General features: G+C 73.6%; 57 protein-coding genes (1 of these 57 running past the window's edge). 30 read left to right on the top strand and 27 right to left on the bottom strand.

Features of this window, described 5'->3' with window-relative positions; translation table 11 throughout:
- Nucleotides 1–191: 191 nt before the first annotated feature.
- Nucleotides 192–1,325 carry a SigB/SigF/SigG family RNA polymerase sigma factor gene (locus O7542_RS11755; protein ID WP_064446137.1) on the top strand — a complete coding sequence of 378 codons (1,134 nt, stop codon included), beginning with the start codon at nt 192–194 and terminating at the stop codon, nt 1,323–1,325.
- A gap of 103 nt (nt 1,326–1,428) precedes the next feature.
- Here O7542_RS11755 and ctaD read toward each other — a convergent pair whose 3' ends face one another.
- The 5 genes from ctaD to O7542_RS11730 form a co-directional block, all read right to left on the bottom strand.
- Complete coding sequence (gene ctaD, locus O7542_RS11750) at nt 1,429–3,432, bottom strand: cytochrome c oxidase subunit I (protein WP_043324493.1); 2,004 nt, start codon at nt 3,430–3,432, stop codon at nt 1,429–1,431.
- An 87-nt stretch (nt 3,433–3,519) separates the two neighbouring features.
- Nucleotides 3,520–4,251, bottom strand: a complete 732-nt coding sequence (locus tag O7542_RS11745; RefSeq protein ID WP_043324490.1) for an ATP-binding protein — start codon at nt 4,249–4,251, stop codon at nt 3,520–3,522.
- 134 nt (nt 4,252–4,385) lie between these two features.
- Nucleotides 4,386–4,838 carry a DUF4383 domain-containing protein gene (locus tag O7542_RS11740; RefSeq protein ID WP_043330186.1) on the bottom strand — a complete coding sequence of 151 codons (453 nt, stop codon included), beginning with the start codon at nt 4,836–4,838 and terminating at the stop codon, nt 4,386–4,388.
- 87 nt (nt 4,839–4,925) lie between these two features.
- On the bottom strand, nt 4,926–6,080 hold the full coding sequence (locus tag O7542_RS11735) for a glycosyltransferase (protein WP_281606208.1): 1,155 nt from the start codon (nt 6,078–6,080) through the stop codon (nt 4,926–4,928).
- Nucleotides 6,081–6,099: 19 nt separating this feature from the next.
- Nucleotides 6,100–7,119 (bottom strand): glucosyl-3-phosphoglycerate synthase, encoded by a 1,020-nt coding sequence (locus O7542_RS11730; RefSeq protein WP_043330185.1) that lies wholly within the window; start codon nt 7,117–7,119, stop codon nt 6,100–6,102.
- A gap of 214 nt (nt 7,120–7,333) precedes the next feature.
- Between O7542_RS11730 and O7542_RS11725 the strand changes: the two genes are divergently transcribed.
- The 6 genes from O7542_RS11725 to O7542_RS11700 all read left to right on the top strand — a co-directional run bounded on the left by O7542_RS11725 (nt 7,334) and on the right by O7542_RS11700 (nt 14,186).
- A complete protein-coding gene (locus O7542_RS11725) occupies nt 7,334–8,356 on the top strand; it encodes a Gfo/Idh/MocA family oxidoreductase (protein ID WP_281606207.1) in 1,023 nt (340 codons plus the stop codon).
- On the top strand, nt 8,349–9,437 hold the full coding sequence (locus tag O7542_RS11720) for a zinc-binding alcohol dehydrogenase (RefSeq protein WP_281606206.1): 1,089 nt from the start codon (nt 8,349–8,351) through the stop codon (nt 9,435–9,437). The genes O7542_RS11725 and O7542_RS11720 overlap by 8 nt, the downstream gene beginning before the upstream one ends.
- A gap of 160 nt (nt 9,438–9,597) precedes the next feature.
- On the top strand, nt 9,598–11,892 hold the full coding sequence (secA2, locus tag O7542_RS11715) for an accessory Sec system translocase SecA2 (protein ID WP_210885156.1): 2,295 nt from the start codon (nt 9,598–9,600) through the stop codon (nt 11,890–11,892).
- Between the two features lie 192 nt (nt 11,893–12,084).
- Nucleotides 12,085–12,801, top strand: coding sequence for a GAF and ANTAR domain-containing protein (locus O7542_RS11710; RefSeq protein WP_205796412.1), 717 nt, complete (start codon nt 12,085–12,087; stop codon nt 12,799–12,801).
- Between the two features lie 76 nt (nt 12,802–12,877).
- Entirely contained in the window at nt 12,878–13,381 is a 504-nt protein-coding gene (locus O7542_RS11705) for a DUF2231 domain-containing protein (RefSeq protein WP_281606205.1), read from the top strand.
- Between the two features lie 52 nt (nt 13,382–13,433).
- Complete coding sequence (locus O7542_RS11700) at nt 13,434–14,186, top strand: class I SAM-dependent methyltransferase (RefSeq protein WP_064446130.1); 753 nt, start codon at nt 13,434–13,436, stop codon at nt 14,184–14,186.
- On the opposite strand, the gene O7542_RS11695 is transcribed toward O7542_RS11700, so the two are convergent.
- Complete coding sequence (locus tag O7542_RS11695) at nt 14,164–15,144, bottom strand: DUF3500 domain-containing protein (RefSeq protein WP_281606204.1); 981 nt, start codon at nt 15,142–15,144, stop codon at nt 14,164–14,166. The two genes, O7542_RS11700 and O7542_RS11695, sit on opposite strands and share 23 nt — an antisense overlap.
- Nucleotides 15,145–15,167: 23 nt before the next feature.
- Nucleotides 15,168–15,560, bottom strand: coding sequence for an ankyrin repeat domain-containing protein (locus O7542_RS11690; RefSeq protein WP_064446128.1), 393 nt, complete (start codon nt 15,558–15,560; stop codon nt 15,168–15,170).
- A 70-nt stretch (nt 15,561–15,630) separates the two neighbouring features.
- Here O7542_RS11690 and O7542_RS11685 point away from each other — a divergent pair, with 70 nt between their 5' ends.
- From O7542_RS11685 to O7542_RS11645, 9 genes are all read left to right on the top strand, one after another.
- Nucleotides 15,631–16,008 (top strand): hypothetical protein, encoded by a 378-nt coding sequence (locus O7542_RS11685; protein WP_064446127.1) that lies wholly within the window; start codon nt 15,631–15,633, stop codon nt 16,006–16,008.
- Nucleotides 16,009–16,114: 106 nt separating this feature from the next.
- Nucleotides 16,115–16,567: a cysteine dioxygenase family protein gene (locus O7542_RS11680; RefSeq protein WP_166456070.1), complete on the top strand. Its 453-nt coding sequence runs from the start codon at nt 16,115–16,117 to the stop codon at nt 16,565–16,567.
- Between the two features lie 38 nt (nt 16,568–16,605).
- On the top strand, nt 16,606–17,100 hold the full coding sequence (locus tag O7542_RS11675) for a rhodanese-like domain-containing protein (protein WP_281606203.1): 495 nt from the start codon (nt 16,606–16,608) through the stop codon (nt 17,098–17,100).
- A gap of 51 nt (nt 17,101–17,151) precedes the next feature.
- Nucleotides 17,152–17,721, top strand: a complete 570-nt coding sequence (locus tag O7542_RS11670; protein ID WP_043324471.1) for a winged helix-turn-helix domain-containing protein — start codon at nt 17,152–17,154, stop codon at nt 17,719–17,721.
- Between the two features lie 291 nt (nt 17,722–18,012).
- Nucleotides 18,013–18,618: a winged helix-turn-helix domain-containing protein gene (locus tag O7542_RS11665; protein ID WP_030504027.1), complete on the top strand. Its 606-nt coding sequence runs from the start codon at nt 18,013–18,015 to the stop codon at nt 18,616–18,618.
- Nucleotides 18,619–18,713: 95 nt separating this feature from the next.
- On the top strand, nt 18,714–19,343 hold the full coding sequence (locus O7542_RS11660) for a uridine kinase (RefSeq protein WP_210885164.1): 630 nt from the start codon (nt 18,714–18,716) through the stop codon (nt 19,341–19,343).
- Between the two features lie 182 nt (nt 19,344–19,525).
- Nucleotides 19,526–19,924, top strand: a complete 399-nt coding sequence (locus tag O7542_RS11655; RefSeq protein WP_043324464.1) for a TraR/DksA C4-type zinc finger protein — start codon at nt 19,526–19,528, stop codon at nt 19,922–19,924.
- Between the two features lie 47 nt (nt 19,925–19,971).
- On the top strand, nt 19,972–20,841 hold the full coding sequence (locus tag O7542_RS11650) for a DUF72 domain-containing protein (protein WP_210885166.1): 870 nt from the start codon (nt 19,972–19,974) through the stop codon (nt 20,839–20,841).
- Between the two features lie 283 nt (nt 20,842–21,124).
- On the top strand, nt 21,125–21,553 hold the full coding sequence (locus O7542_RS11645; RefSeq protein ID WP_064446508.1) for a DUF2267 domain-containing protein: 429 nt from the start codon (nt 21,125–21,127) through the stop codon (nt 21,551–21,553).
- A 71-nt stretch (nt 21,554–21,624) separates the two neighbouring features.
- Here the strand turns inward: O7542_RS11645 and O7542_RS11640 are convergent, their stop codons facing one another.
- A complete protein-coding gene (locus O7542_RS11640) occupies nt 21,625–22,368 on the bottom strand; it encodes a PIG-L deacetylase family protein (RefSeq protein WP_210885168.1) in 744 nt (247 codons plus the stop codon).
- A 187-nt stretch (nt 22,369–22,555) separates the two neighbouring features.
- Between O7542_RS11640 and O7542_RS11635 the strand changes: the two genes are divergently transcribed.
- Nucleotides 22,556–22,858 carry a hypothetical protein gene (locus O7542_RS11635; protein WP_026268594.1) on the top strand — a complete coding sequence of 101 codons (303 nt, stop codon included), beginning with the start codon at nt 22,556–22,558 and terminating at the stop codon, nt 22,856–22,858.
- A 3-nt stretch (nt 22,859–22,861) separates the two neighbouring features.
- A complete protein-coding gene (locus O7542_RS11630) occupies nt 22,862–24,136 on the top strand; it encodes a cupin domain-containing protein (protein WP_166456067.1) in 1,275 nt (424 codons plus the stop codon).
- An 83-nt stretch (nt 24,137–24,219) separates the two neighbouring features.
- Here the strand turns inward: O7542_RS11630 and O7542_RS11625 are convergent, their stop codons facing one another.
- The 5 genes from O7542_RS11625 to O7542_RS11605 all read right to left on the bottom strand — a co-directional run bounded on the left by O7542_RS11625 (nt 24,220) and on the right by O7542_RS11605 (nt 29,253).
- Complete coding sequence (locus O7542_RS11625; RefSeq protein ID WP_064446119.1) at nt 24,220–24,891, bottom strand: hypothetical protein; 672 nt, start codon at nt 24,889–24,891, stop codon at nt 24,220–24,222.
- On the bottom strand, nt 24,888–27,560 hold the full coding sequence (locus O7542_RS11620; RefSeq protein WP_069089808.1) for an FtsK/SpoIIIE domain-containing protein: 2,673 nt from the start codon (nt 27,558–27,560) through the stop codon (nt 24,888–24,890). The genes O7542_RS11625 and O7542_RS11620 overlap by 4 nt, the downstream gene beginning before the upstream one ends.
- Nucleotides 27,553–28,431: a hypothetical protein gene (locus O7542_RS11615; protein WP_069089807.1), complete on the bottom strand. Its 879-nt coding sequence runs from the start codon at nt 28,429–28,431 to the stop codon at nt 27,553–27,555. Before O7542_RS11615 ends, O7542_RS11620 begins: the two co-directional genes overlap by 8 nt.
- A gap of 9 nt (nt 28,432–28,440) precedes the next feature.
- Nucleotides 28,441–28,701 (bottom strand): hypothetical protein, encoded by a 261-nt coding sequence (locus tag O7542_RS11610; RefSeq protein WP_030504016.1) that lies wholly within the window; start codon nt 28,699–28,701, stop codon nt 28,441–28,443.
- A gap of 174 nt (nt 28,702–28,875) precedes the next feature.
- The gene (locus tag O7542_RS11605) at nt 28,876–29,253 is read right to left on the bottom strand and encodes a hypothetical protein (RefSeq protein ID WP_043324447.1); all 378 of its coding nucleotides are present in this window, start codon (nt 29,251–29,253) and stop codon (nt 28,876–28,878) included.
- 112 nt (nt 29,254–29,365) lie between these two features.
- Between O7542_RS11605 and O7542_RS11600 the strand changes: the two genes are divergently transcribed.
- From O7542_RS11600 to O7542_RS11590, 3 genes are all read left to right on the top strand, one after another.
- Nucleotides 29,366–31,915, top strand: a complete 2,550-nt coding sequence (locus O7542_RS11600) for an ATP-dependent Clp protease ATP-binding subunit (RefSeq protein WP_064446117.1) — start codon at nt 29,366–29,368, stop codon at nt 31,913–31,915.
- Nucleotides 31,916–31,977: 62 nt separating this feature from the next.
- Entirely contained in the window at nt 31,978–32,148 is a 171-nt protein-coding gene (locus tag O7542_RS11595) for a hypothetical protein (RefSeq protein WP_166456064.1), read from the top strand.
- The gene (locus O7542_RS11590) at nt 32,148–32,498 is read left to right on the top strand and encodes a DUF3140 domain-containing protein (RefSeq protein WP_043324444.1); all 351 of its coding nucleotides are present in this window, start codon (nt 32,148–32,150) and stop codon (nt 32,496–32,498) included. The genes O7542_RS11595 and O7542_RS11590 overlap by 1 nt, the downstream gene beginning before the upstream one ends.
- 47 nt (nt 32,499–32,545) lie before the next feature.
- Here O7542_RS11590 and O7542_RS11585 read toward each other — a convergent pair whose 3' ends face one another.
- The 3 genes from O7542_RS11585 to O7542_RS11575 are packed head-to-tail and all read right to left on the bottom strand — an operon-like array spanning nt 32,546 to nt 34,454.
- Nucleotides 32,546–32,782 (bottom strand): hypothetical protein, encoded by a 237-nt coding sequence (locus O7542_RS11585; RefSeq protein WP_043324442.1) that lies wholly within the window; start codon nt 32,780–32,782, stop codon nt 32,546–32,548.
- Between the two features lie 20 nt (nt 32,783–32,802).
- Nucleotides 32,803–33,789, bottom strand: coding sequence for a LysR family transcriptional regulator (locus O7542_RS11580; protein ID WP_043324440.1), 987 nt, complete (start codon nt 33,787–33,789; stop codon nt 32,803–32,805).
- A gap of 47 nt (nt 33,790–33,836) precedes the next feature.
- Entirely contained in the window at nt 33,837–34,454 is a 618-nt protein-coding gene (locus O7542_RS11575) for a hemerythrin domain-containing protein (protein WP_043324439.1), read from the bottom strand.
- 127 nt (nt 34,455–34,581) lie between these two features.
- On the opposite strand from O7542_RS11575, the gene O7542_RS11570 reads away from it, so the two are divergent.
- Nucleotides 34,582–35,910, top strand: a complete 1,329-nt coding sequence (locus O7542_RS11570; protein WP_043324436.1) for a M20/M25/M40 family metallo-hydrolase — start codon at nt 34,582–34,584, stop codon at nt 35,908–35,910.
- A gap of 62 nt (nt 35,911–35,972) precedes the next feature.
- Nucleotides 35,973–36,626: a hypothetical protein gene (locus O7542_RS11565; protein ID WP_030504008.1), complete on the top strand. Its 654-nt coding sequence runs from the start codon at nt 35,973–35,975 to the stop codon at nt 36,624–36,626.
- Between the two features lie 54 nt (nt 36,627–36,680).
- On the opposite strand, the gene O7542_RS11560 is transcribed toward O7542_RS11565, so the two are convergent.
- Both O7542_RS11560 and O7542_RS11555 read right to left on the bottom strand, forming a co-directional pair.
- Nucleotides 36,681–36,872: a DUF5703 family protein gene (locus O7542_RS11560; RefSeq protein WP_043324435.1), complete on the bottom strand. Its 192-nt coding sequence runs from the start codon at nt 36,870–36,872 to the stop codon at nt 36,681–36,683.
- 70 nt (nt 36,873–36,942) lie between these two features.
- Nucleotides 36,943–37,911 carry an aldo/keto reductase gene (locus tag O7542_RS11555; protein WP_030504007.1) on the bottom strand — a complete coding sequence of 323 codons (969 nt, stop codon included), beginning with the start codon at nt 37,909–37,911 and terminating at the stop codon, nt 36,943–36,945.
- Nucleotides 37,912–38,074: 163 nt separating this feature from the next.
- On the opposite strand from O7542_RS11555, the gene O7542_RS11550 reads away from it, so the two are divergent.
- Nucleotides 38,075–39,127 (top strand): LLM class F420-dependent oxidoreductase, encoded by a 1,053-nt coding sequence (locus tag O7542_RS11550; protein WP_043324433.1) that lies wholly within the window; start codon nt 38,075–38,077, stop codon nt 39,125–39,127.
- Nucleotides 39,124–39,960, top strand: coding sequence for an undecaprenyl-diphosphate phosphatase (locus O7542_RS11545; RefSeq protein WP_043324430.1), 837 nt, complete (start codon nt 39,124–39,126; stop codon nt 39,958–39,960). Before O7542_RS11550 ends, O7542_RS11545 begins: the two co-directional genes overlap by 4 nt.
- 56 nt (nt 39,961–40,016) lie before the next feature.
- Here O7542_RS11545 and O7542_RS11540 read toward each other — a convergent pair whose 3' ends face one another.
- On the bottom strand, nt 40,017–40,604 hold the full coding sequence (locus tag O7542_RS11540; RefSeq protein WP_281606202.1) for a hypothetical protein: 588 nt from the start codon (nt 40,602–40,604) through the stop codon (nt 40,017–40,019).
- Between the two features lie 473 nt (nt 40,605–41,077).
- On the bottom strand, nt 41,078–42,262 hold the full coding sequence (locus O7542_RS11535; protein ID WP_083297081.1) for a DDE-type integrase/transposase/recombinase: 1,185 nt from the start codon (nt 42,260–42,262) through the stop codon (nt 41,078–41,080).
- Nucleotides 42,263–42,590: 328 nt separating this feature from the next.
- On the opposite strand from O7542_RS11535, the gene O7542_RS11530 reads away from it, so the two are divergent.
- The 4 genes from O7542_RS11530 to mshC all read left to right on the top strand — a co-directional run bounded on the left by O7542_RS11530 (nt 42,591) and on the right by mshC (nt 46,093).
- Complete coding sequence (locus O7542_RS11530) at nt 42,591–43,304, top strand: histidine phosphatase family protein (RefSeq protein WP_069089805.1); 714 nt, start codon at nt 42,591–42,593, stop codon at nt 43,302–43,304.
- A gap of 86 nt (nt 43,305–43,390) precedes the next feature.
- Nucleotides 43,391–43,972, top strand: coding sequence for a DUF3090 domain-containing protein (locus O7542_RS11525; RefSeq protein ID WP_043324423.1), 582 nt, complete (start codon nt 43,391–43,393; stop codon nt 43,970–43,972).
- Nucleotides 43,969–44,787, top strand: a complete 819-nt coding sequence (locus tag O7542_RS11520; protein ID WP_043324421.1) for an SCO1664 family protein — start codon at nt 43,969–43,971, stop codon at nt 44,785–44,787. The genes O7542_RS11525 and O7542_RS11520 overlap by 4 nt, the downstream gene beginning before the upstream one ends.
- Before the next feature lie 67 nt (nt 44,788–44,854).
- Nucleotides 44,855–46,093 carry a cysteine--1-D-myo-inosityl 2-amino-2-deoxy-alpha-D-glucopyranoside ligase gene (mshC, locus tag O7542_RS11515; RefSeq protein WP_113973719.1) on the top strand — a complete coding sequence of 413 codons (1,239 nt, stop codon included), beginning with the start codon at nt 44,855–44,857 and terminating at the stop codon, nt 46,091–46,093.
- 422 nt (nt 46,094–46,515) lie between these two features.
- On the opposite strand, the gene O7542_RS11510 is transcribed toward mshC, so the two are convergent.
- On the bottom strand, nt 46,516–47,307 hold the full coding sequence (locus O7542_RS11510; RefSeq protein WP_064446114.1) for a GntR family transcriptional regulator: 792 nt from the start codon (nt 47,305–47,307) through the stop codon (nt 46,516–46,518).
- Between the two features lie 115 nt (nt 47,308–47,422).
- The gene (locus O7542_RS11505) at nt 47,423–48,292 is read right to left on the bottom strand and encodes a PAC2 family protein (RefSeq protein WP_030504102.1); all 870 of its coding nucleotides are present in this window, start codon (nt 48,290–48,292) and stop codon (nt 47,423–47,425) included.
- Between the two features lie 241 nt (nt 48,293–48,533).
- On the opposite strand from O7542_RS11505, the gene metH reads away from it, so the two are divergent.
- A complete protein-coding gene (gene metH, locus O7542_RS11500) occupies nt 48,534–52,049 on the top strand; it encodes a methionine synthase (protein WP_174535564.1) in 3,516 nt (1,171 codons plus the stop codon).
- Nucleotides 52,050–52,190: 141 nt separating this feature from the next.
- Here metH and O7542_RS11495 read toward each other — a convergent pair whose 3' ends face one another.
- The 5 genes from O7542_RS11495 to O7542_RS11475 form a co-directional block, all read right to left on the bottom strand.
- Nucleotides 52,191–52,592 (bottom strand): hypothetical protein, encoded by a 402-nt coding sequence (locus O7542_RS11495; protein WP_064446112.1) that lies wholly within the window; start codon nt 52,590–52,592, stop codon nt 52,191–52,193.
- 71 nt (nt 52,593–52,663) lie between these two features.
- The gene (locus tag O7542_RS11490) at nt 52,664–53,065 is read right to left on the bottom strand and encodes a hypothetical protein (RefSeq protein WP_166456056.1); all 402 of its coding nucleotides are present in this window, start codon (nt 53,063–53,065) and stop codon (nt 52,664–52,666) included.
- Nucleotides 53,066–53,211: 146 nt separating this feature from the next.
- Complete coding sequence (locus tag O7542_RS11485) at nt 53,212–53,892, bottom strand: DUF6069 family protein (protein WP_281606201.1); 681 nt, start codon at nt 53,890–53,892, stop codon at nt 53,212–53,214.
- Between the two features lie 5 nt (nt 53,893–53,897).
- Nucleotides 53,898–54,896 (bottom strand): RNA polymerase subunit sigma-70, encoded by a 999-nt coding sequence (locus O7542_RS11480; protein ID WP_281606200.1) that lies wholly within the window; start codon nt 54,894–54,896, stop codon nt 53,898–53,900.
- A 75-nt stretch (nt 54,897–54,971) separates the two neighbouring features.
- On the bottom strand, nt 54,972–55,088 hold the end of the coding sequence (locus O7542_RS11475) for a YnfA family protein (RefSeq protein WP_043324404.1). The gene runs 219 nt beyond the window's last position; the window shows 117 of its 336 coding nt (coding positions 220–336); its start codon lies off the right edge, out of view; its stop codon occupies nt 54,972–54,974.

Genomic DNA, 55,088 nt, shown 5'->3' with positions numbered 1-55,088 from the left:
GCGGTCCGTGATTGAGTACCTACGGAGCGGGAAGACCGCTCGCCGCGGAACGGCCCACGACGCCGTGCGGCGGACGGCCACCGCCTTCGACGTACTCCGTCACGTAACCCAACTTCCTCACCCGGTGCGTGGTCCGACCACGCGCACGACCGGTTACGACCGGGCGGGGACCTTCGGCGAGGGGGGCGCGGATGTTCGGACAGACCACCACACCCACACCACCGACCACCGACCGGGGTCTGGAGGACCTGGACGCCGCGGCGCTCGCGTACGCGGCCCGGATCGAGGGACTGCCACCGGAACGGCGGCAGGAGGCGCGGGACGACCTGGTCCGGTTCGCGCTGCCGTTCGCCGGCCGGCTGGCCCGGCGCTACCGGGGACGCGGCGAGCCGCTGGAGGACCTGGAACAGGTGGCCCGTCTCGGGCTGGTCAACGCCGTCGACAGGTACGACCCGGAACGGGGCTCGTTCACCGCGTACGCGGCGATCACCATCGTCGGCGAGATCAAACGGCACTTCCGTGACCGCACCTGGGGCGTGCACGTGCCGCGCCGGTTGCGCGACCTGATCCTCGAGGTCGGGCAGGCCACGGCGACGCTCACCAGCGAGCTGTCCCGCGCCCCCACGGTGGCGGAGCTGTCCGCCCGGCTGGAGACGCCGGAGGAGGAGATCCTCGCCGCGCTGGAGTCGGCCGCCGGCTACAGCCCGGCGTCGCTGAACGCGCCGGTCGGCGGGGAGAGCTCGGCCGAGTTCGGTGACCTGGTCGGCGAGTCCGACCACGCGCTGGAGTCGGTGGACGACCGGGTCACGGTCAGCGGCCTGCTGCACCGGCTGCCCTGGCGGGAGCGCCGCATCCTGGCGATGCGCTTCTACGGCAACCAGACCCAGGCGGAGATCGCCGCCCGGTTCGGCATCTCGCAGATGCACGTGTCCCGGCTGCTGTCGCGGGCGCTGACCTGGCTGCGTCAGGCGATGCTGGCCGAGGCGCCGCCGCCCTGGCAGAACGGCGCCGCCGAGGCCGAGCCGGCGAAGGCCCGCATCTCGGTGAAGCAGAACGGCGACCGGGTGGTGGTCGAGGTCGGCGGCGAGGTCGACCGGGCCGGCGCGGACCAGCTGCGCCGGGCCGTGCTCAAGGCGGTCACCGGGCAGCCCCGCGAGGTGGTGGTGGACCTGGTCGGCGCGGGTGGCTTCGACGCCGGCGGGATCGCCGCGCTGATGGCCGGGCGGGACGCCGCCGCGCGTACCGGGGTGCCGCTGCGGCTGACCCGGGTGCAGCCGGCGGTGCGCCGCTCGCTGACCGCTGCCGGACTGCCGGCCGCCGACTGACCCGCCGCACGCACGTACCGCGCCGGCTCCCACCACGGGAGCCGGCGCGCGGCGTACGCGACGGGGGCCGGCACCCGCACGGCGCCGGCCCCCGTCGGGTGTCTCAGTTCTCCGGGGTGTCCCCGTGCCCGCGCGGGTGCCGCCACCTGTCGTTGGGCTGGTCGTCGCGCTCGGCGTTGAGCGCGCTGTCCTCCGGCTCGTCGGTCTCCTCGAAGCTGGGCCGGCGTACCTCCTCCGGCACCGGCACCTCCACCGGCCGGGCGCCGGACTGCGGAGCGGGCTGGTAGTCCACCGCCTCGGGCGCCCCGTACGCGCCGCCGGCCGACGGGGACTCCGGCAGGTGCCGCTCGTGGCGCAGCTCCTCGCGGAAGCTCTGCGGCGGCTTGGTGGTGCGCTGCGGCAGGTCGCGGCCCAGGTCGGAGACGAGCGGGCCGTACTTGAGGTCGAACGCCGGCCGCTCGGAGCGGATGCGCGGCATCCGGTCGAAGTTGCGCAGCGGCGGCGGGCACGTGGTGGCCCACTCCAGTGAGTTGCCGAAACCCCACGGGTCGTCCACGGTGACCATCGCGCCGTACCGCCACGACTTCCAGATGTTCCAGATCACGAACAGGGTGGACGCGCCGAGGACGAACGAGCCGATGCTGGAGATCGTGTTCAGCGTGGTGAAGCCGTCACCGGGCAGGTAGTCGGCGTACCGGCGGGGCATGCCTTCGTTGCCGAGCCAGTGCTGCACCAGGAACGTGGCGTGGAAGCCGACGAACATGGTCCAGAAGTGCATCTTGCCCAGCCGCTCGTCGAGCAGCCGCCCGGTCATCTTCGGGAACCAGAAGTAGAGCCCGCCGAACGCGGCGAACACGATGGTCCCGAACATCACGTAGTGGAAGTGCGCCACCACGAAGTAGCTGTCGGTGACCTGCCAGTCCAGCGGCGGGCTGGCCAGCAGCACCCCGGTCAGGCCGCCGAGCAGGAACGTCACCAGGAAGCCGACGGCGAACAGCATCGGCGTCTCGAACGTGATCTGTCCCTTCCACATGGTGCCGATCCAGTTGAAGAACTTCACGCCGGTCGGCACCGCGATCAGGAAGCTCAGGATGCTGAAGAACGGCAGCAGCACCTGCCCGGTGGCGAACATGTGGTGCGCCCAGACCGTCATCGACAGCACCGTGATGGCGATGGTGGCCAGCACCAGGCCGGTGTAGCCGAAGATCGGCTTGCGGGAGAACACCGGAATGATCTCGGTGATGATGCCGAAGAACGGCAGCGCGATGATGTAGACCTCGGGATGGCCGAAGAACCAGAACAGGTGCTGCCACAGCATCGGCCCGCCGGTCGTCGAGTCGTACACGTGCGAGTGCAGGAGCCGGTCCGAGGCCAGCGCCATCAGCGCGGCCGCCAGCAGCGGGAACACGAAGATCACCAGCACGCTGGTGAGCAGCGCGTTCCAGGTGAAGATCGGCATCCGGAACATGGTCATGCCCGGGGCCCGCAGCGTCACGATCGTGGTGATCAGGTTGACCGCGCCCAGGATCGTGCCCAGGCCGGACACGGCCAGGCCGACCACCCACAGGTTCCCGCCGACGCCGGGGGAGTGCTGCGCGGTGCTCAACGGCGTGTACGCGGTCCAGCCGAAGTCCGCCGCGCCGGCCGGGGTGGCGAACCCGCCCACGACCATCAGCGCGCCCAGGAAGTAGAGCCAGTACGCGAACGCGTTCAGCCGGGGGAACGCCACGTCGGCGGCGCCGATCTGCAGCGGCACCAGGTAGTTGGCGAACCCGAAGAACAGCGGCGTCGCGAACAGCAGCAGCATGACCGTGCCGTGCATGGTGAACATCTGGTTGTACTGCTCGGGCGAGACGATCTGCATCCCCGGCCGGGCCAGCTCCGCCCGGATGACCAGCGCCAGGATCCCGCCGACGATGAAGTACGCGAACGACGTGATCAGATAGAGCAGGCCGATCTGCTTGGCGTCGGTGGTGCGCAGCAACCGCCACAGCGCGTTGCCCTTCACCGCTTCCCGTACGGGCCCGGGGAAGCCCCCGAACCGGGCCGGCGCGAGGATCGCGGGCCCCCGGTCTCGTGCCGGTTCCGTGACTACCCGCTTGGGCATGGCATCTCACCCCGTGTGACGACAGACAGGACGGGCGGGCGTACCCGGCCCACTGCCCATGTAACCAGGCGAGAGCGGAGAATTCGGTCAATTAGCGGGGAGCATGGCCCAGACGACCTTGCCGGCGCCGACCGGGGTGCTGCCCCAGCGCTGGGTCAGCTCCCGCACCAGCATCAGCCCACGGCCCCCCTCGGCGCGCGGGTCGCGGCTGGTCGCGGCGCGCGCGTCGGCCGGGCTGCCGTCCATCACCGCCACCCGCAGGTACGGCCGGCGCAGCGTCAGCGTCACCTGCATCGGGGTGCCGGCGTGCCGCACCACGTTGCCGACCAGCTCGCTGAGCACCAGCGAGGCCGGGCCGGCCAGCTCCGGCACGTTCCACCTGCCGCACGCCTCGGTGACCAGCTCCCGCGCCCGCCGGCAGGCCCCGGCCACCGGCTCCAGCCGCGCCCGCAGCCGGGGCGCCGAATCCGCGCCGGCCAGCGCCGCCGCCTCGGCGCAGTCCCGGCGCACCGGCACCACCCGGCAGGCGGTGGTCTCGTTCAGCCAGGCCGCCGTCTCGGCGCAGGGCGCGGCGAGCACCATCGGCACCGCCGGCCAGTCGGCTGCGCGCCGCGCGGCGGCGGCGAAGACGGACAGCGCCAGCGGCTCGCCGACCTCGATCTCCTCCAGGTCGACCACCAGGGCGTCCGGCTGCGCGGCGAGGCACCGGTCCAGCACCTCGTGCACCGCGCGCATCGTGCCCAGGTCGAGCGCGCCGGCCAGCCGTACGACAGTGACCGGCGACTCGTCGCGGACCTCGCACCTGATCCGGGTCACCATCGCCGTCCTCGTTTCCGTTTCGTCGGGGAGGGTTGCCCGGCCGCGGCGGTCGCCGCCTCCCGCAGCCGGAGGACTACGGACGTACCCGGGCCCCCGGCCCCCGAAACCGGGCATCCGGGCCGCCGGGGCGCAGGTCAGCGGCGGTCGCCGCGTCGCGACGCGAGCAGCCCCAGGACCAGCATGGCGGCGCCCAGCAGCAGGTGCAGCCAGGCGTCGGCGCGGTTGACCGCCAGCACGTTCGCCGCGTCGCGCCGGTCGACCGCCAGGCCGGTGAGCCACAGCGCCAGGTAGACCGCCCCGGCACCGACCAGGAACGCGCGGGCCCCGGCGACGGTACGGGCCAGCGCCAGCCCGGCCACCCCGAGGACCAGGTGCACCAGGTTGTGCACGACCGAGACCTGGAACAGCCCCAGCAGCCGGGCGCCCGACCCCGGGCCGGCGAAGCGCAGATCCGCGTAGTCGCTGGTGATGCCGGGCACGAAGCCCAGCGCGCCGAGCAGCAGCAGGAGCACGGCGAACCCGGAGGCGATCCGGCGCACCGGCGCCCGGCCGTCGGCCGGGTTGCGGCGCGCCCGGGAGTGCGCCATCGAGTTCGTCACGCCGGCCTCCTCGCCACGCGGGGAGCGACGGTTTCCCGGGCCCGGCGCGGGCAAACGCCGGGCCGGCGGCGTACGTCAGGCGGGCTGCAACGGCTGCGCCGCGCCCTGGCGGACCCGCTCGTACAGCTCCAGGTAGCGCTGCGCCATCCGGGCCGGGGTGAACCGGCGCGCCGCCTCGCGCCGGCACTCGTCCGGCTCCAGGCCGCCGGCGGCGAGAACCAGGTCGCCCAGTTCCTCCTCGACGCCGGTGAGCAGGCCGGTGCGGCCGTGCTCGACCAGCTCCGGCAGGCAGCCCCGGGCGGTGGCCACCACCGGCGTGCCCAGCGCCAGCGACTCGACCACAGCGGTGCCGCCCGGCTCCTCCCAGCGCAGCGGGAACAGCGACGCCCGCGCCGAGGCGACCAGGTCGTCGCGGTCCCGCCCGGCCACCGTGCCGACCCAGCGCACCCGGTCGCCGTCGACGTACGGCGCGACGTGGTCGTGGAAGAAGCGCACGTCCGGGTTCTGCCGCGCCTCGTCGCCGGCCGCGGCGAGATCCTCCGGCCGGTGGTACGGCCCGACCGGCCCGGCCAGCACCAGCGGGAAACCGGCCTCGTGGGCGAGCCGCGCGCCCAGGTCCTGCCCCTTGCCCGGGTTGATCCGGCCGAGGATCACCACGTGGTCGCCCTTCGCCACCGAGGCGTGCCGGTCCGCGTCCACCGCGAGCGGGGTGGACAGGTGCACGTGCCCCACCGAGTGCGCGCGCAGCGCCTCCGGCGCGCGGGCCAGCTGCGACGCGGACACGCCGTTGACCCGTACCCGGTCGCCGCCGTCGAGGTTGCCGTACAGCTCGGGGTGCTTGGCCAGGTCCCAGTGCAACGTGTGCAGCGCGGGCGGGGCGTCCGGGCCCATCGCCGCGAGCGTGGCCAGCCCGACCGCCTCCACGTGGTCGTGCACCAGGTCGATGTCGTCGCGGGCGTGCAGCGCCCGCACCACCCCGGACAGGTGCGCCTGGGACACGCCGCAGACCTGGTTGTACGGCCGTTGCAGCGCGTGGAACTGGCCGTCCGGGAAGACCGCGATCTTCTCGTCCACCGGCAGCGTGCTGCTCTCCACCGAGGCCAGCACCACCCGTACGCCCAGTCGGCGCAGCTCCGGCACGAGCGTGGCCACCACGTTCTCGATCCCGCCGTAGCCGGGCGGCGGCACGGACAGCCACGGACCGGCGTTCATCAGCACGGTGAGCGTCATGCGTTGTTCCTCCTCGCGCTCACGCGGCCGCGACCCGGCGGCGGCGCGGGATGCGGTGCCGCAGTTGCGCCAGCGGCGGGCGCTCCTGCACCGACACGTCGTTGACCACGACCTCGCGGTCCAGGTTGGGCAGCGCCTCCGAGCCGCCGCGGCGGAACTGGGTCAGCAGCGCGCCCGGCATCACCCCGGGCGCCGCCCAGCCGCGCCGTTGCAGCCGCGACCAGGCGGTCAGCATGATCTGCGCGGACATCCGGCCCAGCGCCGCGGTGTCCTGGTGCCGGTGCTTGCGCTCGCCCAGGTCGACCTGGGCCAGCGCGTCCAGCCCGACCAGCTCCAGCAGGTCGATGAGCATGGCTGTCTCCACCCCGTACCCGGTGACGAACGGCACCCGCTCCAGCACCCGGCGGCGACCGGCGTACTCGCCCGCGAGCGGCTGCACGAAGCCGGCCAGCTCCGGCCAGAACAGGTTGAGCAGCGGCCGGGCCATCAGCTCCGTCACCCGGCCGCCGCCGTCGGGCTCCACGCTCGTCGCGCCGACCAGCGGCCGGTGGTAGAAGCCCTTGACGAAGTCCACGCTCGGATCGGTGAGCAACGGCCCGAGCAGCCCGGTCACGAAGTGCGGCCGGAACTCGCGCAGGTCGGCGTCGACGAACGCGACCACGTCCCCCTCGGCCGCCGCCAGCCCGGCCCAGAGCGCGTCACCCTTGCCGGTCAGCCGGGGCAGCCCGCGCGTCATCGCGTCCTGGCTGACCACCTCGGCGCCGGCCGCGCGCGCCACCTGCGCGGTCCGGTCGGTGGACCGGGAGTCGACCACGATCAGCTCGTCGACCAGCTGCACCCGGTCCATCAGGTGCTCCCGGACCGTCGCCACGATCGCGCCGACTGTGGCCTCCTCGTTGCGTGCCGGCAGCACCACGCTGACCCGGCTGTTTCCCTTTGCCCGGACCAGTCGCTGCGCCGGCCAGTCGGCGGCGGTGCTGGTGCGGTACGTGGCCCACGCCTCCACCACAGGTGAGACGGTCGAATCTGATTCCCGCACGGGCACCCCCATTAGTGGTGGAATCGCGAACCATGGTTTTCCCAATCCCGCATCCGCGCTAACCGGATCTTGCCTGACAACCTGATCACCAGGTGCGTACCGGGCGGTTCCGGGCAGATGAACGTTGCGTTGCGCCCCTCGGCGGCGTTTCGGGCGCGGCCGCCGCGGGGAGTGGTGACCGCAGTCTTCCAGTCGTGGCGAGAGGGTTGGTCGGATGCGTACCTGCCGGGTGGGACTGGTCGGAGCCGGCGGGGTGGCGCAACGCCACGCCCGGGTGCTCACCGGCTTCGAGGACGTGGAGCTGCTCGGCGTGACCGACGTCGCGCCGGACGCTGCGAAGGCGCTCGCCGGCACGTACGGCGGCCGGGTGTTCCGCGACGTGGAGGAGCTGCTCGCGGCCGGACCGGACGCGGTGTACGTCTGCGTGCCGCCGTTCGCCCACGGCCCGGTCGAGGAGGCGGTGGTCGCCGCCGGGGTGCCGATGTTCGTGGAAAAGCCGGTGGCGCTGGACCTGGAGACCGCCGAGCGGGTCGCGGCGCTGGTGGAGCAGCGCGGGCTGCTCACCGGCGTCGGGCACCACTGGCGCTACCTGCACGTGGTGGCGGAGGCGCGGCGGCTGCTCGCCGGCCGCCCGGTGCGGATGGTCAACGGCGCCTGGCTGGACAAGGTGCCGCCGGTGGCCTGGTGGGCGCGGCGGGACCGCTCCGGCGGCCCGGTGGTCGAGCAGGCCGCGCACGTGCTGGACCTGGTCCGGCTGCTGGCCGGCGAGGCGGTCGAGGTGAGCGCGTACGGCGACGGCAGCCCGCCGCCGGTCGACGGCGCCGACATCGACTCGGTGACCGCGGCCACGCTGCGCTTCGGCTCCGGCGCGGTCGGCACGCTCGCCGCGTCGTGCGTGCTGGGCTGGAAGCACCGGGCCGGCGTGGAGATCCTCGCCGACGGGCTGGCGCTGTGGCTGGCCGAGGACGGCCTGACCGTCCGCGACGGCGACGGCGAGCGGCACCTGCCCGCCGACCCGGACGGCGCGCGGATCGCCGTCGACCGGGCCTTCATCGACGCCGTTCGTGGTCTCGGCGACGACGTCCGGGTGCCGTACGCCGAGGCGCTGCGCACCCACCGGCTCGCGCTCGCGGTGGCCGAGTCGGCGCGTACCGGCCGGCCGGTGGCGCTGCCCACCGGGCCGGCGTCGCGGCTGACCGCGCCGGTCGTGGACGCGGGGGTGGGCGTCGATGCGTGACCGCGTGGTGGTGGTCGGCGGCCCGGGCCGGGTCGAGCTGGCCGAACTGGACGCGCCGGAGCTGCGCGAGGGCACGTTCCGGGTGGAGACGCTCTACAGCGGCGTGTCCGCCGGCACCGAGCTGAGCTTCGTCAAGGGCACCAACCCGTACCTGCACGTCACCTGGGACGCCGCGCTCGGACTGTTCCGGCCCGGCGGGGCGAGCACGCCGTACCCGGTGACCCGGCTCGGCTACATGCAGGTCGGGCGGGTGGTGGAGAGCCGTACCCCGGCCGTCGCGGTGGGCGAGGTCGGGGCCATGACGTACGGGCACCGCAGCGGCTGGGTCGCCGACCCGCTCACCGAGCGGTTCGTGCCGCTGCCCGACGACCTGGACCCGCTGCTCGGCGTGTACGTCGCGCACATGGGCCCGATCTGCGCCAACGGGCTGCTGCACGCCGCCGCCGACCTGTGCGGCGCCGACGTGCGCACGCTCGGCGACGGGGTACGCGGTCGCCGGGTGGCGGTGGTCGGCGGCGGCGTGGTGGCGCTGCTGACCGCGCTGTTCGCCCGCCGCCACGGCGCCGCCTCGGTGGTCGTGGTCGACCCGACGCCGGCCCGGCGGCAGGTCGCCGAGGCGCTCGGCCTGGACACGCTCGACCCGGACGCGGACGACCCGGCGGTGGTGCTCAAGACCCGGTGGAACCACGCGGCCGGGGACCGGGGCGCGGACGTGGTCTTCCAGTGCCGCGGCCAGGACTGGGCGCTGCAACTCGCGCTGCGCCTGCTGCGACCGCAGGGCACGGTGATCGACCTGGCGTTCTACCAGGCCGGTGCGGACGCGGTCCGGCTCGGCGAGGAGTTCCACCACAACGGGCTGTCGCTGCGGTGCGCGCAGATCGGCCGGGTGCCGCGCGGCCTGGCCCCCACCTGGGACCGCGAGCGGTTGTCCGCGGAGACGGTGGAGCTGCTGCGCCAGTACGGCGACATGATCCGCAAGCACCTGATCTCCGCCGTGGTCCCCCTGGACGAGGCCCCCGCCCTGCTGACCGACCTGGCCCAACGCCGCCGCACCGAACTCCAGGCAATCCTGACCCCCTGACCCCCCCTTTTCCAGGGCGTCGATCATGAGGTTGGCGGCGACAAAACGGACGCCGGACGCCGCCAACCTCATGATCGACGGAAGCGGACGGGGCGGGCGGAACCCGGCGCGCGGCGGGCGGGGGTCACAATCGGCTCCGGTTCGCGTACCGTTGCCGCTCATGGGTGTGTCGCAACGGTTGAAGACCAGGTTCCGCCGGTTCCTCCAGCGCCCGGGGACGACTGTCGACCTGGCTCCGCTGGAGAAGCTGCTGCCGGCGATCGAGGCGCGCGAGGCTGACCTGGAGAAGCTCTCCGACGCCGAGCTGACCGAGGCCGCCGGCCAGGCGTCGGGGTACGAGGAGATCTGCGCCATCGGGCGCGAGGCGGCCCGGCGCGGGCTCGACCAGCGCCCCTACGACGTGCAGCTGCTCGGCGCGATGGCGCTGCTGTCCGGCAAGGTCGCCGAGATGGCCACCGGTGAGGGCAAGACGCTCACCGCGACCGTCGCCGCGTACGGCCACGTGCGGCTGGGCAACGGCCCGGTGCACGTGCTCACCGTCAACGACTACCTGGCCCGCCGCGACGCCGAGTGGATGACGCCGGTCTACGACCTGCTCGGGCTCAGCGTCGGCTGGGTCAACGAGGCGTCCACGCCCGACGAGCGGCGCGCCGCGTACGCCTGCGACGTCACCTACGTCTCGGTCAGCGAGGCCGGCTTCGACTTCCTGCGCGACCAGCTCGTCACCGACCTGGCCGACCGGGTGCAGCCGCCGCTGAAGACCGCGATCGTGGACGAGGCCGACTCGATCCTGATCGACGAGGCCCGGGTGCCGATGGTGCTGGCCGGCGCGGTCGGCGGCGAGCAGGACCCGGTGCACGCCGCCGCCGCGCTCGTACGCGGGCTGCGCAAGGGCAAGCACTACACGGTCGCCGAGGACGGCCGCAGCGTCGCCTTCACCTCGGTCGGCCTGGCCACCGTCGAGGCCAAGCTCGGCGGCATCGACCTGTACGACGAGGAGCACGTCGGGCAGCTCTCCGCGGTGAACGTGGCGCTGCACGCGCACGCCCTGCTGCACCGCGACGTGGACTACATCGTCCGGGACGACTCGGTCGAGCTGATCGACGAGATGCGCGGCCGGGTCGCCCAGCGCCGCCGCTGGCCCGACGGGCTGCAGGCCGCGGTCGAGGCGAAGGAGGGCCTGGACGCCACCGCCGAGGGCGAGGTGCTGGGCACGATCACCGTGCAGGCGTACATCGCGCTCTACCCGACGGTCTGCGGGATGACCGCGACCGCGGTGCTCGTCGGCGACCAGCTCCGCGAGTTCTTCGGCCTCGAGGTCGCGGTGATCCCGCCGAACACCCCCTGCGTCCGCGAGGACGAGCCGGACCGCATCTACGCCACCCGCGCCGAGAAGGAGGAGGCGCTGGTCGACGAGATCACGCGCTGCCACGAGGCGGGGCGGCCGGTGCTGGTCGGCACGCTCGACGTCAAGGAGTCCGAGGGGCTGGCCGCCGCGCTGAACGCCGCCGGCGTGTCGTGCGTGGTGCTCAACGCCAAGAACGACGACGAGGAGGCCGGGATCATCGCGGAGGCCGGCGCGTACGGCGCGGTGACGGTCTCCACGCAGATGGCCGGCCGGGGCGTCGACATCCGGCTGGGCGGCAGCGACCAGGCCGACCGGGACCGGGTGGCCGAGCTGGGCGGTCTCTACGTGATCGGCAGCGGCCGGCACGACAGCCGCCGGGTCGACGACCAGCTCCGCGGCCGGGCCGGGCGGCAGGGCGACCCGGGCGGGTCGGTGTTCTTCGTCAGCCTGGAGGACGACCTGGTGGTCCGGCACGCCGGCGACACCGTGCCGGCCTCGCCCCGGATGAACGCCGACGGCCTGGTCACCGACCCGCAGGTCGACTACGCGGTGGAGCACGCCCAGCGCGTCGCCGAGGGCGTCAACCACGAGATCCACCGCAACACGTGGCGCTACAGCCAGGTGATCGAGCAGCAGCGCAAGGCGCTCGCCGAGCGCCGGGAGCGGCTGCTGACCAGCGACATCGCCGCGCTGATGCTGCTGGAGCGGGTGCCGGAGAAGGCCAGCGAGATGGACGAGGACCTGCTCGCCGACGTGGCCCGCAAGATCGCCCTCTACCACCTGGACCGGCTCTGGGCCGACCACCTGGCCGAGCTGTCCGAGGTCCGCGAGGGCGTGCACCTGCGGGCGCTGGGCCGGCTCGACCCGCTCGACGAGTTCCACCGCAGCGCGGTGCCGGCGTTCAACGCGCTGGTGCCCGAGATCGAGACGCGGACCGTGGCCACGTTCGAGGAGACCGAGTTCGACGAGGGCTGGGAGCCGGACTCGTCGAAGCTGGTGCGGCCGAGCGCCACCTGGACGTACCTCGTGCACGACAACCCGTTCGGCTCGGAGCTGGACCGGCTGATCGCCTCGGTGGGCCGGCGGCTCATCTCCGGGTCGCGCTGACCCGCGCGGAAAGGCCCTTCCCGGCGCGACCGGGAGGGGCCTTTTTGCGCGGTTTCGCCCGCGGTCTGGGAGGGTAGTAGGCCGAGGCCCGGCCACAGGAGGGACGGACATGGGACAGGCAACGGCGCCGAGCGGGGACATCGGGTGGACGGTGGAGGCCACGGCCCGGTGAACCTCGACACGCGCCAACCCATGATCGACAACCTTGGTGTGCTGGAGACCGCCGCGCTGCTGCGCGAGCTGACCGCCGGACTGATCGGCGCGGCCGGGTTCGACGAGGCGCTGGACCGCCTGGTCCGCATCGCCCGCGACGCCGTACCGGCCGTGGACAGCTGCGGCTTCACCGCGCTGCGCGCCGGTGAGCCCGCCGGCGTGGCCGCCTCCGATCCGGAGCGGGCCGAGCTGGACGACCTGCGGCACGGCCCGGACACGCCCGCGATGACAGCGATCCGCCGCCGGGAGATGATCACCGCGGGCGGGCTGTCCGGCGACCCGCGCTGGCCGGTCTGGAACGAACGGGCCCGCGCCCTGGGGGTGCACGGGGTGATCTCCGCGCCGGTCGACATCGACGAACAGGTCATCGGCGCGATCAACCTCTACGCCGACTCGCCCGACGCGCTGACGCCCCGGCACCAGCTCACCGCGATGCTCCTGGCCGAGCACGCCGGGCTGCTGCTGGCCGCCGCGCGCGACCGCGAGCGGGCGGCCACCCGCGCCGGTCAGCTCGACGACACGCTGCTGGCCGAGGGGGTGGTCGGGCAGGCCGTCGGCGTGATCATGACACAGCGCGGCTGTCCCGCCCCGGAGGCCCTGCGGGTGCTGCGCAGCGCGGCGTCCTCGCTGGACATCCCGCTGCGCGAGGTCGCCGAGCGGCTCGTGCTGACCGTCTCCCGGCCCCGGGACAACTGAGCGACAGTCGTTTCACCCCGCGGCGCCTCGGGTAGCACTCTGGACTGGTGAGCTGCGCGGACCTGGGGAGGAAGCGATGCAGAGCCGTCTACGGGTGCAGGGGCACCCCATCCAACCGATGCTGGTGACGTTCCCGTTCGGCCTGTTCGTCTGTGCCGCGGTCTTCGACCTGGCCGACGTGGCGGGCGGTCCGGCGTTCCTCGGTGAGGTGGGCTACTGGACCGCGGTGGCCGCGCTCGTCGCGGCCGGGCTCACCACCGTCGCCGGAATGGTCGACCTGTGGGACGTGCGGGCCGGCCGGACCAGCCGGACGGTGCTGATGTTCAACCTCGTCAACGCCGTGATGGCGGCGCTGTTCCTGCTCTCCTGCCTGATCCGGGCGAGCGCGCCGCAGCGGGGCGCGACCGGTGTCCTGCTCGCCGCGGAACTCGTGGCGCTCGCCGTCGGCGCGGTCGGCGTGGCCCTGGGCGCGCGGCTGATGCAGCAGTTCGACCGGGTCACCGAGCCGGCCGGGTTCGAGCCGTTCGCCGACGTGCCCGCCGGTGCCACAGTCGAGATCGCCCGCCCGCGCCCGTACTGACGCCGGCCGAAATCCGTTGCCGCGGTCGGCGCGGAGCGGCAGGCTCGCGGGCATGGTCGGGACGTTCGAGGAACTGGTAGCCGAAGCCGAGGCGGCGCCGGTCGAGGGCTGGGGCTTCGACTGGCTGCGCGGCCGCGCCACCGAGGAGCGCCCGCCCTGGGGGTACGCGCGACTGGTCGGCGAGCGGATGGCCGCCGTGAAGGCGGCGCTGGACATCGACACCGGCGGGGGAGAGGTGCTGGCCGAGGTGCCCGCGCCGCCGCCGCTGCTGGTCGCCACCGAGGCGTGGCCGCCGAACGTGCCGGTGGCCCGGCGCAACCTTCGCCCGCTCGGCGCGACAGTGGTGCGGGTGGGCGACCGCCCGCCGCTGCCGTTCCGGGACGCCGCCTTCGACCTGGTGGTGAGCCGTCACCCGGTGCACACCTGGTGGGACGAGGTGGCCCGGGTGCTGCGGCCCGGCGGCGCCTACCTGTCCCAGCAGATCGGCCCCGGCACGATGCGGGAGCTCAGCGAGGCGATCCTCGGGCCGCTGCCGCCGCCGGAGCACCGCCACCCGGAGGTGGCGGTCGCCGACGCGCGGGCCGCCGGGCTGAACGTCGTCGACCTGCGCGAGGCCACGCTGCGTACCGTCTTCCACGACATCGGCGCGGTGGTCTGGTTCCTGCGCAAGGTGGTCTGGACGGTGCCCGGCTTCACCGTGGGCCGCTACACCGACGAGCTGCGCCGCCTGGACGAGCGGATCCGCGCCGACGGACCGTTCGTCGCGTACGCCCGCCGCTTCCTCATCGAGGCGCGCCGGGGCTGAGCGGGCCGCGCCGGTGGGCGGCGGCGTGGTGCGCGGCCAGCACGTCGGCGCCGAAGTCACCGGCCGGGCGGCGCAGCACTGTGTGCGCGTGGTTGCCGTCGTCGGTGGTGTTGTCGTACTCGATCAGCAGGTCCTCGCCCTGCACCCGGTAGTAGTGCCGCCGGCCCGGCTCGACCGGCCCGGCCCAGGCGAAGTGCAGCTCGCCGCCGTCGAGCCGCTCGGCCTCCCGGGCCGCCAGTTCCGGCGGGAGCCGGTCCAGGTAGAGCGCGACCAGCCGGTCCAGCAGCGCCCGGCCGGTCGGCCGCAGCCGCCCCCGGGGTACGCCGGGCGGGTCGAGCCGGCCGGGGGCGGTGGCCCGGGTGGCGCTGATGATGTCGGCGGGCGCCTCGTCGGCGATGATCGCGGCGGACCGGCCGCCCGGACCGAGCGCGTCGAGCAGCTCGCGGGCCAGGTCCTCCTCCGGGCCGAGCGGCCGGGTCACCGGGCGGCCGGCGTGCCGGACGGTGGCCGGGTTCGCGCCGAGGAAGACCGGCGCGGGGGAGACCCGGTCGTCGGCGACGGTCATGCTCACCGACAGGTGGTGTCCCTCGAACCGCCAGGCCCAGTCGTCGTCGCGGTCCGGGTCGCCGAAGACGGCCACCCAGTAGTCGCCGCTGTGCCGTCCGCGCCGCCAGTTCTCGGCCCGGTCCAGCACCTCCTCCAGCGCCATCACGGTCATGGCCTGCGCGTACGCGGCCGGGCTGAGCGCGGTGGCGAGCAGCCGGTGGGCGGCCTTGCGGGCGTCGACGTCCAGGCCGGCGAGCGCGACGCCGGGCCGGGGCCGTGGCCGGTACTCCAGCCAGCGCCGGGCCGGCTCGTCGTCGAAGGCGTGCCGGGCGGCGTCGCGGGCCGGCTCGTCCAGCGCGGCCAGGAACGCCGCCGCGGCCGCGCGCATCTGCTCGGGTACGGGATCCTCCACCGTCTCTGTATACCGCCTGGGGCTCACTCGCGGCGCAGCAGCGCCAGCATGTCCGGCAGCTCGAAGAACCGGGCGGTCTCGACCGCCGACGGGCCGCCGTGGTCCGGGTCGGCGCCGGCGTCCAGCAGCGCGCGGACCGCCGCCTCCTGACGCCGGAACACCGCCGCGGCGAGCGCGGTCTGCCCCCTGTCGTTCACCCGTGCCGGGTCGGCGCCCCGGGCCAGCAGCGCGGCCACCGTGTCCGGGTGGGCGTGGTACGCGGCGAGGATCAGCAGCGTGTCGCCCTTGGCATTGGTGAGGTTGACCGGTAGCCCGGCGTCCACGTTGGCGGCCAGTTCCTCGGTGGCGCCGGCCCGGGCCAGGTCGAACATCCGGTGGGCGAAGGCGATGGTCTCGTCGTCGAGTTCGTCGGGCATCCGCCCAGGCTATGGCGTCGCGGCCGGACGCGCCTGGTAGCTTGCGCAGCCGGGCACGGGAGGCGCGCGCATGGACGATCGGGTGTACGTGGGCAACGCGGCGGTGGACGGCGCGACCGACGCGGGCTGGCTGCTGGGCCACTTCAAGCCGGCCGGGGACGTGCGGCACAGCACCGACGTCGAGGTGAAGTGGGGCGTGCACCCGGCGGGGGAGAGCCGGTCCCGGTGGGCCACGGGTGAGCGGCGCACCGCACTGCTGGTGCTGATCAGCGGCGCGTTCCGGATCGAGCTGCCGGACCGCACGGTGGTGTTGCGCGCGCCCGGTGACTACGTGGTGTGGGGCCGGGGCGTGGACCACTCCTGGTACGCCGAGCGGGAGTCCACGGTGCTCACCGTCCGCTGGCCGTCGGTGCCCGGTTACAAGGTGGATCCGCCGGTCCTGCGCTGAGCCGCGAGCCGGCGTCCCAGCATCTGGTATTACCTACTTAACCGATAGGCTTTGCCGTCTAAGCTGTGCGGGTACATCCGCTCCGCACCGTGAGGACGTCCCGCCGATGACCAGCACCGCTCCCGCCGATCTGCTCGCCGTCGCCGCCCGCTGGGCCGACCCGGACGGCTGGCCGGTGCCGCTGTGCTTCGACGCGTCCGAGCGGTGGTACGCCCGCCTGGACGCCGGCGACGAGCACGAGGTGTGGGCGCTGAGCTGGCTGCCCGGACAGGGCACCGGCCTGCACGACCACGGCGGCAGCGCCGGCGCGTTCCTGGTCGTGGCCGGCGTGCTCACCGAGGAGACGGTCAGCGGCGCGCGGCTGCGCCCGCACCGGCTCGCCGCCGGCGCCGGGCGGCGCTTCGGCGTACGGCACGTGCACCAGGTCACCAACCACGGCGACCAGCCCGCCGTGAGCGTGCACGTCTACCGGCCGGCGCTGACCCGGATGACCCGCTACCGCCTCGTCGCCGGCCGGCTCCGGATCGCCGAGGTGGCCGAGGCCGGCGTGGCCTGGTGACCCACCCCCGCAACCCCGACGAACGGAAGGACGCCACGATGGCGCAGACCCCCACCACCGCAACCGAGCGCTGTCCGGCTCCGCCACCCGGCTCGCGGGGCATCGACGAGATCCTCGCCGCCGCCCGGGCCCGCCTGCGCCGCCTCGACCCGGAACAGGCGCACCTGGCGTGCCGGGCCGGGGCGCTGCTGGTGGACATCCGCCCGGCCGCCCAGCGCGCCGCGCAGGGCACCGTGCCGGGCGCGCTCGTCGTCGAGCGCAACGTGCTGGAGTGGCGCTTCGACCCGCGCTGCGCGGCCCGGCTGCCGCAGGCCGTCGACTACGACGTGCCGGTGATCGTGCTCTGCCAGGAGGGCTACACCTCGTCGCTGGCCGCCGCCGCGCTCCAGGACATCGGCCTGCACCGGGCCACCGACGTCGTCGGCGGCTTCGCCGCCTGGCACATCGCCGGACTGCCCACGCTCGGTCCAACCCCGCCGACCCGACCCTCGTCCGCCGCGCCCCCGGTCACCGCCGGTGGGGCGCTCCGCTGACCGTCCCGCCACACCGGCGGGGCGGGGCGACCGCCCGCACAGGAGGCTCCCATGTCCGTCGTCGCCCTCACCACCCGTCCGGCCCGATCGGGCCGCCCCGACCGGGCAGTGCCGCCCCGGCCGCGTACCGCGCCGACCGTGACCATCACCCTCGACCTGGGCGCCGGCCCACTGACGCCGGGCCTGGCCCGCCTGGCCGAGCTGCTGGACGAGCTCGCCGCCTCCGGCGAGGCGCTGGTGAGCCCGGACGAGCACCGGGCCGCCCGTACCGTGCTCGACCTGCGCCGCGCCGCCGCCGCGCCACCGCCACCGGCCGGCGGCGGCGTGCGCATCCTCACCGGCACCCGCCGGGTCCGGCTCGGCGACACCGAGATCACGCTCACCCGCATCGAGTACGACCTGCTGCTCTTCCTCGCCGAGCACCCGCGCCGGGTGTTCACCCGGCTGCAACTGCTCGCCAACGTCTGGGGCTACGAGCACGCGGTGGCCCGCACCGTCGACGTCCACGTCCGCCGGCTGCGGGCCAAGTTCGGGCCGGACACGCCGCTGGTCACCACCGTCTACGGCGTCGGCTACCGCCTCGCCGACGACGCCGCGATCACCGTCGACCGCGACGCCTGACCCGCACTTCCCGCACGCGGCGCACCCGGAGAACCGGGTGCGCCGCGTTCACGTTCAGGACGCATCCGCCATTGTGAACCGCCGGGGAGACCCCCCGTACCAGCCCGAAACGACGCTCTGCTGTAATCAACGGGCCTCGCACGCAGAGCGAGCGCACGGCTCCGATGTGTTCGTCAAATGTCACATTCATGCAACGCAGCCGCCTCTTGACCCTCGCAGAGACGCCGGGAAGCATCGATGAGGCGGCGTCCCGGGCCGTGGGGAGATACCCGGACCAGCCCAAGGAGGACCATGTCGGTCAGCCCCGCCTCGTCGCGCGCCGGATGGCATACGTCCCAACCCGCGGTCCCCGGTCGTCCCCCCGGCGGCCAGCGTCGTCCCGCCAACACCGCCGCGCCCATGCTCACCGTCACCCTGAACATCCCACTGGCCTGTGAGGAGTCGCTCACCCCGGCCGCGCGCCGGCTGCTCGACGCCGCCCGCGAGATGCTCGAACGCGGCGACGCGGTGGTCAGCGCCGCGGTTCCGGCCGAGCGCCGGCCCGACGCCGTCCCGGCCGGCCGCGCGCCGTCCCGGCCGCTCGCCCCGACCATCCCGACCCTGCACATCCTGGCCTCGTCCCGGTCGGTGCTGCGCGACGGCGAGCCGCTGCCGCTGACCCGGCTGGAGTTCGACCTGCTGCTGCACCTGGTCGCCCACCCCCGCCGGGTGTTCACCCGCCTGCAACTGCTCAACGCGGTCTGGGGGTACGAGCACGCCGGCGTCCGCACCGTCGACGTGCACGTCCGCCGGCTGCGCGGCAAGGTCGGCGTGGACGTCCCGCTGGTCACCACCGTCTACGGCGTCGGCTACCGGCTCGCCGACGACGCCCGCGTCACCATCGACCGCACCGGCTGACCGGGACACCCACGCGCCGATCGCCGCCGGACGGAGCCCCGACCGCCCGGAGGTATCAGGTGGTGACCCGCCCGCCCGCGCGGCACGATGGTCCGATGCGTGTGCGCCCGATCAGCCCCGACCGGCTCGTCACCGAGCTGGCCGGGCGTCTCGCCCGCACCGGGACGCCCGGCCGGCTGCGGGTCGCCGTGGACGGCCCGCCCGCCGCCGCACCGGACACGCTCGCCGAAGCCCTCGTCGACCCGCTGCGCGCCGCCGGCCGGCCGGTGCTGCACGTACGCGCCGACGACTTCCTCCGCCCCGCCTCGGTCCGCCTGGAGCACGGCCGCACCAACCCCGACGCGTACTACGAGGGCTGGCTCGACGAACCCGGACTGCGCCGCGAGGTGCTCGACCCGGCCGGCCCCGACGGCTCGGGCCGGCTGCTGCCGTCGCTCTGGGACGCCGCCGCCGATCGGGCCAGCCGGGCCGCGTACGTGGATCTGCCGCCCGGCGGGGTGGTAGTGGTCAGCGGCGCGCTGCTGCTCGGCGGCGCGTTGCCGTTCGACGTCACGGTCCACCTCGTGCTGTCCCCGGCGGCGCTGGACCGGCGTACCGACCCGGCGCTGCGCTGGACGCTGCCCGCCTTCGCCCGCTACGCCGACGAGGTCGACCCCGCGTCCTTCGCCGACGTGGTGGTCCGGGCCGACGACCCGCGCCGCCCCGCGCTGGTCGAGGCAGCCTGACCAGCGGCTACGGACTCACCGGAAACACTCAGGAAACAGCCGGTTTGGCCCGCCGTGGGCGGGGGTAATCGCCCGGCTCACAGAGCACGGGTGATCTCGTCGCCCGGGCATCCACAGTCGGACCGGGGTCCGGGGCGCTGGCCGCCCCGGTCCGGTATGAGGACGTAGGAAGGCAGGCAGCGATGCTCGTCCACGACACGACAGCCACCGGCCGCTCCCAGGCGGAGGTCGACCAGATCCGGCAGTCCCTGCGGTCGCGGTACGACGAGCTGACCGCCGAGTACGAGCAGACGCTGGCGCAGAGCCACGTGCTGCGGCTGGTCGAGGTCGGCGACACCGCCGGCGACGACCAGGCCGACAGCGGCACCAAGACCGCCGAGCGGGACACCGCGCAGTCGCTGCTGCGCACCATCCTGGACCGGCGGGCGCAGTTCGAGCACGCGCTGACCCGCCTGGACGAGGGCACCTACGGCTTCTGCGAGGGCTGCACCGCCCCGATCCCGGTGGAGCGGCTGGAGATCTTCCCGTCCGCCACCTCCTGCGTGGCCTGCAAGCAGACCCGGGAGCGGCGGGCGGCCTGACGCCGATGCGGTTGCCGGTCGGTCCGCCGACGCGATGAACTCCTGCCATGGGTGAGATCAAGGTGGGCACCGCCTCGTGGACCGACCGGACCCTGCTCGACTCCGGCTGGTATCCGGACAGCGCCGACACGCCGGAGCGCCGGCTTTCCTACTACGCCCGGCAGTTCCCGCTGGTCGAGGTGGACGCCACCTACTACTCGCCGCCGGCCGAGCGCACCGCCCGGCTGTGGGCCGAACGCACCCCGGCCGGGTTCACGTTCAACGTCAAGGCGTTCAGCCTGCTGACCGGCCACCCCACCCGCGTCTCCGCGCTCTACAAGGACCTGCGCCCGGACACGGACAAGCGCAACGTCTACCCGGACGACCTGCCTGCGCAGGCGTACGAGGAGGTGTGGACGCGGTTCCTGTCCGCCCTGGACCCGCTCGTCGAGGCGGGCAAGCTGGGCGCGCTGCTGTTCCAGTTCCCGCCCTGGTTCACCATCAAGCGGGACAACAAGCAGTACCTGCTGGAGGTGGCCCGCCGGTGCGCGCCGTTGCGCCCGGTCTTCGAGTTCCGGCACGCCTCCTGGTTCGACGGCGACAACGCCGAGGAGACGCTCGGGTTCCTGCGTGAGCACGCGCTGCCGTTCGTCTGCGTGGACATGCCGCAGGGACACAAGTCGTCCGTCCCGCCGGTGCTGGCCGCCACCGCGGACCTCGCGATGGTCCGCTTCCACGGGCACAGCGACAAGTGGACCAGCAAGGACATCCACGAGAAGTTCGGCTACGACTACTCGAAGCGGGAGCTGCGCGACTGGGCGCCGAAACTGCGCGAGCTGGCCGGCGAGGCCGAACAGACACACGTCCTGATGAACAACTGCTACCGCGACTACGCGCAGCGCAACGCCACCACACTCGCCGGCCTGCTGGACGCCTGATCGGCTCACCCGGTACGGGTGAGGCCCGCTCACCCGCCCCCGCCGCAGCATGGACCGTGGGCGCCGGCTCGGGCGCCGCGACGAGGAGGTGGGTCATGACGGTACGGGTGGTGGCGGATCGGCGCCGCGGTGGCGTACTGCACGTGGTCGGCAGCTCCGAGGCGCCTCGGCGGGCCGAACGGGCCGGCCGGTTCCGTCCGACCCGGCTGTGGCGGGGGCCCAGCGGACCGCCGCGCCGCGCCGAAGACCGACGCTGGGAGACCGACGCACGGGGGTGATCCCGATGGCCGAACAGATGTTGTCCGCGTTCGAGTCCTCGCTGGACAAGACGAACGTGATCCTCAAGGAGATCGAGTCCGCGTACGGCTGGCCCAAGGAGCAGCGCAACCAGTCCTACGCCGCGTTGCGTACGGTGCTGCATCTGCTGCGGGACCGGATGCCGGTGCAGGAGAGCGTCGAGTTCGCCCAGCAGTTGCCGGTGCTGGTGCGGGGCGTCTACTTCGACGGCTGGCAGCCGGAGAACGTGCCGATCAAGCTGAACCGGGACGACTTCCTGTACGAGGTGCGCCAGGGTTTCCCGTACGACGTCGAGGGCGGCGCGCAGCGGGTGGTGCAGGTCGTGCTGGACACGTTGCGCCGGCACGTCACCCAGGGCGAGTGGCAGGACGTGAAGTCCACCATGCCGAAGGATCTGCGTCAGCTCATTCCCTGACCCGGCGCCGGCCCGGCCCGTCCCGCCCCCTCGGCGGGGCGGGCCGACGGCGTCCCGACCGTCGCCGCGCCCTACTGAAGGTTGATCTGGAACACCTCGAACGTGGCGCCGAACCGCGCGCCGAGCCGGCGTCCGGCCGGCCGGGCCATGCCCTCCAGGAACTCCTCGGCGTCGAAACCGCCGTCGCCGAGTCCGGTCAGGTACGCCCCGTGCGCCCGCAGCGACGCCACGCCCTTGTCGAACGTGTCGGTCACGTCCACCCCGTGCCGGGCGGCCGGCGACCCGGCCGCCCACACCTCGCGGACCCGCGACCACGGCTGGATGCCGTCGGTGAGCTGCTCCGGGAAGATCCACCGGTTGCCGGCGTCGCGGACCGCGTCCAGCGTGGCCCGGCCGCAGGCGATGTGGTCGGCCTGGTTCAGCGCGTACGCCCCGTCCCAGGTCTCCCGGAAGTTGTTCGTCAGCACCACGTCCGGCCGGTGCCGGCGCACCACGGCGGCGATGGCCCGGCGCAGCGGCACGCCGTACTCCAGCAGCCCGTCGGGCAGGCCGAGGAACTCGACCACTGACACCCCGACCACGGCGGCGGAGGCGCGCTGCTCCTCCTCGCGTACCACCCGGGCGCGCTCCGGCGTCATCCCGTCGATGCCCGCCTCGCCGCTGGTCAGCAGGCAGTAGACGACCTCCTTGCCCTGGGCGGTCCAGCGCGCCACCGCGGCGGCGGCGCCGAACTCCAGGTCGTCGGGGTGCGCCACCACTGCGAGCGCCCGCTGCCAGTCCTCGGCAAGTGGGGTGAGCGGCTCCGGCTGCGTCACGTGGACCTCCTCGCACGTCGTCCTCCCGTCATCCTGGCATCCGCCGGTCCCGGACGCTTGCCCCGCGAACCGTCCGTACGACGGTGTCCGGGCGTCTACGGTGTGGTTAGAGAAGATCGGGCGTGGGGTACCACCCGCTGCACACGGACCCCGGCACCACGCGGGGCGGCACACCGAGGGAGCACCCATGGCATTGAACGACGACGACATCCAGAGCAGCGGCGGCAGCGGCCTGGAGGGCCCCGCTGACGGCGGTGCCACCCCGGGGCAGCACGACGGTGGCGCGGACGGCGGCGCGGAGGGCCCGGCCGACGGCGGCGCGACTCCGGGTCAGCACGACGGTGGCGCGGACGGCGGCGCCGAGGGTCCCGCCGACGGTGGCGCGACTCCGGGTCAGCACGACGGTGGCGCGGACGGCAGCGCGGAGGGCCCGGCCGACGGTGGCGCGACTCCGGGTCAGCACGACGGCGGCGCCGACGGCAGCGCCTGACACATGAGCACGCACGTCGACCCGCCGGGTGGCCACGGCCGCCCGGCGGTTCCGCTTTCCGCCGCCGAGGCGCTTGCCCGGTGCGTCGCGGTGGAGCCGGCCAAGTTCGCCGCCGACCACTGGGGGCGAAGCCCGCTGCTGTCCCGCGCCGCGGAGCTGCCCAGCCCGGACGGCTTCACCGACCTGCTCAGCCCCGCCGACGCCGACGAACTGCTCAGCCGCCGCGGCCTGCGTACTCCGTTCCTGCGGGTCGCCAAGGACGGCCGGCTCGTGCCGGCGGCGCGGTACACCGGCGGCGGTGGCGCGGGCGCCGAGATCGGCGACCAGGTCCTCGACGAGAAGGTGCTGGCGCTCTACGCCGACGGCGCGACGCTGGTGTTGCAGGGCCTGCACCGCACCTGGCCGGCGATCGTCGACTTCGCCCGCGACCTGGGCATCGCGCTGGCCCAGCCGTTACAGGTGAACGCCTACCTGACCCCGGCCGGCAGCCAGGGCTTCGCCACCCACTACGACACCCACGACGTGTTCGTGCTCCAGGTCGACGGACGCAAGCACTGGCGCATCCACCCGCCGGTGCTGGCCGACCCGCTGGAGCGCCAGCCCTGGGGCGGCCGGGCCGACGAGGTCTCCGCGACCGCCGAAGGACGCCCCGAGCTGGACGTGGTGCTCTCTCCGGGCGACGCGCTCTACCTGCCGCGCGGCTGGCTGCACAGCGCCCAGGCGCAGGAGTCCAGCTCGCTGCACCTGACCGTGGGCATCCGGGCGCTGACCCGGTACGCGGTGGTCGAGGAACTGCTCGCGCTGGCCGCAGAGGACGCGCGGCTGCGCGCGAGCCTGCCGTTCGGGCTGGACCTGGCCGACCCGGACGCGATCGAGCCGGAGCTGACCGAGACCGTCGAGGCGCTGCGCGACTGGCTGCTGCGGGCCGACCCGGCGGCGGTCGCCGGCCGGCTGCGTGCCCGGGTCTGGCCGGCCGCCCGCCCGGCGCCGATCCGGCCGCTGGCCCAAGCCGAGGCGCTGGCCCGGCTGAACGCGGACAGCGAGGTCGCGGTGCGCGGCGGCCTACGCTGGCAGCTCACCCCGGCCGCCGACGGACGGGTCACGCTGCGCGTGCCCGACCGCACGCTCACCCTGCCCGGCACCTGCGAGGCGGCGCTGCGCGCGCTGCTCACCGGCGAGGTGACGAGGGTCGGCGACCTGCCCGGCCTCGACGACGACGCCGACCGCCTGGTGCTGGCCCGCCGGCTGCTAAAGGAGGCAGTCCTGGTTCCCGCCTGACCCGATGATCATGAGGTTGACCGGCGGCGCGACGGCGTGTCGCGCCGCCAACCTCATGATCGGCGGCGGGTGAGGGGCGGCGGTCAGCGGGTGTAGGTCACCGTCAGCAGGAGCAGGGTCGTCGCCAGGCCGGAGACGGCCACCAGGATCATCGGGCGTGGGGTCAGCACGGCGTGGCGGCGGTCGGCCAGCAGCCGTGCGGGCGCCAGCCCGATCACCGGGCCGAGCAGCGTCACCACCAGCGCCAGCACCGGCAGACCCACCGCCAGGTCACCGCTGGCGCCGGCCGCCAGCGCTCGCGCCGCCACCCCCAGCGCGTACGCCACCAGCGCCCCGCCGATGCCGCAGGCGATCAGCAGCGGATTCACCGAGCCGGGCAGCTCGCCCGGGGCGCCGGTGCGCTCCAGCAGGTCCCGGACCGCGCGCAGCAGCGGCACCGGGTCACCGGCGGCCCCGCGTACCGGGCCGGGCGGGTCACCCAGCCGCCGGGCGCCCACACCGAGCCGGGCCCGCAACTGCGTCCACAGGTGAGTGACCTCGCCGTCGACCCGCTCCACCATCCGGGACGCCTCGGCCACCTCCGTCTCGGCCTGCCGCATCTGCTCGGTGGCCTCGGCGACCGCCCGGTCCGCGGCGGCCACCTGCTGGTCGTACCAGGTGTGCGCCTCGGCCCGCTGGGCGGCCACCCGGGCGGTCAGCTCGGCGAGCCGGCGGATCTGCGCGCTGTACGTCTCACTGGTAACCGGTTCGTTCATCGGGACGGACCATAAGGGATGATCACCTGTCCGGTGCGGTGCACCGCCCGGTCGAAGTAGAGACCGCGCCACGGCCGGGGATACCAGTCCGGCCCTCCGCTGCCCGGATACAGCGAGGAGCCCAGCTCACCGCCCTGCACGTCGAGCGCCACCCAGGCGCCGATCTGATCCGTGCGCGCGCCCGCGCCGCCCAGGTCGGCCCGCATCCGGGCCACGCCCCGCCACCAGGCCAGCACGTGCGTACGCCGTTCCGGCCCGTCGTGCAGGATCCGGCGCAGCTGCTCCAGCCCGGTGCGCGTACCGGCCTTGCCGGCGAGCGCCGCCGCGGCCGCGTCCACCGCGTACAGCAGCAGGAAGTGCGGGGTACGCGACGCGCCCGGCGCGCCCAGCCCGTCACCTGCCTCGGCCATCAGCTCCGGCACCGTCTCCTCGTCGTACCAGGAGGCGTCCCCGGCCAGGTCCTCGTAGAGCGCGCGGGCGGCCGGGTCGGCGTCCGGGTCCAGGCAGGCGATGGAGAAGCGGGCCGCGCCGGGCGGGTACTGCCGGGCCAGCGAGCGGGCGGCGGCGTCGAGCACCGCGCACGCCTCGTCCACCCGGGTGCCCAGCACCGCCAGGTTGCGGCCCGGGGCGCGGGGCAGCCGCAGCGCCGCCGAGCGGGCCTGCACGTCGATGATCTCGCCGAGCAGCGCCACCGGGTTGCGCGGGACGCCCTGCTCCGGCGCGGTCAGCGCGCGGAAGTCCGGCGCGTCGGCCAGCTTCGGGATCGCGTCGCCGTCGAACAGCCGGGCCGGCGCGGCGTCCTGCGGGCGCATCCGCCACAGCCGGTGCTGAAGCTCGCTCCACGTCTCCCAGTCGCTGGCCGACGGGATGCGGGCCACCTCGTTCCCCTCGGCCAGGCCCGACTCGGCGTTGATGACCGCGTGGTGGCGGGGCAGCGACTGCGCCGCGTCGTTGCGCTCGGCCAGGATGCGCAGCGCCTTCGGCAGCGCGATCCGCAGCGTGAACTGGGCGACCAGCGCAGGCCGCCCCCACAGCGCCTCGATGCCGCGCACGTCCTGGGAGGCGAGCACCAGGTGGATGCCCTGCGACCGGCCCCGCCGGGCCAGGTCCTCCAGCAGGTCGGCGGCCTCCCGGGCGACCACGTCCCGGCCGGCGAGCAGCGCCTGAAACTCGTCCACCACGGCCACGATGCGTGGCCAGTGCCCGTCCGGGTCGACCGCGCGCAGCTCGGCCAGCTTCGTGACCTCGTGCTTCTTCGCCGCGTCGGCGCGGCGGCGCAGCTCCTCGGCGAGGAAGCGCAGCAGCGCCAGGCCGAACTCCCGGTCGGTGTTGACGTTGATGCCGACCAGCCGCATGTGCGGCAGCCAGCTGGGGTCGCGCCGGCCCTGCGCGAACCGGGCGAAGGACACGCCCTCCTTGAAGTCCAGCAGATAGAACTCCAGCTCGGCGGGGGAGTAGCGGGCCGCGAGCGCGCCGATCCAGGCGAAGATCAGATTGGTCTTGCCGGTGCCGGACGGGCCGCCGATCAGCGCGTGCGGCGGGTAGTCGCCGAGCGTGAGCAGCACCTGCCGCCCGTGCGGGCCCTCGCCGACCGGCGCGCTGAGCCCGTGCGACGAGTCCTCCCGCCAGTACTCGTCCGGCGGCGGGAGCAGGTCGGTGAACGGCGTCGGGGGAGGGCCGGCGGCGACCCGGGAGGCAACCGCGCGGCAGGTCTCGGTGACCAGCGCGGGTGGCGGCGGCGCGTCGAGCCGCACCGGCAGCCCGGCCACCCGGGCGTCGTCCGGCTCGACCACGATCCGGGTGACGGTCGGGTCGTCGGGCAGCTCGATGCCGCGGACCACCAGGTGCACGCCGCACGCGGCGCCGGTGCGTACCACCCGGTCGAGCTGGCCGCGCTCGTGCCGGGACAGCTCGTCACCGCCGAGCAGCACCGCTACCCGCCACGGCTCCGGGCGGCGTCCGGTGGCGGCGGCCAGGTCGCGCAGCGAGGCGTACTCACCGGCCAGCACCGTGGCGTTGATCCGGCGGATCTGCTCCACCAGGTCGTCCAGCAGCCGGCCCAGGCCACCCGGTCCGACGAACGTGAGCAGCCCGGCGGTGCCGAGCGGGGCGAACCCGGCCAGCCCGCCGCCCAGGTGCTCCGGGTCGTAGCCGTACAGCCGCACCGCGCCCGGGTCGGCGCGGCCGACCGAGCGCAGCAGCAGCGCCGGCACCACCGCCGCCAGGCCGTCCCGGTCGCCGCCGGCCAGGTGCGCGTGCCCGGCGTCGAGCAGCGGCACGAGCGCGGGCACCGGTTCGGCGCCGTCGAGGCGTACCGTGCCGACCCGCAACGCACCGGGCGGCTCGGACCGGCCGGCGGGGGTGGCCTGCCAGCGGTCCCAGGGCGCGGACGCCGCGCCCGGCGCCTCCCGCTGCGCCGCGGCGGCGGCCCGGCGGGCCAGCTCCGCGAGGCGGGCGGTGTGCCGGGCGTCGATCTCGGCCAGGCGCCGGTCGCGGGCCGCGCCCACCCGGGCGGGCACTGCAGCGGCGGCTTTGCGGGTACGCGCCAGCCGCTCCCGGCTCGCGGTCAGTTCCGCCTCGGCGGCGGCGAGCCGGGTACGGGTGGCGCCCAGCGCCTCGGAGAGCATCCCCCGGACCCGCGTCACCAGTTGCGTGCGGACGTCAGCCACGGGACGTCTCCCGTTCGTCGGTGTCCTTCGGCAGGTCCCGGCCGAGCCGGTCGAGCAGCACCCCGGTTAGCACACCGGCGGTGACCGCCGGGTCGGCCGCGTGCGGCTGCTCCGCGTCGTCGTCGCGGCGCGGCGGGGGCATCCGGCACACCCGGGTCAGCAGCGTGTCCAGCACCGGCCGCGGCAGGCCGGGCAGCAGGTCACGGACCCGGGACTCCAGCGCGCCGCGCAGCCGGGGCAGGTCGTCCGCGCGGGGCGGGTGGCCGAGCAGCTCACCGGCCAGCTCGCGCAGCAGCGGCGGGGCGATCGCGGCCAGCCCCAGCCCCACGTCGGCGTGCGCGCCGCGCAGGTCGCGGTGCAGCCGGTCCCGGTCACCGGAGCGGACCCCGGCGACCACCCGGCGCAGCAGCTCCCGGGAGTCCCCGACGCGCTCGTCCGGCTCGTCGGGCGATCCCTCCCGGCCGCCGGTCAGCTCCGCCACCCGTACCGCCCACCAGCGCCGTACCGCGGGTTGCTCGCCCGGCTCGGGCGCGGCGCCCGGCGCGGGCGGCGCTTCGCCGCGCGGCGTGTCGTGCCTGGGTGGCCGCTCGCCCGGCGGGGCCGGCGGCGCGCCGTCGGGGGCCAGCCCGATCGCGGCCAGGTACGCGGTGAGCTGTTCCTGCGCCACACGCAGCGCGTAGCCGGCGGTTTCGGCGTGCTCGGTGGCCGAGGACAGCTCCGGCACCCCCATCGGGTCGGCCGACTCCTGGCGTACCCAGCGCAGCCGCTCCTGCGCCTGGCCGAGCTTCTCCAGCGCGGCGGCGAGCTGGGCGAGGGGCAGGTCCTCGGCGGCGGCGCGGACCTGGGCGCCGATGTCCTCGACGATGGACACGGCCCGGCCTCAGAGCGTCGCGACGTAGAGTTGCGCCTGCTCGACCGCGACGAGTGTCGCGGCGAGACACTCCTCCAGCTCCTGGCTGGCCTGTGTCAGCGAGGCCTGGGCCGCCTCGACCGTCTCGTGGCCGCTGCCCTCCAGCGCGCCGGCCAGGGTCTGCTGTGCCTCGGCCAGCTTCTCGCCCGCTGCCTGCACCGCTGTCTGGCCGTCACCGATCTGCTGGAGCGCGACATCGATGGCGGCCTTCAGCTCGGCGACGCTCGCCACGGAACCTCCTGGGGGCAAAAGAGATCTCCATTACAACCCATCGGAACGAGTGGGCGAGCATCCACCCTCAGGCGGTTGTCGCCCGCGTGTCCGGTTGTGGCCCTGACGTGCGCGAAGACCTCGCCGCCGGTCCCGTCGGCGAGCCCGCCGGTCCCGTTGACGGAACCGGATGATCTAGCGGCCGAGCCAGCGCGGGCCGCGTACCTCCGCGCCGAGCGCGGTCACCCGCTCGCGCAGCTCCCGGTCGGCGGTGACCACCACCCGCCGCCGCTGCGGCGCGGCGGCCACCAGCTCCACCACCGTGTCGTCGCCGGAGCCGGGCGCGGACACCACCTCGACGCCGGGCGCCGAGGTGACGTGCCGGGCCGCGCCCTCCACCACCAGCACCACCTGCACCGGCGGGGGTAGCTCCGGCGGCAGGCCCGCCTCCCCGACGGACGCCAGCGCGTCGCGCAGGCGGGCGGCCGCGCCGGCCCGGTCCCGCCACCAGCCGTCCGGGCGCGAGCCCACCACGTTCGCGCCGTCCACGACCAGCAGCGGTCTGCTCTCCATGCCCTCAGCCTGCCATCCGGTCGCGTTTGTCGCGCCGACCGCCGGGTAGCCACCGCCGACCGTGCCGCGCGTGCCGGGTACCGGTCGTGCCGACCGACTGCGGAGGACGATGATGATGGGACCGGGTGACTTCGGCAACGACCCCTGGGACGAGTTCCTGGCCCGATACTTCGGCCGGGGCGAGGGGGGACGCCGACCGGCGCACCGGGTCGACATCACCCGACTGATGACCGCCGACGCCCGGGAGATGCTGGCCGACGCGGCCCGCCGGGCCGCTCAGAAGCACAGCAACGACCTGGACACCGACCATCTGCTCTGGGCGGCGTTGCAGCGCGAGCCGCTGCGCGACCTGGTACGCCGGGCCGGCGCCGATCCGGACACGCTCGTCAACGCGCTCGGCGGGCGGGGTGAGGGCGCGCCCCGGGGCGAGGTGCCGCCGAACCTGTCGCTGACCCCGGCCGCGAAGCGGGCGCTGCTGGACGCGCACCAGCTCTCCCGCGCGATGGGCGCCAACTACATCGGTCCCGAGCACATCCTGATGGCGCTGCCGCTGAACCCCGAGTCGCCGGCCGGCCGGATGCTCGCCGCCGGCCGGATCCAGCCGGAGTCGTTGCAGGCGGCCAGCGCCGAGCGGGGCGCGGCCGGCACGCCGCGCCCGGACCGCGGCACCCCCACCCTCGACCAGTACGGGCAGGACCTCACCGAGCTGGCCCGGATGGACCAGATCGACCCGGTGATCGGCCGCGCCGACGAGATCGAGCAGGCGGTGGAGATCCTGTCCCGGCGGACCAAGAACAACCCGGTGCTGATCGGCGAGGCCGGTGTCGGCAAGACCGCGATCGTGGAAGGGCTGGCGGAACGGATCTGCGACGGCGACGTGCCGCAGACGCTGATCGGCAAGCGGGTGATCCAGCTCGACCTGTCCGGCCTGGTCGCCGGCACCCGCTACCGGGGCGACTTCGAGGAACGCCTGAAGAAGGTGATCGACGAGATCCGCGCCCACCGCGACGAGCTGATCATCTTCCTGGACGAGATCCACACGCTGGTCGGCGCGGGCGGCGCCGGCAGCGAGGGCGGGATGGACGCGTCGAACATGCTCAAGCCGGCCCTGGCCCGCGGCGAGCTGCGGGTCATCGGCGCGACCACGCTCGACGAGTACCGGCGCAGCATCGAGAAGGACGCCGCGCTGGCCCGCCGGTTCCAGCCGGTGCTGGTGCCCGAGCCGAGCGTGGAGGACACCGTGGCGATCCTGCGCGGGCTGCGCGACCGGTACGAGGCGCACCACCAGGTCCGGTTCACCGACGAGGCGCTGATCGCCGCCGGTGAGCTGTCCGACCGGTACGTCACCGACCGGTTCCTGCCGGACAAGGCGATCGACCTGATCGACCAGGCCGGCGCGCGGGTGCGGCTACGGACGCGCACTCCCGCCGAGGACGTGCGCGAGCTGGAGCAGCAGCTCGAGGACACGCGCCGGGACAAGGAGCAGGCGGTCTCCGACGAGCAGTACGAGCGGGCCTCCGCGCTGCGCGACCGGGTCGCCGAGCTGGAGGACCAGGTGCGCCGCGCCCGCGGCGACGAGGGACCCAACCACGTGCCCGAGGTGGGGCCGACGGAGATCGCCGAGGTGGTCTCCCGGGCCACCGGCATCCCGGTCACCCAGCTCACCGAGGAGGAACGCGACCGGCTGCTGCGCCTGGAGGGGCACCTGCACGAGAAGATCATCGGCCAGGACGACGCGGTCAGCGCCGTCTCCGAGGCGGTGCGCCGCTCCCGTACCGGGCTGGCCGACCCGAACCGGCCGATGGGCAGCTTCCTGTTCCTCGGCCCGACCGGCGTCGGCAAGACCGAGCTGGCCCGCGCGCTGGCCGAGGCGCTGTTCGGCGAGGCGGACCGGATGGTCCGGGTGGACATGAGCGAGTTCCAGGAGCGGCACACGGTCAGCCGGCTGGTCGGCGCGCCGCCCGGGTACGTCGGCTACGAGGAGGCCGGCCAGCTCACCGAGGCGGTCCGCCGCCGCCCGTACGCGGTGGTGCTGCTGGACGAGATCGAGAAGGCGCACCCGGACGTGTTCAACATCCTGCTCCAGGTGCTCGACGACGGCCGGCTCACCGACAGCCAGGGCCGGACGGTGAACTTCAAGAACACCGTGCTGATCATGACGAGCAACCTCGGCTCGGAGCTGATCACCGGCGCCCAGCGCACCGTCGGCTTCGCCAGCGGCGCGCCCGGCCAGCAGGAGAGCGACGAGCTGCGGGAACGGCTGATGCGCCGGCTCCAGGAGAACTTCCGCCCGGAGTTCCTCAACCGAATCGACGAGGTGATCATCTTCCAGCGGCTGGAGGCCGAGCAGCTGCGCCAGATCACCGGGCTGCTGCTGGAGGAGACCCGCCGCCGCATGCACGCCCAGGACATCCAGGTCGACTTCAGGACCGCCGGCGTGGACTGGCTCGCCGAGCACGGCTACCAGCCGGAGTTCGGCGCCCGCCCGCTGCGCCGGGTGATCCAGCGCGAGGTCGACAACCGGCTGTCCCGGATGCTGCTGGAGAACGAGATATCCCCGGGGCAGAAGGTCATTGTCGACGCCCGCGACGACCAGCTGGTATTCGACGTCACCGCCGGTGAACGCGGGCACGCGGCAGCCACCACGTCTCATCCCCGATGACCGGCGACGGTCCGTTCCCACGGGCCGGACCGCCTCGTCACCGACGGATCGAAAGGGCGGACATGACCGAACCCGAGGAGGTCCCCGACGGCGACATCGGGGCCGGTGAGCCGATCGAGGCGGCCCCGACGGCGAACCCGTCCCGGGTGCGGGTGCCGCCGGAGGGCCTGAAGCAGCACACACCGAACGAGGGCGAGCCGGCATCCGGGCCGCCGCCGGCAGAGGAGGCGTGATGGCACGCGAGGCGCGACTCGACCCCGAGGTCGAGGTGATCTGGGACGACTTCCACGCCGAGGTGAACGTGTCCTCCGAGACGCTGCGGCAGTGGCTGCTGACCCGCGGCTCGGGGGAGGAGGCGTTCGGCCCCGGCCCGGACCTCGACCTGCCCGAACCCGGCCGGCAGATCCTCGCCGTGCTGCGCAAGCGCAAGGTGGACCTCACGCCGGAGGACATCGAGGTGATGCGCGAGGCGATCACCCGGATCCGGGAGCTGACCGCGCAGCGGCCACGCCGGGGCAACGCCGACGACGAGTGGCGGCACGCCCTGCTCGACCTCGGCCACGACGTCCTGATCGAACGCTGAGCCGGTACGCCGGCGCCCGGGCGGGTCACCCACCCGGGCGCCGGCGTCTACTCCGACTCCAGGCTGGGCAGCCGCAGCCCGGCCGCGTCCGCCGCGGCCAGCAGGTCGTCCCGGGCCCGCTCCGCACGGCTGAGCAGGTTGGCGTACTCGGTGACGTCGGCCGGGTCCGGCACCTCCGGCAGCCGCCGCAGGAACGCCTCCACCTCGGCGGCGGCGGTGGTGTGCGCGGTGGCCGCCTGACGCAGCAGCTCCCGCTGGTCGGCGGCCGGATACAGATCAGTCATGTCGCCGGTGTTACCCGGGTTCAGGCGATTCGCACCCCGCCGGTGCCGTTGGGCTGCACGCCGAACTCCGGGTGCGCCAGCAACCAGCCCAGATAGTCGGGATGGTTGGCCAGCGCGTCCGTGTACGCCGCCACCGCCGCCGCCAGCACCGGGTCGGCCACCGCGGCCGCCGGCACGTCCGGGTGCCAGCCGAGCAGCAGCCGCCAGCGCAGCGGCGAACCGGCCAGCCGCCGCGTGACCAGCCCGGCGACCGGCCGGAACGTGGCCTGGCACAACGCCACCGCCTCGCCCGCGTCCACCAGCTCCAGGGCGGCCCGCACGTCCGCCTCGTACACCTTCTTGGGGGTGAAGCCGGCGCGGGCGCACGCGGCGGCGAAGCAGTCGCCGAAGCAGCCGTCGCCCGGCGCGGCCACCCACCGCTCGTGACTCAGGTCGACCAGGTCGATCTCGGCGCGACCGGCCAGCGGGTGGGTCTGCGGCAGCAGCACGCAGATCGGCTCCACCGCCACCTCCCGCCAGCTCAGCCCGAACCCCGCCGACGGCGTCGAGTCGCCGCACACCCCGGTGAGGGCGAAGTCGAGCCGGCCGCCGGCCACCATCTGCGCCAGCTCGTCCACCGACCACGAGGCGTACGTGGTGATCTGCGCGTCCGGCCGCTCGGCGGCGAGCCGGTGCACCAGCCGGCCCATGATCGGGCTGTTCACCCCGCCGAAGCGGTAGCGGCGCAGCGGGTCGCCCGCGCCGGCCATCCGGGCCGCCTCGTCCCGCAGGCCCTTCATCGCCGGCAGCAGCACCCGCGCCCGGTCCAGCACCAGTTCGCCCAGCGCGGTCGGGCGGGCGCCGCGGCGGTCCCGTTCGAACAGCGGCCCGCCCAGCGCCCGTTCGATCCGCTGAAGCTGGGCGGTCAACGCCGGCTGGGCCAGGCCGAGCGCCGAGGCGGCCTTGGTGACGCTCCCCGTCTCCGCGATCGCGCAGACCACACGCAGGTGTCGCAGCTCCAGATCCATACCGTGACGGTAGGACCACGAACCGATACGCGAAAGGGGCGATCGGCTCAGCTCTGGCGGCGGTGTTCCAGGTCACTCAGCCGGGTACGCCGTCCGGAGACCGCGTCGCGCACCTTGTCGAGCACCCCGACCGCCGGCTCGACGATCTTGTTCCAGGGCGGGGTGGCCGGCGTGCCGGGGTGCGGCCGGGTCGGCGCCGCCTCCTCCGCGATCTCCCACCGGTTGCCCAGCCGGATCAGCTCGGCGTCGCTCGCCACCTCCCGCAACGGCGTGACCAGCGCGGCGACGCGGCTGACGTGCCGGCGCACCCGCTCGGCCACGTCGGCGACCGCCGGGTCGTCCGCGCCGGACAGCTCCTTGAGCGCGGTCAGCAGCCCGGCGTCGGCCTCGATCTCCCGCTCCACCAGCTCGACGGCGTCCGGCATGGCGGCCCGGGCCGCCGGGAACAGATACTGCTCCTCGGCCGACAGGTGCCGGGACACCGCGGCGGTCAGCACGTCCAGCACGTCGCGCCGCTCGGCCGCCGTCAGCGCCGCGTCGCTGACCCGGTCGGCCAGCCCCAGCAGCGCCCGGTGCTCGGTGTCCACGAGGTCGGCCACGCTTCGCCCACCCGGCCGGTACGCGTCGTCGGCGGCGGGCGGCAGCGGCGGCAGCGGGACGGTCATGGGGCCCTCCTCGTGACGGCCGGGGTCGATGTCCCGGGCGCCTCCGCCGGTACCCGGCCGGGAGATCCACGAAACCGCGGAGCGCACCGACGGCCGCGACGACCCCGCCTGCTGATATAAGGAAGCGATGACGAGCGACGCCCTCCCCGCCCGGCCCGACGCCACCGACGAGGTCGTGGACCTCTGCCGCGACCTGCTGCGCATCGACACCACGAACACCGGCGACAACGACACCAGCGTGGGGGAGCGGCGCGCCGCCGAGTACGTGGCGGAGAAGCTCGCCGAGGCCGGCGTCGACGCCGAGATCCACGAATCCGCCCCCGGCCGGGCGAACGTGGTCGCCCGCATCCCCGGCACCGAGCCGGGCCGCGACGCGCTGCTCGTGCACGGCCACCTCGACGTCGTGCCCGCCGACCCGGACGAGTGGTCGGTGCACCCGTTCTCCGGCGAGATCCGCGACGGCTACCTGTGGGGCCGCGGCGCGATCGACATGAAGGACTTCGACGCCATGGTCCTCGCCGTGGTCCGCGGCTGGCAGCGCGCCGGCGTCCGCCCCCGGCGCGACATCGTGCTCGCGTTCACCGCCGACGAGGAAGCCGGCAGCGACTACGGCGCGCACTTCCTCACCCAGCGGCACCGCGACCTGTTCGACGGCTGCACCGAGGCGATCGGCGAGGTCGGCGGCTTCTCCTACTCGGTGGACGAGCAGCGCCGGCTCTACCTGATCGAGACCGCGGAGAAGGGCATCGACTGGCTGCGCCTGCACGCCAAGGGCCGGCCCGGTCACGGCTCGATGATGCACGACGACAACGCGGTCACCGCGCTGGCCGAGGCGGTCGCCCGGATCGGCCGGCACCGCTTCCCGGTGGTGATGACCGACACCGTACGCGCCTTCCTGGCCGAGGTGTCCGACGTGCTCGGCATCGAGATCGACCCGGACGACCCGGAGACCGCGATCGCCAAGCTCGGCCCGATCGCCAACATCATCGGCGCGACCATCCGCAACACCGCCAACCCGACCCGGCTGGCCGCCGGCTACAAGGACAACGTCATCCCCGGCCGGGCCACCGCCACCATCGACTGCCGCAGCCTGCCCGGGCAGAGCGAGGAGCTGGAACGGCAGCTGCGCGAGCTGGTCGGGCCGGACATCGCCATCGAGTACGTCCAGCGCCAGCCGGCCCTGGAGACCACGTTCGACGGTGACCTGGTGGCGGGCATGTCGGCCGCGCTGCGCGCCGAGGACCCCGGCGCCCACCCGGTGCCGTACATGCTCTCCGGCGGCACCGACGCCAAGGCGTTCTCCCGGCTCGGCATCCGCTGCTTCGGTTTCGCGCCGCTGCGGCTGCCCGCCGACCTCAATTTCTCCGGCCTGTTCCACGGCATCGACGAGCGGGTTCCGCTGGACGGACTACAGTTCGGCGTGCGGGTTCTGGACCGCTTCCTGCGTACCTGCTGACCGCGCCCACAGCGGCGCCGTCGGCACGGAACCCTCCCCCCATCGCGAAGGGACTGCCACACATGACCGACCAGCACGGTGAGCTGGATGCCGCCCTCGAGCGGGTGATCGACGCCGCTCGCGCCCACCTGGCCGCCGTCCGGGCCGCTCAGGGCCGGATCGACGACGACGCCGTCTGGCAGGCGTACGTCGCGTTGAACAACGCCTCGTTCGCCTACGACGAGCAGCTGCTCGACGCGTTCGGCGAGGTGACGCCCTGGGACGTGGAGTCGATCGACCCGGACGAGGCCGACGAGCGCTTCGGCGCCGTGGAGGGCGGCGAGCCCACCGACCCGCACCCGCGGGTCATCTCGGTGCGGCAGCGGCGCGACTACCGGGTGCCGAGCGTCGCCGCGCTGCTGCGTGCCGCCGAGGCGGCCCGCCGCGACGGCACCCCGGAGGACGACGAGCCGGCCCCGGTGGAGGGCGTCGGCGAGGCGGTGCTGGAGCTGCTGCAGAGCGGCGACGGCTCGCTGTCCGCGCTGGACGTGCCGGAGCTGGAGCCGCTCGACGGCGTGGTCATGGTCAGCGAGGTCGGCACCCCGGTCGACCTGGAGTCGTTCGACGACGACGACCCGGTCGGGCCGTTCCAGCCCGCCGCCGACGACCGGCTGGTCGGCCGGCTCGACGAGCACCCGTTCATGGAGCTCGACGAGGAGCACGACCACGCGCACTAGGCCGTGCGCGTCCCCGGGGCGGCGCCGCGTCGCGCGGCCCCGGGGACGGGCCCGTCAGTACGACAGGCCCGGCTGCGGCTTGTTCACCAGGCGGCGCCGCAGCACCACCTGCCGCGTGCCGTCCCGGTAGAGCCGCACCCGGGCCAGCTCCCAGCCGGAGAACTCGGCCTGGATCGCCAGCTGCGCCGCGGCGGTCAGCCGATCGACGTTCGAAGGCAACCGCAGCGGCGCGTATTCGTAGTCCATGCCCCTATGCTGCCCAGGTCGCGGGCCCTCCGCCACCCCCTGACGGTGACCCGGACCGCCCCGCCGCGGCTCATCCGTCGCGCTCCGGGTAGCCCACCGGCACCGCCGACACGTCGTCCAGCGCCGTGACGATCTCCTCCGGCAGCGTCATCCGCTCCACCTGCAACGCGCCGAGCAGCTGCCCGACGGTCCGGGCGCCCAGGATCGGCGCGGTCACGCCGGGCCGGTCCCGCACCCAGGCCAGCGCCACCTCCAGCGGCGACACGCCGAGCCCGCCGGCCGCGATGGCGACCGCCTCCACGATGCTGGAGCAGCGCGGCTCCAGGTAGGTGGCGACGAACCGTTCGAAGTGCGGCGACACCGCCCGCGAGTCGGCCGGGCGGCCGTTGCGGTACTTGCCGGTCAGCACGCCCCGGCCCAGCGGCGACCAGGGCAGCACGCCCAGCCCCATCCCGGCGCAGGCGGGCAGCACCTCCCGCTCCACGCCGCGCTCCAGCAGCGAGTACTCCACCTGCGCGGCGACCACCGGGGCGCGCCCCGGCCAGGCGGCCTGCCAGGCGGCGGCGCGGGCGGTCTGCCAGCCGGAGAAGTTCGACACGCCGACGTAGCGGGCCTTCCCGCTCGACACGGCATGGTCCAGGGCCGAGAGCGTCTCCTCCAGCGGCGTGTCCGGGTCGTACCCGTGCACCTGCCAGAGGTCGACGTGGTCGGTGCCGAGCCGGCGCAGCGAGGCGTCGAGCGTGCGCAGCAGGTGCCCGCGCGAGCCGTCCCGGCGGCGGCTGCCCGGCCGCAGCCCCGCCTTGGTGGCGATCAGCAGCTCGTCGCGGTCCACCAGGCTGCCCAGCAGCGAGCCGATCACCGATTCGGCGTCGCCGTCGGCGTACACGTCCGCGGTGTCCACGAGGTTGCCGCCCGCGTCGAGGAAACTCTTCAGCTGGGCGGCCGCGTCGTCGGCGTCGGTGTCGCGTCCCCAGGTCATGGTGCCGAGCGCGAGCCGCGATACCGCCAGCCCGCTTCGGCCGAGCGGTCGCTGTTGCATGCGTGAACCTTATTTCGAACCCGGCGTCACGGATATCCTCGCCGCAGTCAAGTTCCCGCGCGACATCAGACCGGTGTGACATGTTCGGGTGAGCCGGACGTCGAGGGCGCCACGCTCATTGCGTAACCTGATGCGACCTGTGGTGCGGATGGCGGGAGGATCAGTGCGACTCGGGCTCAACCTCGGATACCAAACGGCGTGGAGCACGCCGTTCGACCACCTGGCATTGGCCCAGGAGGCGGACCGGCTCGGCTACTCGGTCGTGTGGGCCGCGGAGGCGTACGGCTCGGACTCGCCGAGCATCCTGTCCTGGATCGCCGGACAGACGGAGCGGATCGACGTCGGGTCGGCGGTCATGCAGATCCCGGCCCGCTCGCCCGCCATGACCGCGATGACCGCGGCGACCATCGACACGATCTCCGGCGGCCGGTTCCGGCTCGGCCTGGGCGTGTCCGGCCCGCAGGTCTCGGAGGGCTGGCACGGCGTGCGGTTCGCCAAGCCGCTGGCCCGCACCCGGGAGTACGTGGACATCGTCAAGCTGGCGGTGGCCCGCAAGGAGGTCGCGTACGACGGCGAGCACTACACGCTGCCGCTGCCAGACGGCCCGGGCAAGGCGCTGCGGCTGGGCTTCCACCCGCCGCGCGAGCACATCCCGATCTACCTGGCCGCCGTCGGCCCGAAGAACCTGGAGCTGGCCGGCGAGATCGCCGACGGCTGGCTGGCCGTCTTCTACTCCCCGGAGTTCGCCGAGGAGCACCTCGCCTCGGTCCGGGCCGGCCGCGCCGCCGCCGGCAAGGAACTGGCCGGCTTCGACGTGGTGCCGTCCGTGCCGGTGGTGGTCGGCGACGACGTCGCCACCTGCGCCGAGCTGGTCCGCTGGTACGCCGCGCTGTACGTCGGCGGCATGGGCAGCCGCAAGCAGAACTTCTACAACCAGCTCGCCACCCGGATGGGCTACGGCGACGCGGCCCGCGAGGTCCAGGACCTCTACCTGGCCAAGCGGCAGCGCGACGCGGCCGCCGCCGTACCGATGGAGTTCATCGACCGCACCTCGCTGCTCGGCCCGAAGGAGCGCATCGCCGAGCGCATGCGGGAGTACGCCGCCGCGGGCGTGACCACGCTGTCGGTGTCGCTGTTCGTGGCCGACCGGGAGAGCGGAGTGCAGACCCTGCGGACCGTCGCCGAGGCGCTGGAGCTGTCCGGAGTCGGGGAGTGACCTGGATCGAGGCCATCGTCCTGGGCCTGGTCCAGGGGCTGACCGAGTTCCTTCCGGTGTCCTCGTCCGGGCACCTGCGGATCACCTCGGAGCTGTTCTTCGGCCGGGACGCGGGCGCGTCGTTCACCGCGGTGACCCAGCTCGGCACCGAGGCCGCCGTCCTGATCTACTTCGCCAAGGACATCTGGCGGATCGTCCGCACCTGGTGCCTGGGCCTGTTCGACCGCTCGGTGCGCTCCAGCCTCGACTACCGCATGGGCTGGTACGTCATCGTCGGCACCATCCCGATCGGCATCTTCGGACTGATCTTCAAGGACCAGATCCGCACCGCCGGCCGCAACCTCTGGCTGATCTCCTGCACGCTGATCATCGGCGCGGTACTGCTCGCCTTCGCCGAGTACTGGGGCCGGCAGACCCGTACGCTGGAGAACTTCCGGATGCGCGACGGCGTGGTGATGGGCTTCGCCCAGGCCGCGGCGCTCGTACCAGGCGTGTCCCGCTCCGGCGGCACGCTGACCGCGGGCCTGCTGCTCAACCTGACCCGGGAGACCGCGGCCCGCTACTCGTTCCTGCTGGCCATCCCGGCCGTGGTGATCTCCGGCGTGTTCAGCCTGCCGGACGTCTTCGAGCCGTCCGCGCCCGGCACCGCCGCGCCGAGCGTGGCGCAGATGGTGGTGGCGACGCTGATCGCGTTCGCCGTCGGGTACGCGGCCATCGCCTGGCTGCTGCGCTACGTCGCACACCACACGCTGTACGTCTTCGTGCTCTACCGGGTCGCGCTGGGCAGCCTGGTGATCTGCCTGCTGGCCACCGGCACGATCAGCGCCACCTGACGCTGTCATGCGAAAGGCCGGCACCCGATGTTCGGGGTGCCGGCCTTTCGCTTGTCTCAGCTGTTCCAGTGCTCGGCGACCAGGTCGGCGGCCTGCTGCTCCCACTGGGCGTAGTGGTCCGGGTACGCGGAGACCTGGACGGTCTGGGCGGCGACGGTCAGCGGCATGTCGCGCCAGCCGTCGACCTGCTTGAGGCCCTTCAGGAACGCGGTCGTGGAGTATTCGGGGTCGGTGATCTGCTCGACCGTGCCCCAACCGCTGGAGGGGCGCTGCTGGAACAGGCCCTGCGAGTCGTGGTCGTTGCGGTCACCGAGGTGGCCGAGGTTTTCCAGCTTCGACTCCTGCAGGGCGGTGGCGATGGACACGACGGCGGCGCGTTCGTCCATGCCGGCCTTCTTGGTGGCGGCGATGATGGCCTTGACGTTGGCGGTCTGCTCGTCGTCGAGGTCGATGTGGGACTGGGTGCCCTGCACGCCGTGCGGGATCAGCGCGGCGCTGTCGAGCTTCGCGGCCTGGGTGGTGGTGACCGCGGCGTTGCGGGTGGTGGGGGTGCTGGTGTCGTGGTTGAGGGGGCCGGCGGCGAGGCCACCGGCGACGGTCAGACCGGCGATACCGAGGATGCTCTTGCGCAGGATCGTGTTCATGAGGGGGCTCCATTCGGGGGTCGACGCACCCGGGGGCGAGTGCGTGGGCACCGTCAGGCGCTCAAGAAGTCTTCGGGGGGATCCGGCTCGCTGCCCGTGGCTGCGGGGGCCGGAGACATGTCCAACGACCGCCGCCCCGGGATCATTCCGGGGGCGCCGGGGGACGCTGCTGCGGTCGTTCACCAGGTATAACGCCCCCGCCCCGCCACCGATTCCGCCACCCGGGTGTCCCCCACCACCCCGAAACCAGACACCCACCCCACCCGACACCCCGGCTCACCCTCCCGTGACCCGGAAGCGTCGATCATGAGGTTGACGGCACCTCGTGTCCGGTTTGTCACCGCCAATCTCATGATCGTGTGGGAGGTCGGGTCGCCGACGGCAGGGCTCGCCGGAGATCTTGGTACGGAGCGGCCCCTACAAGGGCTGTCATGTCCCGGGACATGTGTCAACGGGAAGTCCCGATAGATGTGTCAGGGGTTGTGGATCGTGGGGGTGGGGGTGAGGGGGATGTAGTTCTTGTCGGGGTTGAGGTGGAGGTAGCCGATGGGTTGGCCGTCGGGGTGGTAGATGGTGACGTGGTTGTTGTCGCGGATGGCGGTGACGGTGGTGCCGGCGTGGGTGGTGCCGACGCTGGTGCGGTGTCCGGCGACGGCGATGGCGCCGTTGCTGGCGACGGGGCAGTGGTGCAGGGTGGCGTCGGTTTGCAGGGGTGGGCTGGTGGGTCCGCCTAGGGTGGGTGCGTGGGTCCAGGCGTGGGCGGGTGTGGTGCGGTGGGGTAGGGCGCTGTGGCGGCGTTGGGTGTTGTAGTAGCGGCGGTAGGTGTCCAGGAGTGTTTGCAGGGCGGTGAGGGTCTGTGGTGGGGGTTGGGTGCTCAGCCATTTTTTGAGGGTTTGGTGGTGGCGTTCGACCTTGCCGCAGGTTTGTGGGTGGTAGGGGCTGGAGTTGATCGGGCGGGTGCCGTGGTCGATCAGGGTCTGCACGAAGGTGGAGATTGATCCGGGTCGGGTGCGGCGGCTGGTGAACGCGATGCCGTTGTCGCTGAGCACGATGGCCGGCACGCCGTAGGCGGTGAACGCCTGTCTGATCGCGGTGATCGCGGCTCGGGCGGTCTCCGCGGCGGCGGCGTGGCAGGCGACCAGGGTGCGGGTGCAGTCGTCCAGGACGTCGAAGACGACGACAGTGCGGCCGTCGGCGAGTTTCACTTCGGTGGCGTCGATCTGATAGCAGTCGCGGGGCCGGGCATAGCTGAAACGCCGCCACGAGCTACGCGGTCGTTTAGCCGGAGTAGCCACGAGCAGGTCATGCCGGGCCAGCACCCGGTTGACCGTCGAGCGTGACGGCACCGACCAGGACGCGTCGGTGCGCCGGCGCACATCGTCCAACGCGTCTCGGATGAAGTCAGCCCCGTTGTCCGGGCCCAGTTCAGCGCGCAGTTTGCAGATCCACGCGTCCACCTCCGGCGGCGTGACCCGCGGACTGGTACGCGGCCGCCGGGATCGTTCCTGCCACTGACCCTCGGCCCGGATACGTGCGCGGTGCCGGTACACCGTGCGCACCGACACCCCGTGCTCACGCGCGAACTCGGCCGCGTTCACCCGAACCCCCGCCGCCAGCAGCGCGTCCAGCAGGTTCATCACATGCCGCCGAGAAGCCATGCCCGGCAGCACATACCACCCGACCCAAGATCCCTACCACGTGACACATGTATCGGGACTTCAACGCTGACAGATGTCATGGGACTGAACAGCCCCTACAAGGGCGGGAACGTACCAAGATCTCCGGCGTGCGCCGCTACCTCAGGAGATCTTGGAAGGAAATGGCTCTCATAGGGGCCCAAATCTTCCAAGATCTCCGGCGGAGTGCCGCGCGAGACGAACGAGCCGCGCAATACGACGGGCGATCACGATCGGCGGGGACGGGGTGTGAGGGCGGGAAAGGTCGGCGTCGTGGCGGGACGATCACCGTCGGGGCGTACCGCCTAGGGTGGTCTGCGTGGCGACCCTTCTGCTTCTGCGACACGGCCGGACCACCGCGAACGCCGACGGCGGCCTGGCCGGGCGGCAACCGGTCGAGCTGGACGACACCGGCCGGGCGCAGGCGACGGCGGTGGGCGCACGCCTCGCCGGGCTGCCGCTCGCGGCGGTGGTGACCAGCCCGCTGATCCGCTGCCGGCAGACCCTGGAACTGGCGCTGCCGCACGCCGAACCGGTGGTCGACGACGGGCTGATCGAGTGCGGGTACGGCGACTGGGAGGGGCAGTCGCTGAAGAAGCTGGCGAAGGAGCCGCTCTGGCCGGTGGTGCAGCAGCACCCGAGCGCCGCCGCGTTCCCGCAGGGGGAGTCGATGGCGGCGATGTCCGCGCGCGCGGTGGCGGCGGTACGGGCGTGGGACGCGCGGGTCACCGCCGAGCACGGACCGGAGGCGGTCTGGCTCGCGTGCAGCCACGGTGATGTGATCAAGGCGATCGTGGCGGACGCGCTCGGCGTACACCTTGATCTTTTTCAGCGGATCGTGGCCGACCCGGCGTCGGTGACCGCGATCCGCTACACGCCGCTGCGGCCGTTCCTGGTCCGGCTCAACGACACCGGCGGCGACCTGTCGGCGCTGGTCCCGCCGCCGCGCAAGCGGCGCCGGCGCGCGGCGCGGCCGGCCGAGTCGGACGCGGCGGTCGGCGGGGGCGCGGGCGCGGCCGGATAGCCGGCCCGGCGCGGCGCGTTCGCTCTGGGCGGATTCGGCGTCGGTGGGCTGCGCGGCACTTCCACGCGCCGGATAGGGTCGTGGGTATGACGCACCAGGTGCACGCCTTCGAGCCGCCGGAGCGGTTCGTCGCCGGTACGGTCGGCCCGCCGGGGGAGCGCACGTTCTTCCTCCAGGCGCGCGGCGGCGGCCGGCTGGTCAGCGTGTCGCTGGAGAAGGTCCAGGTGTCGTTGCTCGCCGAGAAGCTCGAGGAGCTGCTCGCCGAGGCGCAGCGCCGCTTCGGCGTGCAGCTGCCGGAGGCCGCGCCGCCGACGGGCGGCGACAACGAGCCGCTCGACACCCCGGTGGACGAGGAGTTCCGCGTCGGCACGCTGGGCCTGGCCTTCGACGTGGACACCGCGACAGTGGTGATCGAGGCGATCGCCGTGGGCGAGGCGGAGGTCGAGGTCGAGCTGGGCGACGCGGACGACGACGCCGACGAGGAACCGGACGAGCCGGACGACGACCTCGACCGGCTCCGGGTCCGGCTGACCCCGGAGGCGACCCGCGAGTTCATCGAGCGGGCCAAGCGCGTCGTCAACGCCGGCCGTCCCCCCTGCCCGTTGTGCGGGCAGCCGCTGGACCCGGCCGGTCACCTCTGCCCTCGGAACAACGGCTATCACCGGTGACGTCGTCGGAACTGCAGCCCAGACAGGACGGCGCCGAGGCGCTGCGGCTGCTCGCCGACGGTGAGCTGACCCTGGAGGGGCGGCTTGTCGACGCCTCCAACGCCACGCTGCGCGCCGTCGTCGCGCTCGGCGACGTCACCGCCCACTGTGTCTACAAGCCGGTACGCGGTGAGCGCCCGCTGTGGGACTTCCCGGACGGCACGCTCGCCGGCCGCGAGGTGGCCGCCTACCTGGTGTCCCGGGCCACCGGCTGGGACCTGGTGCCCCCCACGGTGTTGCGGGACGGCCCGTTCGGTCCCGGCTCGTGCCAGCTCTGGATCGACGAGCCGGACGACGCCGAGCCGCTCGTCGGGTTCGTGCCGGCGCGGGAGATCCCGCCGCGCTGGTTCCCGGTGGCCGCGGCCCGCGACGACGACGGCGCCGCGTACGCGCTGGCGCACGCCGACGACCCCCGCCTGGCCCGGCTCGCCGTGCTCGACGCGGTGATCAACAACGCCGACCGCAAGGGCGGTCACGTGCTCGTCGGCCCGGACGACCGGATCTACGGCGTCGACCACGGCGTGAGCTTCCACGTCGAGGAGAAGCTGCGTACGGTGCTGTGGGGCTGGGCCGGCCGCGAGCTGCCGCCGGACGCGGTGGAGATGCTCGACGGCCTGGCCGGTCAGCTTCGCGGCCCGCTCGGTGAGGAACTCGCCGAGCACCTGACGATCGGCGAGACGGCGGCGCTGGCGGCCCGCGTCGAGCGGCTGCGCGGGACCGGCCGGTTCCCGCTGCCCCCCGAGGAGTGGCCGGCGATGCCCTGGCCGCCGATGTGAGCCGCTGTCGCGTTGATCACCCGTAGGGCGGCACCTGAGCGTCTGACGGATCGTTAGGCTGGCGGTCATGGAGTCTTGGGCGGGACACGAGGTGCCGCGGCTGCCCGGCGAGGGCGTGCCGCTGCGGTTGTACGACTCGGCGCGGCAGGGCGCCCATCCCAGCCGGCCCGAGGGCGCGGCCTCGATGTATGTCTGCGGCATCACCCCGTACGACGCCACGCACCTGGGGCACGCCGCCACCATGATCGCGTTCGATCTGGTGCAGCGGATGTGGCGCGACGCCGGCCTCGACGTGCGGTACGTGCAGAACGTCACCGACATCGACGACCCGCTGCTGGAACGCGCCGAGCGCGACGGCGAGGACTGGAAGGTCCTGGCCATGCGGGAGACCGCGCTGTTCCGCGAGGACATGGAGGCGCTGCGGATGATCCCGCCGGCGCACTACGTCGGCGCTGTCGAGTCGATCCCGGAGATCGCCGAGAAGGTGCTGGTGCTGCTCAAGGACGGTGCCGCGTACCGGCTCGACGACGGCACCGGCGACGTCTACTTCGACATCTCCGCCGCCCCGCGCTTCGGCTACGAGTCGAACCTGTCCCGCGAGGAGATGCTCGAACTGTTCGCCGAGCGCGGCGGCGACCCGGAGCGCGCCGGCAAGCGCGACCCGCTCGACCCGCTGCTGTGGCGCGGCGCCCGCGAGGGCGAGCCGTCCTGGCCCGGCGGCGAACTGGGCGCGGGCCGCCCCGGCTGGCACATCGAGTGCACGGTCATCGCGTTGAACCTGCTCGGCGACCGGATCGACGTGCAGGGCGGCGGCAACGACCTGATCTTCCCGCACCACGAATGCTCCGCCGCGCACGCCGAGCGGCTCACCGGCGAGGCGCCGTTCGCCGACCACTACGTACACGCCGGCATGATCGGCCTGGACGGCGAGAAGATGTCGAAGTCCCAGGGCAACCTGGTCTTCGTGTCCCGGCTGCGGGCCGACAAGGTCGACCCGATGGCGGTGCGGCTGGCGCTGATGAGCGGCCACTACCGCACCGACCGCTCCTGGACCGACGATCTGCTCACCGAGGCGCGGGAGCGGCTGGGCCGCTGGCGGCGGGCCGCCGCCGCGCCGGCCGGGCCGTCGGGGGCGGCGTTGCTGGCCGAGGTACGCGAGCGCCTGGCCGACGATCTGGACACGCCGGGCGCTCTGGCGGCGGCTGACCGTTGGGCCGACGGAGCGTTGAACGGCGTCACGGACGACCCGGAAGCCCCGGCGCTGTTCACCGACACGGTCGACGCGCTCCTGGGCATCGCCCTGTAGCCGTTCCACCCGGCCGCCCGCGCACCCGTCCCTCGCTCACCCGTCCCCGCCCCCGCGCCGCGCCTCGTCCTCGCGCCGCTCCCGCCTCGCCTCGCTCCCGCCTCGCCTCGCCGATCTTGCACTTGCGGCCCGCGTTTTCGCCGTTTCGCCCCAGTTCGCGGGGTCCGAAACCGCAAGATCGCGTCGCTCGGCGGGCGGGTGGAACGTGACGGGTGTCTCGAGGGCGGTTTGACACCCACGGTGTTCCACCCGGCACGACGCGACCCGGGGGGCTCCGCCCGGGCGTGGCCGTTCCGGGAGCATGTGTGCGCCGGCCCCGCCGGCACGCCTCGGCGATCTTGCACTCGCGGCCCCTGGAGCGTCGGAAATGCGCCGTCTGCCGGGGCGGAAAGTGCAAGATCGCCGGGGCGGGGGCAAAGCGGTCAGCCCAGGACCAGTCCGGGGTCGGGGTCCTGGTCGGGAGCCGGGGCGGGGATCCTGTACTCCTCGGTGAGCGTGGTCATCGGGCCGGGCCAGGTCGCCTGCGCGACCTCGATCGGCTTGCGCCGCTCGTCGTACGCCACGTGCAGCAGGTGCAGCACCGGCGTGTCCGGGCGGATCTGGAGGATCTCCGCCTCCTCCCGGCTGGGCTGGCGCGCGCTGATCGTGTCGGTGGCGGTGACGTACCGCCGGCCGGTGACCTCCTCGGCCTCCTGGTAGAGCGGGCGGCCGAACGCCTCGGCCCGCTCCAGTGACGTGCCGGCGGTGTCGGCGGGCAGGAACCAGGACGCGCCGACCTCGACCGGGGAGTCGTCGGTGCGTACCAGGTGCCGGCGGCAGAGCAGTTCGGTGCCGTCGGCGACGCCGAACGCGTCGGCCACCTCGGCCGGGGCGGGGGAGCGGCCGACCGAGACGAGTTGCTGGCGGTACCGGGCGGCCAGGTCGGTGTGGTAGCCGCGAAAGCCGCCGTACCGGCCCCGGGACAGGCGGTTGAGGCGGCGCCGGGTGCCCCGGACGTACGTACCGGAGCCGGGTTTGGTGATCAGGATGCCCTCGACCCGCAGCTGGTCGACGGCGCGCTGCACGGTCTGCTTCGCCACGCCGAACATCTCGGCGATGGCCGGGATGGACGGCAGCCGCTCGCCGGGACCCCAGTCGCCGCGGCGCACCTGGGCCTTGAGCTGCGCGGCGATCTGCCGGTGCGGGAACTCGGCCGCGCCGGGGTTGATCTGCATCCGGGCCTCCTCAGAACAGCTAGGTTCCTAGGATGCCCTAGAGGGTGTGACCGCGCCACCCCGGACACGCAGAAGCCGGGCCCCGGCAGGGGGACCCGGCTTCGACGGGAAACGGCTACCAGGAACCCGCTGTCGGCCCGGCAGAACCGCCGCGGCGACGCAGGTACTTCTCGAACTCCTGGGCGATCTCGTCCCCGGTCAACGGGGTGATGCCGGCGTCGCCGACCCGTTCCTCCAGCTCACGCACGTACTCGCCGAGTTCCGCGTCCTGCTCGGCGGCGCTGCGCACCCGCTGCTCCCACTCGGCGGCCTCCTCGGCCAGGTCGGCCATCGGCACCGGCAGGTCGAGCACCTCCTCGACCCGGTGCAGCAGCGCCAGCGTGGCCTTCGGGCAGGGCGGGTTGTTGGCGTAGTGCGGCACGTGCACCCAGAACGACACCGCGTCGACCTCGGCGCGGGTACAGGCGTCGTGCAGCACGCCGACGATGCCGGTCGGCCCGTCGTACCGGGTGGGGGTGAGCTGGTAGCGCTTGGCGGCGTCGGCGTCCGACGCGCTGCCGCTGATCGGCAGCGGCCGGGTGTACGGCACGTCGGCCAGCAGCGCGCCGAGCAGCACCACCCGCTCGACCTCCAGGCTGTGGCAGATCTCCAGCACCTGCTCGCAGAACGTCCGCCAGCGCATGCTCGGCTCGATGCCCCGGATCAGCACCACGTCCCGTTCGGTGCCCTCCGGGCTGGCCACCATGAACCGCGTGGTGGGCCACTCGACGCGCCGGGTCTCCCCGTCGGCCATGGTGATCGTCGGACGGCTGACCTGGAAGTCGTAGAAGTCCTCCGGGTCCAGCTCCGTCACCTGCCGGGCCTGCCAGACCTGCTCCAGGTGTTCCACGGCGGCGGTGGAGGCGTCGGCGGCGTCGTTCCAGCCCTCGAAGGCCGCGATGGCGACCGGCGAGCGCAGTACCGGCAGCCCGTCGAACTCGGTCACGCCGTCACCTCACCCTGCTCGTCGGGCGCGGCGTCGCCCCGTCGCACTGTCGCACCCCTGTTGTCCTTCACGTCCGCCAGCCTACGTGCCGCCGACGGGGCCGGCCCGTCGGCCGCGCCGGTCGCCGAGGGTGACCACCCGGGCGAACCGGCGCAAAGGCGTACGCCGGTCGGCCGGGCAGTATGTGGGAAGGCCCGGTTCGGGTGAGTCTGGCGTACTCGGGCGCACTAACCTGGGCCATGTGCCTATTTCGTTGCGTGACCTGCTGGCCGATCGGATCCTGATCGCGGACGGCGCGATGGGGACGATGCTCCAGGCCGCCGATCTCACCCTTGACGACTTCGACGGCCTCGAAGGCTGCAACGAGATCCTCAACGTGACCCGGCCGGACGTGGTCCGCGGGGTGCACGACGCCTATCTGGCCGCCGGCGCGGACTGCGTGGAGACCAACACGTTCGGCGCGAACCTGCCCAACCTCGCCGAGTACGGCATCCCCGGCCGCATCCGGGAGCTGTCCGAGGCGGGCGCGCGGATCGCGCGGGAGGCCGCCGACGAGTACGCGACGCCGGAGCACCCCCGGTTCGTGCTCGGCTCGATGGGTCCGGGCACCAAGCTGCCCACGCTCGGGCACGCGAGCTACGCCTCGCTGCGCGACGCGTACCAGGAGAACGCCGCCGGCCTGATCGCCGGCGGGGCGGACGCGCTGATCATCGAGACCTGCCAGGACCTGCTCCAGGTCAAGGCGGCGGTGGTCGGGTCGAAGCGGGCCCGCGCCGAGGCGGGCCGGGACGTGCCGATCATCTGTCAGGTGGCGGTGGAGACCACCGGCACGATGCTGCTGGGCAGCGAGATCGGCGCGGCGCTGACCGCGATCGAGCCGCTCGGCGTCGACCTGATCGGGCTCAACTGCTCGACCGGCCCGGCGGAGATGGGCGAGCACCTGCGCTACCTGGCGCAGCACTCGCGTATCCCGATCTCGGTGATGCCGAACGCGGGCCTGCCGGTGCTCACGGCCGACGGGGCGTACTTCCCGCTCAGCCCGGACGAGCTGGCCGACGCGCTGGAGCGGTTCGTCACCGACTACGGCGTGGGCCTGATCGGCGGCTGCTGCGGCACCACCCCGGAGCACATCCGGGTGCTGGTGGAGCGCCTCGGCGGGCGGGCGCCGGTGGCGCGGGAGCCGAAACCGGAGGCCGGCGTCTCCTCGATCTACCACCACGTGCCGTTCGCCCAGGACGCCAGCATCCTGATGGTGGGGGAGCGGACCAACGCCAACGGCTCGAAGGCGTTCCGCGAGTCCATGCTCGCCGGGGACTGGCAGGCCTGCGTGGAGGTCGCCCGCAGCCAGGCCCGGGACGGCTCGCACCTGCTCGACCTCTGCGTCGACTACGTGGGCCGCGACGGCACGCAGGACATGCGGGAGCTGGCCGGCCGGTTCGCCACCGCGTCGACGCTGCCGATCGTGCTGGACTCCACCGAACCGGCGGTGATCGAGGCCGGCCTGGAGATGCTCGGCGGCCGGTGCGTGGTCAACTCGGTCAACTTCGAGGACGGCGACGGCCCCGACTCCCGCTACGCGCGGGTCATGCCGGTGGTCAAGGAGCACGGCGCCGCCGTCGTGGCGCTGCTCATCGACGAGGAGGGCCAGGCCCGCACCCGCGAGTGGAAGGTACGGGTGGCCTCCCGGCTGATCGACGACCTGACCGGCCGGTGGGGGATGCGCCGGGAGGACATCCTCATCGACGCGCTGACGTTCCCGATCGCCACCGGGCAGGAGGAGACCCGCCGCGACGGCATCGAGACGATCGAGGCGATCCGGGAGATCGCGGCCCGTTATCCGGGCGTCAACTTCACCGCCGGCATCTCCAACGTCTCGTTCGGCCTCAACCCGGCGGCCCGGCAGGTGCTCAACTCGGTGTTCCTGCACGAGTGCGCGCAGGCCGGGCTGACCTCGGCGATCGTGCACGCCAGCAAGATCCTGCCGATGTCGCGGATCCCGGACGAGCAGCGCGAGGTGGCGCTCGACCTGGTGTACGACCGGCGCCGCGAGGGCTACGACCCGGTGCAGCGGTTCATCGAGGCGTTCGAGGGCGTGGACGCGGCGTCGGCGCGCGCCACCCGGGCCGAGGAACTGGCCGCGCTGCCGCTGGACGAGCGGCTCAAGCGGCGGATCATCGACGGTGAGCGCAACGGCCTGGAGGCCGACCTGGACACGGCGATGGCGCAGGGGCGTACGCCGCTGTCCATCATCAACGACCTGCTGCTGGACGGCATGAAGGTGGTCGGCGAGCTGTTCGGCTCCGGCCAGATGCAGTTGCCGTTCGTGCTCCAGTCCGCCGAGGTGATGAAGACCGCGGTGGCGTACCTGGAGCCGCACATGGAGAAGACCGATGACGACGGCAAGGGCCGGATCGTGCTCGCCACCGTCAAGGGCGACGTGCACGACATCGGCAAGAACCTGGTCGACATCATCCTGTCCAACAACGGCTACGACGTGGTCAACATCGGCATCAAGCAGCCGATCAACGCGATCCTCGACGCGGCCGAGGAACACCGCGCCGACGCGATCGGCATGTCCGGCCTGCTGGTCAAGAGCACCGTCATCATGAAGGAGAACCTGGCCGAGATGGCCTCCCGCGGCGTGGCCGAGCGCTGGCCGGTGCTGCTCGGCGGTGCGGCGCTGACCCGCGCGTACGTGGAGGACGACCTGCGCTCGATCTACCCGGGTCAGGTGCACTACGCCCGCGACGCGTTCGAAGGGCTGTCCCTGATGGACCGCGTGATGGCGGCCAAGCGCGGCGGCGCGCCGGTGATCGACCCGGAGCGCGAGGCGGCGCTGGCGGCCCGCCGGGAACGCCGCGAGCGGCAGCGGGCGCAGGTGCGCGAGGCACTGCCCGAACTGGACGACGCCTCGGTGCGCTCCGACGTGGCGGTGGACGTGGCGGTGCCGAAGCCGCCGTTCTTCGGCACCCGCGTGGTCAAGGGCGTGCCGCTGGCCGACTACGCGGCGCTGCTGGACGAGCGGGCCACGTTCCTGGGCCAGTGGGGACTGCGCGGCGCACGCGGCGGCAAGGGCCCGTCGTACGAGGAACTGGTCGAGACCGAGGGCCGGCCCCGGCTGCGGTACTGGCTGGACCGCCTGATCTCCGACCAGGTGCTGGAGGCGGCCGTGGTGTACGGCTACTTCCCGGCGTACTCCGAGGGCAACGACCTGGTGGTGTTGGACGAGAACGGGCACAGCGAGCGGGCCCGGTTCTCCTTCCCCCGGCAGCGGCAGGAGCGGCGGCTGTGCCTGGCCGACTTCTTCCGGCCCAAGGGCGACCAGCTCGACGTGGTGGCGTTGCAGCTGGTCACCGTGGGGCAGCCGATCAGCGAGTACACGGCGAAGATGTTCGCCGGCAACGAGTACCGCGACTACCTGGAGGTGCACGGCCTGTCGGTGCAGCTCACCGAGGCCCTCGCGGAGTACTGGCACCGGCGGATCCGCGCCGAGCTGGTGCTGCCCGGCGGCGGCACCGTGGCCGACGACGACCCAGCCGACCTGGCGGGTCTGCTGCGCACCGACTACCGGGGCTGCCGGTACGCGTTCGGCTACCCGGCCTGCCCGGACCTGGAGGACCGGGCGAAGATCGTGGAGCTGCTGGGCGCGGAGCGGATCGGGGTGCAGTTGTCCGAGGAGTTCCAGTTGGTGCCGGAACAGGCCACCGACGCGATCGTGGTGCACCACCCGGAGGCGAACTACTTCAACGCCAAGTGATCGCCGTAGGCGCTCTGACCTCCGGTGGAGCGCCTACGGCAAGCTCCAGCCGTTAGAGGTGGACCAACGGTGCCGAACCGTGACCATGCAGCCTCGAACCGGCGGAACAACGCCGCCCTTACTCATGTGGTCGGTGTGCCGTCACGTGTCGTAGAGGCCGTCCCACGGCTCGTGGAACCCTAGGCGATCCGGATACAGCTCGACCCAGTCGACGTGGCTGCCGTCGCCCGCCCGGTCGCCGGACTCGTCGACCAGACCGAACACGACGCCGTCCTGACGGGTCTGGAACAGTTGTACGGCGATGTCGCCGTACGACCTGCCGGGCAGGCTCGCGAGCAGCCCGTCGAGTGCCTCGCTCAGCGCGCCTCGATCCGGAACCCGCGTGATGGTCGAGCTCCGGTACGTCCCGTGGTGGTCGAAGAGGTGCACGTACGCGTGGTGGTCCCACGCCGAGGCGAGGAACAGCCCTTCGTCGTAGCGGCCGATCGTGTCCGTCCGGTGGCCGGGCTCGTGCGCGATGGGAATCAGCCGGGGTACGGGCACCCGGTCACCGTAGCGGACGAGCGCGGGGCGCCCGCCGCGACGGCGGACGCCCCGAAGCGTCGACGTGCCGGTCAGCCGATCAGCGTGACCGAGTAGTCGTACGTCGTCCCGGTCACCGAGTACGTGGCGGTCTGCCCGTTCTCGCAGTACGACACGAAGCTGCTCGGGGTCCGCGTCGCGCCGGCCACCGCGTCGACCACCGGGCGGACGTCGGCGCCGACCGGCAGCGCGGTGGTGGTGAGATCGATCGTCCGCGACTGGTTGATCGGGTAGTTGTCGGTGTTCGCCGTCTCCAGGCCGTTGCTCGCCTGAACGCTGAAGGACATCACGAAGGCGGCGTTGTTCACCACGGCGATGCGCTGAACGCAGGGTTCGGCCTGCGCGCTGGCCGCGGAGGCCCCAGCCAGTGTCGATGCACCGGCGGCGAGCGTCCCGGCGAGTGCGGCTCCGACGAGCCTGGCGCGGAAGGTCATGGTGTCACCTCTCGGTCGAACGTGGCGCCGGGCGCCGACTGGCGGTGCCCGGCGTTCGGTCCATATCGGAGTGCCCGCACGTCTTCGATCGAACCCTGCGAATCGAGAATGTTTTGTGGCCCGGCCCACTCACCGGGAGCGGAGTGTCAGTCGGTCCTCGCGCCCAGGCTTCGCGTCAGGGCGGGGATCATCACCGCCGCCGCGAGCAGGTGCAGAGCGACCAGCGTGACGCTCGTCGTGGCGGCGGCCCCGACGAGGAACGGCGGCGCCAGCGACAGCGCGGTCAGCGCCACCGCCGTCCACACGAACCGCGACGCGGGACGCGCGCTGAACCGCAGCAGTACGGCGGCGATGACGACCCCGACGAGCGAGAAGAAGCCGGTCACCACGGTGAATCCGCCGAGCGGGATGGCCTCGTCACCGCCGTCCGGGATCGCGAAGTCGACGCCGGCGGCCCGCGCGAGCGCCGCGCCGAGCGTGGTTGCAGTCATCGCGACGAGTGTGGCGACGACGCCGGTGACGGCGAGCCGCCGGAAGCTGTGCGAACGGCGAGAGCCCACGCCGGTGTCGGTGCTGCTGATCATGTCGCTCCTCCAGAAGTCGGGGGTCAGGATCCGCACCGTCGCGGTACGGCGGCCGGGGTTGCGCAGCGCGCGTACTCCGGTGTCGCGCAGCCAGAAACCGGCGTCGCGGCGCAGGACCGGCCCGGGCGCGCCGTCGCGCAGCTCCAGCTGCACCCGTCCGCGCGTGACCACGCCGTACGCGTGCTGCCACTGGGCTGCGACCACCGCGACGCGCGCGCCGCCGGGCAGCGCGAGCGTCCGCACCGGCACTACGGGGTACGGTCGGCCGGCAGGCGCTCGGGCAGCCCGAGGCGCGGGAACTGGTCGGCGTGGAACGTGACGATCTCGGTGATCGCCCCGCCGGTGACGCGCAGGGCGTCGACGGTGAGCGGCAGGTACGCGCCGTCGCTCTCCTGCCACAGGTAGAACGCGACGGCGGGCTGCCGGTTCACGGCGGTGGGCACGGCCCGCATGCTGCCCAGGCTCTCGAAGCCGTCCGCGACCCAGTCGGCGACCACCGCGTCCCGGCCGATCTGCAGCCCCGGGGTGGGAGGCATCGAGCAGCGCACGTCGTCGCGCAGCATGGCGGCGAGAGCGGCGACGTCCTTGGCGACGGCGGCGTCGGTGAAGCGGCGTACCAGCTCGCGGGTCCGGGTGTCCGCCTCGTCGCCGGTCCAGTCCTGCCGCTGCGCGGGCAGGTGTTCCCGCATGCCGGCGCGGGCGCGCTGCAACGCGCTGTTCACCGAGTTGACCGAGTCGCCGAGCAGCTCCGCGACGTCCTTGGCCGGCCAGCCGAGCACGTCGCGCAGGATCAGCACGGCACGCGGGCGTGGCGCGAGGTGCTGCACCGCGACCAGGTACGCCAGCTCGATCGTCTCCCGCGCCACCGCGACGGCTTCCGGCTCGTCCGCGCCGGTCGCGGGCAGCTCGTCGAGCAGCCGGTCCGGGTAGGGCTGCAGCCACCGCACCTCGCCGCCGGTCGCCGGCTCGGGACGGCACTTGGCCAGCAGGTCCAGGCAGGCGTTCGTGGCGATGCGGTACAGCCAGGCCCGGAACGTGGAGCGGCCGGCGAACGTCTCGCGCCGCCGCCAGGCGCGCAGGAACGTCTCCTGGACGGTGTCCTCGGCGTCCTCGAACGATCCGAGCATCCGGTAGCAGTGCACGTGCAGCTCCCGCCGGTGCCGCTGCGCCAGCCCGGCGAACGCCGGCTCGTCGACCTCACCCAGATCGCGTACGCCCAGCTCCGCCCGCCGTGGCTCCGCACCCATCACGTCATCCTCCCGCGTCGTCGTGTCCCGTCGTCTGTGTGACGGGAACGGGCGGGAAAACTCATCACCGCGCCGTCAGCTCGTGCGCGGCGCGTACATGATGATCGCGACGCCGACCAGGCAGATGGCCGCGCCGGCGAGGTCGTAGCGGTCGGGCCGAAACTTGTCGACGACCATGCCCCAGGCGAGCGA

The sequence above is a fragment of the Micromonospora sp. WMMC264 genome, assembly GCF_027497275.1.
GTDB classification, from domain to species: Bacteria; Actinomycetota; Actinomycetes; order Mycobacteriales; family Micromonosporaceae; genus Micromonospora; species Micromonospora chalcea.
Note: the sequence above shows the minus strand (reverse complement) of the source record. Positions and strands in the feature narration are given on the sequence as shown.

Excerpts from the sequence above, each read along its gene's own strand:
- O7542_RS11755 (WP_064446137.1), top strand. The coding sequence starts at position 192 with ATGTTCGGACAGACCACCACACCCACACCACCGACCACCGACCGGGGT.
- ctaD (WP_043324493.1), bottom strand. The coding sequence starts at position 3,432 with ATGCCCAAGCGGGTAGTCACGGAACCGGCACGAGACCGGGGGCCCGCG.
- O7542_RS11745 (WP_043324490.1), bottom strand. The coding sequence starts at position 4,251 with ATGGTGACCCGGATCAGGTGCGAGGTCCGCGACGAGTCGCCGGTCACT.
- O7542_RS11740 (WP_043330186.1), bottom strand. The coding sequence starts at position 4,838 with ATGGCGCACTCCCGGGCGCGCCGCAACCCGGCCGACGGCCGGGCGCCG.
- O7542_RS11735 (WP_281606208.1), bottom strand. The coding sequence starts at position 6,080 with ATGACGCTCACCGTGCTGATGAACGCCGGTCCGTGGCTGTCCGTGCCG.
- O7542_RS11725 (WP_281606207.1), top strand. The coding sequence starts at position 7,334 with ATGCGTACCTGCCGGGTGGGACTGGTCGGAGCCGGCGGGGTGGCGCAA.
- O7542_RS11720 (WP_281606206.1), top strand. The coding sequence starts at position 8,349 with ATGCGTGACCGCGTGGTGGTGGTCGGCGGCCCGGGCCGGGTCGAGCTG.
- secA2 (WP_210885156.1), top strand. The coding sequence starts at position 9,598 with ATGGGTGTGTCGCAACGGTTGAAGACCAGGTTCCGCCGGTTCCTCCAG.
- O7542_RS11710 (WP_205796412.1), top strand. The coding sequence starts at position 12,085 with ATGATCGACAACCTTGGTGTGCTGGAGACCGCCGCGCTGCTGCGCGAG.
- O7542_RS11705 (WP_281606205.1), top strand. The coding sequence starts at position 12,878 with ATGCAGAGCCGTCTACGGGTGCAGGGGCACCCCATCCAACCGATGCTG.
- O7542_RS11700 (WP_064446130.1), top strand. The coding sequence starts at position 13,434 with ATGGTCGGGACGTTCGAGGAACTGGTAGCCGAAGCCGAGGCGGCGCCG.
- O7542_RS11690 (WP_064446128.1), bottom strand. The coding sequence starts at position 15,560 with ATGCCCGACGAACTCGACGACGAGACCATCGCCTTCGCCCACCGGATG.
- O7542_RS11685 (WP_064446127.1), top strand. The coding sequence starts at position 15,631 with ATGGACGATCGGGTGTACGTGGGCAACGCGGCGGTGGACGGCGCGACC.
- O7542_RS11680 (WP_166456070.1), top strand. The coding sequence starts at position 16,115 with ATGACCAGCACCGCTCCCGCCGATCTGCTCGCCGTCGCCGCCCGCTGG.
- O7542_RS11675 (WP_281606203.1), top strand. The coding sequence starts at position 16,606 with ATGGCGCAGACCCCCACCACCGCAACCGAGCGCTGTCCGGCTCCGCCA.
- O7542_RS11670 (WP_043324471.1), top strand. The coding sequence starts at position 17,152 with ATGTCCGTCGTCGCCCTCACCACCCGTCCGGCCCGATCGGGCCGCCCC.
- O7542_RS11665 (WP_030504027.1), top strand. The coding sequence starts at position 18,013 with ATGTCGGTCAGCCCCGCCTCGTCGCGCGCCGGATGGCATACGTCCCAA.
- O7542_RS11660 (WP_210885164.1), top strand. The coding sequence starts at position 18,714 with ATGCGTGTGCGCCCGATCAGCCCCGACCGGCTCGTCACCGAGCTGGCC.
- O7542_RS11655 (WP_043324464.1), top strand. The coding sequence starts at position 19,526 with ATGCTCGTCCACGACACGACAGCCACCGGCCGCTCCCAGGCGGAGGTC.
- O7542_RS11650 (WP_210885166.1), top strand. The coding sequence starts at position 19,972 with ATGGGTGAGATCAAGGTGGGCACCGCCTCGTGGACCGACCGGACCCTG.
- O7542_RS11645 (WP_064446508.1), top strand. The coding sequence starts at position 21,125 with ATGGCCGAACAGATGTTGTCCGCGTTCGAGTCCTCGCTGGACAAGACG.
- O7542_RS11635 (WP_026268594.1), top strand. The coding sequence starts at position 22,556 with ATGGCATTGAACGACGACGACATCCAGAGCAGCGGCGGCAGCGGCCTG.
- O7542_RS11630 (WP_166456067.1), top strand. The coding sequence starts at position 22,862 with ATGAGCACGCACGTCGACCCGCCGGGTGGCCACGGCCGCCCGGCGGTT.
- O7542_RS11625 (WP_064446119.1), bottom strand. The coding sequence starts at position 24,891 with ATGAACGAACCGGTTACCAGTGAGACGTACAGCGCGCAGATCCGCCGG.
- O7542_RS11605 (WP_043324447.1), bottom strand. The coding sequence starts at position 29,253 with ATGGAGAGCAGACCGCTGCTGGTCGTGGACGGCGCGAACGTGGTGGGC.
- O7542_RS11600 (WP_064446117.1), top strand. The coding sequence starts at position 29,366 with ATGATGGGACCGGGTGACTTCGGCAACGACCCCTGGGACGAGTTCCTG.
- O7542_RS11595 (WP_166456064.1), top strand. The coding sequence starts at position 31,978 with ATGACCGAACCCGAGGAGGTCCCCGACGGCGACATCGGGGCCGGTGAG.
- O7542_RS11590 (WP_043324444.1), top strand. The coding sequence starts at position 32,148 with ATGGCACGCGAGGCGCGACTCGACCCCGAGGTCGAGGTGATCTGGGAC.
- O7542_RS11585 (WP_043324442.1), bottom strand. The coding sequence starts at position 32,782 with ATGACTGATCTGTATCCGGCCGCCGACCAGCGGGAGCTGCTGCGTCAG.
- O7542_RS11580 (WP_043324440.1), bottom strand. The coding sequence starts at position 33,789 with ATGGATCTGGAGCTGCGACACCTGCGTGTGGTCTGCGCGATCGCGGAG.
- O7542_RS11575 (WP_043324439.1), bottom strand. The coding sequence starts at position 34,454 with ATGACCGTCCCGCTGCCGCCGCTGCCGCCCGCCGCCGACGACGCGTAC.
- O7542_RS11570 (WP_043324436.1), top strand. The coding sequence starts at position 34,582 with ATGACGAGCGACGCCCTCCCCGCCCGGCCCGACGCCACCGACGAGGTC.
- O7542_RS11565 (WP_030504008.1), top strand. The coding sequence starts at position 35,973 with ATGACCGACCAGCACGGTGAGCTGGATGCCGCCCTCGAGCGGGTGATC.
- O7542_RS11560 (WP_043324435.1), bottom strand. The coding sequence starts at position 36,872 with ATGGACTACGAATACGCGCCGCTGCGGTTGCCTTCGAACGTCGATCGG.
- O7542_RS11555 (WP_030504007.1), bottom strand. The coding sequence starts at position 37,911 with ATGCAACAGCGACCGCTCGGCCGAAGCGGGCTGGCGGTATCGCGGCTC.
- O7542_RS11540 (WP_281606202.1), bottom strand. The coding sequence starts at position 40,604 with ATGAACACGATCCTGCGCAAGAGCATCCTCGGTATCGCCGGTCTGACC.
- O7542_RS11535 (WP_083297081.1), bottom strand. The coding sequence starts at position 42,262 with ATGGCTTCTCGGCGGCATGTGATGAACCTGCTGGACGCGCTGCTGGCG.
- O7542_RS11525 (WP_043324423.1), top strand. The coding sequence starts at position 43,391 with ATGACGCACCAGGTGCACGCCTTCGAGCCGCCGGAGCGGTTCGTCGCC.
- mshC (WP_113973719.1), top strand. The coding sequence starts at position 44,855 with ATGGAGTCTTGGGCGGGACACGAGGTGCCGCGGCTGCCCGGCGAGGGC.
- O7542_RS11510 (WP_064446114.1), bottom strand. The coding sequence starts at position 47,307 with ATGCAGATCAACCCCGGCGCGGCCGAGTTCCCGCACCGGCAGATCGCC.
- O7542_RS11490 (WP_166456056.1), bottom strand. The coding sequence starts at position 53,065 with ATGACCTTCCGCGCCAGGCTCGTCGGAGCCGCACTCGCCGGGACGCTC.
- O7542_RS11480 (WP_281606200.1), bottom strand. The coding sequence starts at position 54,896 with ATGGGTGCGGAGCCACGGCGGGCGGAGCTGGGCGTACGCGATCTGGGT.